We start from the raw sequence: 52,165 nt of genomic DNA, 5'->3' as shown, positions 1-52,165 counted from the left end.
CCGAAGCCGCGCTGCAGTTAGCAAACACTCTGGGTGGGGTGGGTCCCGTCACGAGTCGTGGCTGATCGTTGGCCGCGCCAGGTCAGGGGTGTCAACTCGACACGCTTTTCGTCGAGTTGACACCCCTGACCTGGTGTGGCTCGCTCCGCTACGACTCGTGACGGGACCCACCCCACCAACGCAAGCACCTACGCAACAGCAAGCCGCCCAAAGCAACAGGCGTGCCATCAACCCGCCGACGGCGCTGGTGGGTCTTTGATCAGATTGGCGGGGTCTGGGGCAGAGCTCCCAGAACGCAACCGGAACACAAGCACGGCACGCACCCACCTACGAACACGAAACCGCCAGCCGCCAACCCAACTGGGGGACGGCAACGGCAACCGACGCGCGCCGCCGAAGGCGGCCTCACCCACGTCGCCGAGAAGGAACAGCCGTCAGAAACGTGAACAACGCAGCAGCAGCCTGAGCCAACAACAAGAAGTCCCGCAAAGTAGTCGACATCTCAACCCGAACCTCAGCAGCAGCCCCAGGCAACGGCACCCCCACAAGATGCCCCCAAGCCCGAACAACAGGCACCCGAACCCCATCCACCAACACAGTCCACCCAGGCTCATCCTCAGCCGCCAACACGAGCACCCGCCCCTCCCCACCAGGCGAAACCCGAACAGCAACCTCCGGCAACGAAACATTCACCGGAGCAACCCCCACAGCCGCCAACTCAGCCGGAGGCTCCCCACCAGTACGAGCCCGCCGAGCCAAATCGGGCCCAAGAAGCACCCCGGTGTCAGCAGCCAACCGCAACCGCAAAACGGGCCGCCCATCAGAAGCAGCAGGCGCCACAGAAACCAACTCACCACCAGCAGCCCGCACCCGAGCAGCAGCCGCCTCAGAAGGCAACACCACAAAGGCGACCCCAGACGAAGCAGCCTGAGCCAGCGCCAACGTCACCACCGGCGGCGCCCCGTCCAACAACGACGTATTCCACCGCCGCAACCGAGCAGGCGACGAAACCGTCGGCACCAGATCGTCATCCCCAAAGGCCGGCAGCCGCCCAGCCACCTGCCGCACAGGCGACCCGAGAATCAACACAGACCGCCCGGTCCGCTCCAACTCAGCCGTCAACGAAGAAGACAGCCGAACCCCACCATCGGCCCGCAACGGCCCCGACCGCAGATCCAGCAGCCCAGCCACCCCAAGACTGACCAACGCCACCACACCAACCAGGTAGACAGCCCGCCGCACCCGAACCTGCCCGGCAATCCCCGGCGGCACCCCGCGCTTGCACCCCGCGAGCACCACGTACACGAGCCCCCACGCCAGGATCACCAACGGCGTCCCGGGCCAGGCCTTAACGGCAGCCACCGCAGCCAGAGCCGCGATCGCCAGCACGATCACCAACAACCCGGGCAACATCGCAGAGTTCGGCCGCAACACCGCAGCCGCGAAAGCCGCGGCCACGAACACCGAACACACGATCAGGTTCGGCGGAGGCGACTCAAAAGCAGCCCCCAACCCGTTCAGGACCATCTCGGGGTGCTGCAACAGCACCGCGGGCCAGGGCAACAACAACGCCATCGGCAACAGCACGATGGCGAACAACGCCGCGATGCGCCGAGCCCCGCCGGACACCGCGATGAACCCGCCCAAAGCCCCCACGATCGTCACGACGTGGGTCAACGGCGAGAACGCGCCCAGCACCGCGACCCCGATGGCCGTGCCGGAAGCCATCGGCAGCCAGGCGTGCGTGGACGACGCGCGCAAGACCGCGTACACGCCGGCGAACACCACGGGCGTCACGACGTGGACGACGACGACGTCGAGACGTCCCTCGGACACGGCTGTGGTGGCCACGGGCAGCAGTCCGTAGAAGGCGGCCGCCACCGCGCGCACGGACCGTCGCACGCGCATGCCCCGTGACGCGATGTACGCCGACAACGCCGCGAGGGGGATATCGCCGAGCAACAGCAACGCCACCGCGAACGAAGGCCCGCCCGGAATGAGTCCCAGAACGGCCAATGCCGCGGGAGCCGGCGCGGCGGTGCCACCGAAGACCGGATGCCAGGACGCCAGGTAGGTCGACCAGACCGAGCCGAGCGAACCCACGGGCAGCAACCGGCCACCGGCAAGACCCAACCCGAGGCGTGACCAGTTGGCGATCACCGCGATCACCGACAGGCCGAGCACCAGCAGGACCGGGGGCGCCAGCAGGAGCGAACGCAGCACCCGTGATTGGTCAACCTCGACGAAGACCATCTCCGGCCCGCGCGGGCCAGGGGAAGGCCGGGGCCGCGGCGACGGACGCAGAGCACCGGGCAACGCGGCGTCGACCGGCACCACGACCGGGGGACGGCGCAACCCGGCGACGCGAGGCCGTCCGCGGGAGGCGCCGGCGGGCAGCGCGGAGGGGCCGACCGGGCGAGTGTCCACTTCGGATGGTTCGAGCCACGCCGAACGAGCATCGGACGCGGGCAGACGACCCAGCGCCGCGTCGGCCTCGACTCGCCGGCGGATCAGGAACGCCGCGCCGGCGCGCACGGCGTTGCGGAACCGGGTCAAACGAGAGGTGAAGAGCCCGCGCACCACGGCCGAGCCACGACGTGCGCGGCGGCCTTCGAACAAACGGCCCCGCGTCAGGAGGTAGCGCGCGGCGCCCACTTCGGCGTGCGCGTCGGCGAAACGTCGGAGCAACAGGAAACCCAATGCCCGCAGCAAAGACAGAAACAGCAGGCGCGGGAGTCCGATGAGGAACGAGAAACCCGAGGTGTTGACGAGAAACGTGCGCATGCCGTGCGCCCGGTCGACACCGCGAAAAGACGGGCCGGGGCGAGCCATGGCCGCGTCCAAACGGCGTGCGCCTTTAGTTGCGGCGCGCGCATGTCGCATGCGTGCGACCGGTACGCACAGGACCAAATGACCCGCGCGATTAGCGCGCCAGCCGAAGTCGAGGTCGTCGCGCAGCAGCGGCATCGCCTCGTCGTAACCGCCCAGCGAGTGCCAGACCTCGCGGCGGATCAACGAACCCGCGGAAGACACCGCCAGCACTTCGGTGCTCTGCTGGAACGACGCGGAATGTTCGGCGGACGAGAGCCCAGTCTGTCGATGTCCTGAAGAATCCGTCGACAAACCCGCCTCGACGACCAGACGAGAATCCACCCAATCGAGGCACAGCGGGCCCAGCACGGCAGCCGACGGCGACACCTCGGCCGCGGTCAGCAGGGCGGCCAGGCAGTCGGGTTCCGGCGCACTGTCGTCGTGCAGCAACCACAACCACTTGCCCGGGTCGCCCCACCGCTCGACGGCGTGCTCCACGGCAAGGCGCACCGCGGTGCCGAAGCCCGCGCCACGAGGCAGCGTCAGCACGCCGTCCAGCAGATCTTCCGCCTCAGCAAGTACTTTCGCGGTGCGATCGTGGGATCCGGTGTCGACCGCGATCACATGCCTGGGGCGAACTCTCTGGCGCCGCAACGCGGACAGCGCCGTGCTGAGCCACTGGTCGCCGTCGTGGCAGACCAGGACGCACAGCACCGGCGCGGTCCGGAGCCTCGGGTGAGGGCTTGTCACGCCCTCAAGTTAAGGCACAAAGATCACACTTCTGACCGCCTAGACGGCTCGCTTCTTCAGCTTGCGGCGTTCTCGTTCACTGAGACCGCCCCAGATGCCGAAGCGTTCGTCGTGCTGGAGTGCGTACTCAAGGCACTCCGAACGAACCTCGCAGCCCAGGCAGATGCGCTTGGCCTCCCTCGTCGAACCACCCTTTTCGGGGAAGAACGCCTCGGGATCCGTCTGCGCGCAAAGCGCGCGCTCCTGCCAGTCCTGCTCGTCGGCAGGGTCGAACAGGTACGACAGCTCGCCCTGGACTACCGGCTGCGCGACGTGATCTTCTTCGAATTCCTGCATTTCGTCCGCCTCCTCGCCTTCCGCTCTCCCCGGTTGGCGGACGCCAGACGCCGTTCCCACAACGACGAATGACACCGATGTGATTACACCTGCGTCACAGCGGGCGGTCAAGCGGAGTCCACACGTCGGGGGATATTCGCGCAGATGGCCGCAAAAACCTTGACTGGCAGCACAGACAGTGATTCAGGTGTCGCAACGGGTCCCCGAACGGCCCACGACGCCAGCCGACACGCCACACTGGTGGGGTGAAGCGATCAGCGGTGCGCCCCAGTCCACTGTTCCTCGGTCTGCTCGCGGCAACGGCCGCGGGAGCCGCTCTCACCCTGCTCGAAGGTGACGCGGCCATCATCTCGGGCACCATCCTCTTCGTACTCGCCGGGTGGGCGGTGACGCTGTGCCTGCACGAGTTCGGGCACGCCGCCGTCGCGTACAAGGGCGGCGACTTTTCGGTACGCGACAAGGGTTATCTGACCCTCGACATCCGCCGTTACACCGACCCGGTGCTGAGCATCGTGCTGCCGCTGGTGCTGCTCGCGTTCGGCGGAATCCCACTTCCGGGTGGCGCTGTGTGGATCAACCACCACGCGCTGCGGTCGAAGAAGATCGAGTCGTTGGTCTCACTCGCGGGACCGGTCACGAACCTCGTGATCGGCGTGATCCTCGCGGGAATCGTCGCGCTGTTCTCACCGCCCGCCGCGCTCGCGGGCGCCATTTCGTACCTGGCTTTGTTGCAGGTGATCGCGTTCGTGCTGAACATCCTGCCGATTCCCGGTTTGGACGGCTGGGGTGTTTTGGAACCGTTCATGTCGTACCAGGCGCAGCAGTTCGGCCAGAAGGCGCGGCCGTGGGCGCCGCTGATCCTGTTCGCCGTCCTGATCGCCTTCGCCGAGGCCAACAGGCTGTTCTTCGCGCTGGCCTCGACGGTGTTCGAAGCCGTCGGCGGCGACGCGGGATCGGCGGGCTCCGGTGCCGTCGCGTTCATGTTCTGGCGCTACCTGTAGGCCACTCGAAGCACTGTGGAAGCATGGGTTGGCGTGAAGGTCGTAGCACTGGTCGGCGGGGTCGGCGGAGCACGGTTCCTGCAGGGACTCAAACAACTCGGGGCTGACGTCACCGCGGTGGTCAACACCGGCGATGACGTGTGGATGCACGGGTTGCGCATCACGCCCGACCTCGACACCTGCATGTACACGCTGGGCGGCGGGATCGACACCGAACGCGGCTGGGGCCGCGAGGGCGAGTCGTGGACCGTCAAGGAGGAGCTCGCGGCGTACGGCGCCGAGCCGACGTGGTTCGGGCTCGGCGACCGGGACATCGCGACGCACCTCGTCCGCACCCGCATGCTGCGCGCCGGCTACCCGTTGTCGGCCGTCACCGAGGCGTTGTGCGACCGCTGGAAGCCGGGCGTGCGGCTGCTGCCGATGTCCGACGACCGGGTGGAGACGCACGTCGTCGTCGAGCTCGACGACGAACCGCGCGCCATCCACTTCCAGGAGTGGTGGGTCAAGCACCGGGCGGGCATTCCGGCGCAGTCGTTCGCGTTCGTGGGCGCCGAGGCCGCGACCGCGGGGCCGGGCGTGCTGGACACGATCGCCGAGGCGGACGCGGTGATCCTGGCCCCGTCCAACCCCGTTGTGAGCATCGGCACGATCTTGAACGTGCCCGGTGTGCGCGACGCGCTGCGCAAGACCGAGGCCGGTGTCGTCGGCTTGTCGCCAATCATTGGCGGGAAACCGTTGCGGGGTATGGCCGACGCTTGTTTGGACGCGATCGGTGTGGAGACGTCGGCCGAGGCGGTCGGGCGGCTCTACGGCTCCCGCAAGTGCTCTGAAGACGGCATTCTCGACGCGTGGCTGGTGCACACCGGCGATCGCGCGGACGTTCCCGGGGTCGCGGTTCGCGCGGTTCCGCTGCTCATGTCCGATGTGGACGCCACGGCGCAGATGGCCCGTGACGCGCTGGAACTGGCCGGAGTCGACGTTGACTGACCACGCCGCCGCGGCGCTGGAGCTGCTGCCGGTTCCGGGTCTGCCGGAATTTCGCCCCGGTGACGATCTGGCCGGCGCGATCGCCGCTGCCGCGCCCTGGCTGCGCGACGGCGACGTGCTCGTCGTGACGTCCAAGATCTTGTCCAAAGTGGAGGGACGGCTGGTCAGCGTGCCCGCCGACCCCGAGGAACGGGACAGGATCCGGCGCGAGCACGTCGAGGCCGAGTCGGTGCGGGTGCTCGCCCGCAAGATGCGCACGCTGATCACCGAGAACAAGCTCGGCATCGTGCAGGCCGCGTCCGGGGTCGACGCGTCGAACGTGGCGGGCGACGAGATCGCGCTGCTCCCGGTGGACCCGGACGGCTCGGCCGCGGCGTTGCGGACGGCGTTGAAGGGCCTGCTGGGCGTCGAGGTCGCGGTCGTCGTCACCGACACGATGGGCCGCGCGTGGCGGGTGGGCCAGACCGACGCCGCGATCGGCGCGTCCGGCATCCGCGTGCTGCACGACTACTCCGGATCGGTCGACGAGCACGGCAACGAGCTGGTCGTGACGCAGGTGGCCGTCGCGGACGAGATCGCGGCCGCCGCGGACCTGGTGAAGGGCAAGCTCGGCGCGGTGCCGGTCGCGGTGCTGCGCGGGTACGACGTGGTGGACGACGGGTCGTCCGCTCGCGATCTGACGCGGCCGACCGACGAGGACCTGTTCCGGCTCGGCACCGAGGAGGCGCTGGCCCAGGGACGTGCCGAGGCCGTGCTGATGCGCCGGTCCGTGCGGTTCTACGCGGACGAACCGGTTGATCTCGCGGTGCTCAAGCGTGCTGTCGGCGCCGCGCTGACCGCTCCCGCGCCGCACCACACGAAGCCGTTGCGGTTCGTGCTCGTGCGGGAGAAGCGCGCCGAGTTGTTGAAGGCGATGCGAGAGCAGTGGTCTCGCGATCTGCAGGGCGACGGGTTCACGCCCGAGCAGGTCGAACGGCGGCTGCGGCGGGGCGACCTGCTGGTGGAGGCGCCGGAGATCGTGGTGCCGTTCCTGGTCCGCGACGGATCGCACGCGTATCCGGATCCGCGCAGGTCAGAGGCCGAGAAGACGATGTTCACGGTCGCCGGTGGCGCCGCCGTGCAGGGCCTGCTGGTGGCGCTGGCCGCCGAGGGGCTCGGCTCGTGCTGGGTGTCGTCGACGATCTTCTGCGCCGATGTCGTGCGCGCCGTGCTGGGCGTGCCTGACGACTGGGAGCCGCTCGGAGCCGTGGCGGTCGGGCACCCGACCGAGCCGCTGACGCCGCGCGAGCCGCTGGAAGGGCTGATCGAGCTGTGACACTGCACGACGACGCGGTCTCCACGCTGAGCCGGTTCACCGGCCAGGACGCGTTGAAAGAGGCCTACCTGGGCTTCCTGGCGGCCCGTGAGGACGCCTGCATGCGTTCTTGCGAGCCGGGGCATCTGACGGCCTCCGCTCTGGTTCTGGACGCCACCGGGGAGCACGCGTTGCTGACGCTGCACCCGCGCGTGGGCCGGTGGCTGCAGCTGGGTGGCCACTGCGAGCCCGAGGACTCGACGTTGGCCGGCGCCGCGTTGCGCGAGGCCACCGAGGAGTCCGGCATGCGCGGGCTGCGGATCGAGCCGACACCGATCCACCTCGACGTGCACCCGATCACGTGCTCGCTCGGCAAGCCGACGCGGCACTTCGACGTGCGGTTCCTGGTGCGGGCGCCGATGGGGGCGGAGCCGGTGCGGTCCGCCGAGTCGGTCGACCTGCAGTGGTGGCCGCTGGACTCGTTGCCGGACAACGTGGACGACCTGCACCCGTTGATCGAGTCGGCACTGGCCAGGATTCGTTAGAACTTGCGGTAGTCGCGCGGCGAGAACCTCGGGGCTCGCCGCGGCCGCTGCATGCCCGCGGCCTCCAGGTATCGCACGGCGCGGCCGCGCTGCGGTTTGTAGGGCTCCAGCAGCTCCATCATCGCGTCGTCGTCGCCTGGTGTGCCTGTCAGCGCCCATGTGACGTTCTTGGCCACGTGGTAGTCGCCGACGCTCACCGCGTCCGGGTCGCCCCACGACCGTTGCGCGACCTCGGCCGACGTCCACACGCCGATGCCGGGCACCTTCTCCAGCAGCTCACGGCTGCGCATCTCGAAGGCCTTCTCCAGCCGGTGCGCGACCTGGGCGGCGTTGATCAACGTGCGTCTGCGTGCGCCGTCGAGGCCGCACTGGTGCCACTCCCAGTCGTTCAGGCTGAGCAGTTTCTGCGGCGTCGGTGGGACCTTCAAGGGCTTGGGACCCGGCGCCGGCTCGCCGAAGCGGCGGCCCAGCTCGCGCCACGTCCGGAACGCCTCCTTGCCGGTGACCTTCTGCTCCAGGATCGAGGCGGAGAGCAGGTCCCACACGCGTCCTGCCGCGCCGAGGCGCAGGCCGGGGCGTTGGCGGCGGGCCTCGGCGATGATCGGGTGGTGGGCGACGAACTCGTCGAGCGGGTCGTCCGCGCCGAGCAGGGCGGGGAGGCCGTCGAGCAGCCACCCACCGCCGTCGCCCCACGCTTCGGCTTCGATCGTGTCGGTGCGCCGGATGTGCAGGGTTCCGGGGCCGCACGGGGTGTTGGCCGCGAACCAGATGCCGCCTTCAGTGGAGAAGGACGGGTCACCGGGTCCGCGGCGCAACGGTCCGAGCACCGCGCCCAGATCCAGTGGGAACGGTGGTGTCCAAGATCTCTTAAGCATCCGTGCTGAAGCGCACGCCGGCCTCGGGCAGCACCACACCCGGCCACACGCGCGCCCCGCCGATCAGCTCACAGCGAGCACCGATCACGGCCGAGTCGCCCACGACGGCGTCCCGCAGCACCGCACCGGCCTGCACGAGAGCACCGGCGCCGACGATCGAGCGTTCGACGACCGCACCCTCACCGACGACAGCGCCGTCGAACAGGATCGCGCCGTCGAGCACCGCGCCGTCCGCGACCGTGCAGCCCGCACCGACCGCAGAGCCACCACGAACCGTGGCGCCCTCGTGGATCGCCGAGCCGTCCAGCACCAGGTAGTCGCCGGGCTCCGCGACGGCAGCCGACGGCGCCACACCGCGCACGAGGTCCGCGGACCCCTGCACGAACGCCTCCGGCTTGCCCAGGTCGAGCCAGTACGTGGCGTCGACGTGACCCTGCAGGCGGCGGCCGTCCGACAGCAGGCCGGGGAACGTCTCCCGTTCAACTGAGACCGGGCGACCGGCCGGGATGGCGTCGATCACCTCGCGGCGGAACACGTAGCACCCCGCGTTGATCTGGTCGGTGGGAGGGTTCTCGGTCTTCTCCAGGAACGCCTGCACGCGGCCCTCGTCGTCGGTCGGCACGCAGCCGAACGCGCGCGGGTCCGCGACCTTCACGAGGTGCAGCGTGACGTCCGCCTCGTGCTTGCGGTGCGTCTCCACGATCCCCGTCAGGTCGACGCCCGACAGGATGTCGCCGTTGAAGACCATCACGTCGGGTTCGCGCAGCTTGTCGGCCACGTTGCGGATGGCGCCGGCGGTGTCGAGCGGCACCTCCTCGACCACGTACTCGAGCTCGAGGCCGAGCCTCGATCCGTCACCGAAGTACTCCTCGAACACCTCGGCCTTGTAGGACGTCCCGAGCACCACGTGGGTGATGCCTGCCTCCTTGATCCGCGACAGGAGATGCGTCAAAAATGGCACCCCCGCGGTCGGCAGCATGGGCTTGGGAGCGGACAGGGTCAGCGGGCGAAGACGAGTGCCCTTGCCCCCGACCAGCACCACAGCTTCGACGCCGTGCACCTTTTTCCTCCTCCGCGTTACAGCGAGCCGTTCGACGGAATACTCTGACACGAAGCAGATCGTCATACGGGATCTGGTCCCGGCAAGGAGCTAAATCCGACATGGACCCCCGCGACCGGGCCGACGCCATGCTCGCCCGCGCCCGTGCACGTGGGCGGCACATCGTGACACCGGACAACATGACGTCCCCGATGGACGCGTCCGACACGCAGCAGGTCCCCCGCACGCTGGTCAACGCCATGGATCCGCGCCGGGACCCGGACTCGACCATGATCATTCCGCCGGCTCAGATGGGCCAGCAGCAGCGCCCGCCGATGCCCCCGCAGCCCATGCCGACGCAGCCGATGCCGGTCGCCGACGACGCGGAGATCACCCAGGTCGTGCAGCAGGGTGTGATTCCGACCTCGACGAACCACCAGCAGACGCGTTCCTCGTTGACGCAGCGCCTCAACGGGAACATGTGACTTCCTAGCGCCCTGCCCAGTCCTTCCAGACCGCGCTTCGCCCGACCTTCTTGCGCGTGCCGATCACGAGCCGTTGGAACGCGGTCGCGGGCAGTCTGATCAGCACCTCCGCCAGGACCCTGAGCCGCAGACCGAGCGTGAAGTTGGCCGCGTTCGGCACGTTCTCGCGGAACGGCAGCAACGCCGTGATCGCCAGAAACCGCGCGAGCTCCCTGATTGCGATCAGGCCTGGGGCGCAACGCAGCAGCATCAGCAAACGATTGCGCTCGTTCCAGAGGTGGAACGGCTTCGAGCCCGGCCGCGTGCTGGCGCCGTGCTTGTGACGCACCCGCGCGGGGCCGACCGAGATCACCCGGTGCCCGGCCAGCCGCAGCCGGAAAGCCGTGTCGGTGTCCTCGTAGTAGCAGAAGAAGCTCGCCGGCACGCCACCTGCTCTGCGCAGCTCTTCGGTCCTGAGCAACGCGGCGCCACCGCAGAACCCGAACACCTCGCGGCCCGCCAGCACGACGTCCTTGCCGTGGCCGTCCGAGGTCAGCGCCACCCCGACGGACTGGGTCGAGCCGTCCGTCAGCAGGATCGACGACGTGGCGGCGGCCGCGCCGGGATCGGCTTCGAGAGCGCTCTCCAGCTCGGTCAGCCACGACGGGTCCGGCACGGCGTCGTCGTTGAGCCACGCCACGTACTTGGTGTCGACCATGCCCTGGACCGCGTCGAGGCCGCCCGCGTAACCGCGGTTGCGCGGAAGCCTGACGACCTCGTGTCCGCTGATCAACGCGGCTGTGCCGTCGTCGGACGCGTTGTCGACGATGATCGTCCTATGTGGACTCTTCTGGGCTTCGAGGGCGTCCAGGCACGCCGTGATGTGGTCACGGCCGCGCCACGTCACGACCACCACGGTGCTGAGTGCCGACACGGCGTGAGACGGTACGCGACGTGCCCGAGCTAGTAGTCCTGACCGAGCAACTCAACGCGCCCGTCCCCGGTGGCACCGGCCGGTACACGGCCGAGTTGCTCACCGCTCTTCGGGAGACCGCGCCTGCTGGCTGGACGGTGACCGGTGCGGCGACGGCTCGCGCGGACCGCGTGATCCGACTGCCGCGGCGGGCGCTCGTGGCGTTGTGGGAACGGGGGCTGCCGCCTCGGCTCGGTCCGCACGTGCACGCTCCCACGCCGCTCGCTCCGCTACCGGGCGCCGTTGTCACCGTGCACGACGTCGTGCCGTGGACCCATCCGGAAACGCTGACGCCGCGCGGGGTCGCCTGGCATCGCAAGGTGATCGCCGCCGCGGCCCTGCGCGCGAAGGCTCTGGTCGTGCCGACCGACGCTGTCGCCGATCAACTGCGGCAGCACTTGAAGGTCGAAGTTCCGGTCCACGTCGTGCCCAACGGAGTCACGCGACTCGTCGGGCCTCCTGCCTCGGATCTGCCGTCCGGTTACGTGCTGGCGATCGGCACCATCGAGCCGCGCAAGGGCTTCGACCTGCTGGTGCGGGCGTGTGAACGGCTAAGGGTCCCGCTGGTCGTGATCGGTCCGGCCGGCTGGGGTGGTGTTGATCTCCGGGCACCGCACGTCACGTTGCTGGGCAAGGTTTCCGACGCGCGGCTGGCGTCGGTGCTGTGCGGGGCGTCCGTGCTGGCGGCGCCCAGTCTGGCCGAGGGGTTCGGGCTGCCGGTGCTGGAGGCGATGGCCGCCGGCGTGCCCGTCGTGCACTCCGACGACCCGGCTCTGGTGGAGGTCGCGGGCGGCGCCGGCACCGTCGTGCGGCGGGGCGATCTGGCGTCGTTGACGGAAGGTCTGCGGGCCGTGCTGGCTGATCCTCGTCACACCGTCGAGGCCGGTCTCACCCGAGCGAGTGAGTTCACCTGGGAAAAGACTGCACGCGGTGTCTGGGACACGCACCTGTAACAGCCGGATTGGCGCATTCCCGCTAAACGCATTCGCAACTGACATTACGCTGACTGATCGTGCCGACTGCCGAACCCAGTGTGCTGATCGACGCCACCGCGGTCCCCGCAGACCGCGGTGGCGTCGGCCGTTACGTGGATTCGCTCGTCGCCGCACTGGACGCGGACGGCGCACGCCTGGCCGTCGTGTGCCAGCCGCGCGACGAAGACCTGTTCACGAAGATCGCGCCGAACGCCCGCGTCGTGCGGGCCGCGGACGCCGTCGCCACCAGGACAGCCCGTCTGGCCTGGGAACAGACGACGCTGCCGCGCCTGGTGCGCTCTCTCGGCGTCGACGTCGTGCACTCACCGCACTACACACTTCCGTTGGCCAGCAAGGCCGCATCGGTCGTGACGCTGCACGACGCCACGTTCTTCACCGACCCCGTGCTGCACTCGTCGGTCAAGGCGCGCTTCTTCCGCGCGTGGACGCGCGCTTCGCTTCGTCGCGCGGACCTGTGTGTGGTGCCGTCGCAGGCCACCGCCGACGAACTGGTGCGCGTCGCCGCCGCCGACCGCCGCGTGCTGCACATCGCGCAGCACGGCGTGGACACCGAGCGCTTCCACCCGCCGTCGCCGGACGAGATCTTGGCTGTTCGCCGCGCCCTGTCGTTGGGGGACACGCCCTACGTGGCGTTCCTCGGCGCTCTGGAACCGCGCAAGAACGTGCCCGCGCTGATCCGCGGCTTCGCCCAGGCGATGGTCGGGCGGGTCGACCCGCCCGCCCTGGTGCTCGCAGGCCAGCCCGGCTGGGACAGCCAGGTCGAGCGCGCGCTGGACTCGGTGCCGCACCGGATCCGCGTGATCCGCGCGGGCTACCTGCCGTTCGAACAGCTCGCGGGCTTTTTGGGTGGCGCGCAGCTCGTCGCCTACCCGTCCTTGGGCGAAGGCTTCGGCCTGCCGGTGCTCGAGGCCATGGCGTGCGGCGCCTGCGTCCTGACCACCCGAAGACTGTCGCTGCCCGAGGTGGGTGGTGAGGCGGTCGCGTACTGCGGTGTCGGAGCGGGGGACATCGCCGCCGCGATCGCCGATCTGTTGGACGACCCGGCCCGCCGTTCGTCTTTGGCGGCCTCTGGGCAGCAACGTGCGAAGGACTTCTCCTGGGCCATGAGTGCTGAGCGGCACCGGCTGGCCTACGAACGCGCGGCTCTGGTGCGCCGCCGCCGCTGAAACGCGACGCACTACTGTGTCGCGCGTGAGCTACGGCGATGGACTTGGTGTCGTGACGGTCACGTACTCGCCGGGCGAGACGCTGGCACCGTTCGTGGACACCCTCGCGAAGGCGACGACCCGCCCGGTGCAGGTCATCCTCGCCGACAACGGTTCCACCGACGGCGTACCCGAGCAGGTGGCCGAAGAGCGCGAGAACGTGAGGTTCGTGCCCACCGGCGGCAACCTCGGCTACGGCGGCGGGGCCAACCGCGGGGTGGAGGCGCTCGGCGAGGACGTCGGCTGGGTGCTGATCTCCAACCCCGACATCGAGTTCGCGCCCGGCAGCGTCGACGCGCTGATCGAGGCGGCGGGCCGGTGGCCGCGGGGTGGCATGTTCGGGCCGCTCATCCGCGAGCCGAACGGTGAGGTCTACCCGTCGGCGCGGTTGTTGCCGTCCATCGGGCGCGGGCTCGGGCACGCGGTGTTCGGAGCGTTCTGGAAGTCGAACCCGTGGACGAAGGCGTACCGGCAGGAGAAGGCGCCGACCGAGCGGACCGCCGGGTGGCTGTCCGGCAGTTGCTTCCTGATGCGGCGTGAGGCGTTCGACTCGGTCAAGGGCTTCGACGAGCGCTACTTCATGTACTTCGAGGACGTGGACCTCGGCGAGCGGGTCGGGAAGGCCGGCTGGCAGAACGTCTACGTGCCGGACGCCGAGGTCACGCACATCGGCGGGCACTCGACGGCGAAGTCGAGCAACCGGATGCTCAAGGAGCACCACCGGAGTGCGTACGTGTACCTGGCGGATCGGCACCAAGGGGTGCTGTGGGCGCCGTTCCGGCTGCTGCTCAAGGCCGGGTTGACGCTGCGGGTGAAGCTCCTCACCAGAGGATGAGCAGACACAAGCGGCGCCCGGTCGAGAAGCCGGACGACGCACCGATCCCGAAGCGCAAGGCCGCGGTGCTCATCGCGGGCGGGCTGGCGACGATCGCGGTCGGCGTGGCGCTCAGCATCACGATCACCACGGGTTTCCTGTTCATCGGGTTCCTGGGCGGTCTCGCCTACGCGATCGGCGTGACCGGGCTGGCCGAGCACAAGTGGGCCGCTCTGCCCGCGTTCGCCCTCGGGGTCTTGGCGCCGTTCCTGCTGACGTTCGGCGGTCACAGCGTGCTCATGCAGCAGATCGGGCACGTCGAGCACTGCACGGTCACGCACGTGGAAGAGCACCCGTTCAACAAGTACCCGTCGGTCGACTACACGCTCCAATGCCCGAGCGGAACGATCGAGCTCGACCGCAACTGGAACGAGCGGTTGCTGGTCATGGAAGCGGACGCGCTGATCGGCGAACCGCTGCAGCCGGTGTTCGCGGACCAGACCAGATGGAACCTGCTGCTGGTCACAAGCGTCCCCCTGGCGATGATTGCCATGATTCCCGTCGCCAGGGCGCTCAGGAAAGTCCCATGAGGCGGCCCGTACCGCTGATCGCCATCGGGCTGGCCGCGATGATCGCCGCCGTCGTGCTCGGTGCGATCGTGCCCAGGGGGTACCTGCTCGCGGTCATGATCTCGTGCTGCCTGCTGTCGATCGCGTTCGCGTGGGGAATCGGCAAGCTCGGACCCGCGTGGCTGGTGCTGCCCGCGTTCATGGTCGTGATTCCGGGCACAGCGGTCCTCGTGGGCGACGGTCACCGCGCGTTGATGGACCTGCTCGCCACACCCGAGCAGTGCGTGATCACGAAGGTCGAGGACATCCCCGGCCCGGACAACCCCGCGTTCGCCCACTACGTCACCTGCCCCGACGGCGCCGAGCTGCGGATTGTCGTGCCGGGCGAGCAGGACAAGAAGCTGCGACCAGGCCCGACGACCGTGCTGCGGCACCCGGTCATGAAGCCCTTGCTCGCGGAACGCAACGACTGGTCCGCGGAATGGGTCTTCGGGGTACCAATCGCGATCTTCTTGCTCCTGATCTGTGCAACCACACTGCGGGCGCGCAGAGTGATGAGGCAGGCTTAGGAGGTGGATCGCGCATCACTGCCCGTCGTGTCCGTCGTCGTCGTCAACTACCGAGGCGTGGAGGACACGATCACCTGTGTGCGCGGGCTCGCGGAGGTGGACTACCCGGCTGAGCTGCTGCAGGTCGTCGTCGTCGACAACGAGGCGCACGACACCGCACGCCTGACCAGGGAACTGCCGAACGCGAAGATCGTCACGTCGCCGCAGAACCTCGGGTTCGCGGGCGGTTGCAACCTCGGTGTCGAGCACGCCACGGGCACGGTGCTCGCGTTCCTGAACAACGACGCGCGCGCGGACAGCGCGTGGGTCAAGACCGCGATCAAGGTCTTCCACGCGGAACCGTCGGTCGGCGCGGTCGCGAGCAAGGTCCTCGACTGGGACGGCCAGAAGATCGACTTCGTGGACGGCGGGCTGACCTGGTTCGGCATGGGCTACAAGCGCCACGCCGGGCTGGACGACGACGGCAGCCACGACGACCCGCGCGACGTGCTGTTCGGCACGGGCTCGGCGATGTTCGTCCGCGCGGAGGTCTACCGCGAGCTCGGAGGGTTCGACGAGCGGTTCTTCATGTTCTACGAGGACGTCGACCTCGGCTGGCGGCTGAACCTGCGCGGCTGGCGGGTGCGCTACGAACCCAAGTCGCTGACGTTCCACCGCCACCACGCGTCGATGAGCTCGATCGACCACAGCCGCGAGCTGTTCCTGCTGGAACGCAACGCCCTCGCCGCGCTCTACAAGAACTTCTCCGACGAGACCCTGGCCAAGGTGCTGCCGGCGGCCTTGGCTCTGTGTGTGCGCCGGGCGACCGCGCGCGGCGAGATCGACCCGACGCAGCTGGAGATCACCCGCAGGCCGTCGGACCCGGCGCTCGACCGCGAACCGGTCGGGGTGTCCAGGGAGGCGCTGGCCGGGTTCCTCGCGATCGACCAGTTCGTCGAGCTGATGCCGTCGCTGGCCGAGTCGCGCAAGATCGAGCAGGCCGCGCGGCGGAGGTCGGACGCCGACCTGGTGCCGTTGATGCGCAAGGCGCTGGAGCCCGCCTATCCCCTGCCGCGCTACCTCGCGGCGCACGACATCCTCATCGACGTGCTCGCGCTGGACGAGGTGTTCGGCAAGCCGCGCAAGATCCTGGTGATCACCGGCGACGCGATCTCTGAGCGGATGGCCGGCCCGGCGATCCGCGCGTGGCACATGGCGGACGTGCTGTCGGGCGAGCACCAGGTCCGCCTGGTCACGACGAACCCGATGTGCGTGCCGCCGGACGCGCCGTTCGCCATCTCGCAGGCACGGCCGAAGGAACTGCCGTCGCACGTCGCGTGGGCGGACGTGGTGGTGCTGCAGGGCCACGCGCTGGAGATGATCGCCGAGCTGAAGAAGCCGTCGTCCAGCAAGATCGTGGTCTGCGACATCTACGACCCGATGCACCTGGAGCTGCTGGAACAGGGCAAGGACGACGAGGACGACAAGCGGGCGGAGGACCTGGAGACCGTCACGCGGGTGCTGAACAACCAGCTCGAACGCGGCGACTTCTTCCTGTGCGCGTCGGAGCGGCAGCGGCACTTCTGGCTCGGCCACCTCGCCGCGCTGGGCAGGCTCACACCGACGTTGTACGACAACGACCCGACGACCGAGTCGCTGCTCGGGATCGTCCCCTTCGGACTGTCGGGCAAGCCGCCGCAGCGCACCGGACCGGCGATCAAGGGCGTGGTGCCGGGGATCTCCGACGCGGACAAGGTCGTGATCTGGGCCGGTGGCGTGTACTCGTGGTTCGACCCGCTGTCGCTGATCCGCGCGATGGACCAGCTGGGGCAGCGGCGATCCGACGCGAAGCTGTTCTTCCTGGGGATGAAGCACCCGAACCCCGAGGTGCCGGACATGGACATCGCGGGCCAGACGCGGGCGTTGTCCGCTTCGTTGGGGCTGACCGGCGAACACGTGTTCTTCAACGACGGGTGGGTGCCGTACAACGATCGGCAGAACTTCCTGCTCGACGCGGCGTGCGGGGTCACGACGCACTACGAGCACGTGGAGACCACGTTCGCGTTCCGCACGCGGGTGCTCGACTACCTGTGGGCGGGTCTGCCGATCGTCACCACGTCCGGCGACTCGTTCGCGGATCTGGTGCTGCGGGAAGGTTTGGGCGTCGTCGTGCCGCCGGAGGACCCGGAGGCACTCGCCGACGCACTGGAGAAGGTGCTCTACGACGAGGAGTTCGCGGCCGCGTGCCGCGAACGCATCGCCGTCGTCCGTGAGCGGTTCACCTGGGAGACGGCGCTCGCGCCGCTGGCGGAGTTCTGCCGCGACCCCAGGCCCGCTGCGGACCGTCTGCCTGGCTCCGCACCACTGGTGCGCACACCGGGGTTGAGCAAGGCGGACAAGGTGAAGCGGGACCTGCGGCTGGTGCGCGAGTACCTGGACGCCGGTGGCCCGTCCGAGTTGGCCAAGCGGGCGACGGGGCGTCTGCGCAAGATCGCACGTGGTGGCAGCTGAATGGCGAGATCCCCGAAACCCCTCTCTGTGCTGCTCGACGGCACACCCCTGCTCGGACTCCGCACCGGAATCGGCCGCTACACGGCGGCACTGGCCGAAGAACTGGCTTCCATGCCGGAAGCCGTCGACGTGCGCGCTGTCGCGTTCACCTTGCGCGGTTGGCGGGCGTTGCGGACTGTGTTGCCGCACGACGTCACGGCGCGCGGGCTTCCCGTTGCGGCACGGGCGTTGCGCGCGATGTGGCTGCGGTCCCCGTTCCCGCCGGTCGAGATGCTGGCCGGGTTCTCCGACGTCATGCACGGCACGAACTTCGTGCTGCCGCCGACGGTTCGGGCCGGCCGGGTCGTGACGATCCACGACCTGGCGTTCCTCGACTCCCCCGGCGACCTGCCGCCGTCGGACCGCAGGCTGCCCGAGCTCGTCCGGCTGTCGGCCCAGCGCGCGGACGTGATCTGCACGCCGACCGCGGCGGTGGCCTCCGTGGTGGCCGACCGGTTCGCGGTGCCGTTGGAGAAGATCGTCGTGACGCCGCTCGGGGTCGATCCCGCGTGGTTCGCGTCGCGGCCGCCGTCTCCCACGCTGCGCGGCCGGCTCGGGCTGCCGTCCGAGTACCTGCTGTTCGTGGGCGCGGACGGGCCGCGCAAGGGCCTGGAGTACCTGATCAAGGCGCACGCGGCGGATCCGTCGCTGCCGCCGCTGGTGATCGTCGGCCCCGGTCAGTCCGGTGTGGACGGACGGGTGCTGCGGACCGGGTACCTGTCGGACGTGCACCTGCGTTCGGTCGTCGCCGGAGCCACCGCTCTCGTGATGCCGTCACGCGACGAAGGTTTCGGACTGCCGGTGCTGGAAGCGTTGGCGTGCAACGTTCCTGTGGTGTGCTCGGACGTGCCCGCGTTGCGCGAGACCGCCGGTGGCCACGCGCTGCACGTGCCGGTCGGGGACGTCGAGGCACTCGCCGAAGCGCTCTCCCAGGCCGTCGCGGCACCGGCGACCCCCGCAGCCCAGGCCGAACGACGGGCGTACGCGTCGGAGTTCACGTGGCGCAGGTGTGCGGAGAAGACGGTTGAGGCGTACCGGCAGAGCAGAGCCTGACGTTTCGACGTTGTAGGGCGTCAGGAGTCCTGGCGCCCCAACGACTTCACCGAGAGTGCGGCCTCGGCGAACGTTTGTCGAGCTGGCTCAGCGACACCTGTCGTGAGCCCGTGACAACGGCAACGCACTTCAGGAAGCGCTGCCGATCGGAATCCGCTGTCGCGGGACGCTGAGGGTTGCGCCCGGAATCGAACATGCCGAACAGGTTCTCGTACTTGAAACGGCCGTGCCAGACCGGTCACTCCAATGGCCCAGCACCAGCACGGGGAGCTACCACGCCCGCCTTGAATGCCTCCGAAAGGGCGCTTCGCCAGTGCGGCAACGGACGTAGTCCCGCTGCTGCCCATGCCGCACCCGACAGCACCGAGTAGGCGGGTCGTGGAGCGGGTCGCGGGAAGTCAGCGGTGGTGCAGGGCTTGACGCGAGCCGGATCGGCGCCGAGCTCCTCGAAAATCGCCTGTGCGAAACGGAACCAGGTCGTCTCGCCACCGCCCGTCGCGTGCAGAAGACGCTGCGAAGGCAACACCGAGGCCAGCTCGAGAAGTCCTGCCGCGAGGTCGTGCGACCACGTCGGCGCGCCGCGCTGATCGTCCACAACGGACACCGAAGGTCGCGAGGACTCCAGTGCCGCCATGGTCTTCACGAAGTTCGAGCCGTGCACGCCGTAGACCCACGACGTGCGCACGACGTAGCCACCCGCTTCGAGCACACGGCGTTCGCCTTCGAGCTTCGTTCGCCCATAAGCGGATTTCGGCCCAACGGGGTCCGACGGCTCGTACGGCCGCGTGCCGTCGCCGGCGAACACGTAGTCCGTCGACACCTGGATCAGCGGAATTCCAAGCGACGCACAGGCTTCCGCCAACAAACCGGGGCCGACCGCGTTGACCGCGAACGCGCGGTCCTCGTCGGTCTCGGCGGCGTCGACAGCGGTGTACGCGGCCGAGTTGATCACCGCGGAGGCACCGGCGAGGTCGTCGGCGGTCACCTTCGTGACGTCCAGCTCGGCCGACGACAGCGCGCGGACGTCGGAGGACAGCGCTGCGAGGTCCTGGCCGAGCTGGCCACGACCACCGGGAACGAGGATCAACGCGCTCAGCCCTTCGCCAGCGCGGCGCGTTCCTTGAGCGGCTCCCACCAGGCGCGGTTCTCGCGGTACCACTCGACCGTGTCGGCGAGACCGACGGCGAAGTCGACCTGCGGCGCGTAGCCCAGCTCCGAGGCGATCTTGGAGATGTCCACCGAGTAGCGGCGGTCGTGACCCTTGCGGTCAGTCACGGGCTCGACAGACGACCAGTCGCGGCCCGTCGCGGCCAGCAGCTGCTCGGTCAGCTCGCGGTTCGTGAGCTCGGTGCCGCCGCCGATGTTGTAGATCTCACCCGGACGGCCGGCCTCGGCGACGAGCTGGATGCCGCGGCAGTGATCGGCGACGTGCAGCCAGTCGCGCACGTTGAGCCCATCGCCGTAGAGAGGCACCTTCTTCCCGTCGATCAAATTGGTGACGAAGAGCGGAATCACCTTTTCGGGGAACTGGTACGGCCCGTAATTGTTCGAACACCGAGTGATGCTCACGGGCAGTCCGTGCGTGCGGTGGAATGCGCGCGCGAGCAGGTCGGAAGAAGCCTTGGAAGCCGAGTACGGCGAGTTCGGTTCGAGGATGTGGTCCTCGGCCCACGAGCCGCTCTCGATGGAGCCGTAGACCTCGTCCGTCGACACGTGCACGAACCGGCCGACGCCCGCGTTCAGGGCGCCCTGAAGCAGCGTCTGCGTGCCCAGGACGTTCGTCAGCACGAAGTCCGCGGAACCCTCGATCGAGCGGTCCACGTGCGACTCCGCGGCGAAGTGGACGACCACGTCGACGCCCTGCATCTGCTCGGACACCACGGCGGGGTCGCAGATGTCGCCGCGCACGAACTCGAACTTGCCGGCGACCGGTGCGAGGTTGGTCTCACTGCCCGCGTAGGTGAGCTTGTCGAGCACCACCACTTCGGCACCCGCGAAGGCGGGGTACGAGCCGCTCACCAACTCCCGCACGTAGTGCGAGCCGATGAACCCGGCCCCACCTGTCACCAGTACGCGCATGCTCAATTCCTCCTGTGGTGTGCCACCGCTCGCAGTCTGTCATGTACCTGATCGCTGCAACCCACAGCGACGTCACGTCGTGTGTCTTATAAACGACTAAACTCGGCGTAGTGGGGGAGGAAACGATCGTGGAAGGCAGGAGTCTGCCGGTCAGGGTGGAGGGGACCCGGCCGTCGACGGCTTTCCGCGCGTTCCTGGTGACCGGGCGAATCTTCGTCACGCTGGTCTCGGCAGCTGTGTTGACCGTCACGTCGATCGGCTGGGCGAAGATCAAGAACGCGAACGACGGCATCGTCAAGACCGAGGTCATCTCCGAGGAACTCGTGAAGCAGGGCCCGAAGCCGCTCGACGGCGCCGTCGACATCCTGCTGGTCGGCGTGGACAGCCGCACCGACGCGCAGGGCAACCCGCTGTCGAAGGAAGCGCTGGCGCTGCTCAACGGCGGATTCGCGGACGGTGAGCAGAACACCGACACGATGATCCTCGTGCACATCCCGGTGGACGGCACGCGCGCGGTCGCGATCTCGTTCCCGCGCGACTCCTACGTCGAGATCGCGGACGGGTTCGGCAAGCACAAGCTCAACTCCGCGTTCGCCCGCCAGCGCAACACGGTCGACCAGCAGCTGCGCGCCAAGGGCGAGACCGACGAGCAGAAGATCCGCACCGAGTCGATGGCAGCGGGCCGCAAGACGTTGATCAAGACGATCGAGAACATGACCGGCGGCACCGTGCGCGTCGACCGGTACGCCGAGGTCAACCTCGCGAGCTTCTACGAGGTGACGAAGGCCATCGGCGGCGTCGAGGTCTGCGTGAAGGAGGACACGGAGGACTCCGACTCCGGCGCGGACTTCAAGGCGGGCCCGCAGACGATCGAAGGCGCTCGGGCGTTGTCGTTCGTGCGGCAACGGCACGGGCTGCCCGGTGGCGACCTCGACCGCATCGTGCGGCAGCAGGTGTTCATCGGCGCGCTCGCGAAGAAGGTGCTGTCGACCGGCACGCTGACCGACTCGGACAAGCTGAACGGGCTGGTCGAGGCGGTGCAGAAGTCGGTGATCCTCAGCGCGGGCTGGGACATCACCACGTTCGCGGAGCAGATGCAGGGCCTGGTGGGCGGCAACATCGAGTTCCGCACCATCCCGGTCGGCGACCCGATGGACACGTACGGCGACGGCAACGTGCTGCCGGTGAACCCGGCGCAGGTGAAGAAGTTCCTCACGAACCTCGCCGCGGACAAGTCGCCGTCCAGCTCCGCGCCGACGACGACCACGACGCTGCCGGCGCCGCCGAACTCGTCGATCACCGTGCAGGTCTACAACGCGGCCGGGGTGCAGGGACTGGCGAGCACCGTGCTGAACGCGTTGGCGGGCAAGGGGTTCAAGCGCGGCACCTTCGCCTCGGCACCGCAGATCAGCGACACCACCGTCGTGAAGTACGCGGCGGGCGAGGAGGGCTCCGCGCGGAAGGTGGCCGCGGAGCTCGGCCCGAACACCGGCGTCGAGGAGGACGCGTCCGTCCGAAAAGGACAGGTGCAGGTCTTCGTCGGCACCGACTACTCCGCACCGGGCGGGGACGACGGTGAGGACGTCGATCCGCAGGGTGTGCCCGGTACGTCGTCGAACGCCCCTTCGAGCAGCGTGCCGCCGATCACGGCGGGCGGACTGGTCTGCGTGAACTGAAACCCCGGCGTAACGAGCTTCCGATAGTTACGCTGAGCACGAAAAACCAGTACACGGAGGACCGACGTTGAGCGCTGCCACCCGAGCGAAGAAGACCGCCCTGGTCGTTGCCAGGACGCTCGTCGCGCTCGTCGCCGTGACAACGCTGGCGTTCTCCGGCTACTTCTGGACCGCGCTGCGGCTGGTGCAGCAGAACACCAACACCACGCAGATCCTCGAGGTGCTGGAGAACATCCCGAACTCGCCGCCCGCGGAGGACGGCGCGCTGGACATCCTCCTGGTGGGCAGCGACAGCCGGACGGACGCGCAGGGGCGGCCACTTCCCGCGGACGTGCTGCGCAAGTTGCGCACCGAGGGCACGGACACGGTGAACACGGACACGATCATCGTGATGCGCATCCCGCGCAACGGCGGCAAAGCGAGCGCGATCTCGATCCCGCGCGACACGTACGTGCCGATTCCCGGTTTCCGCGAGGACAAGATCAACTCTGCGTACGGCGCGGTGAAGTACCTCACGGCCGAACGGCTGCAGGCCGAGGGCGTGTCGGATCAGCAGGAGCGCGAACGCAAGTCCGACGAGGCAGGGCGCAAGGCGCTGGTGCAGGTCGTGCAGGACCTCACGGGGATGCGGATCGACCACTACGCCGAGATCAACCTCTACGGCTTCTACCTGCTGACCGAGGTGATCGGCGGTGTCCGCGTCTGCCTGAAGGCCGGCACGTCGGACCCGAACTCCGGCGCGAACTTCCGCGCGGGCGAACAGGTGATCTCGGGCGGCGACGCGCTGTCGTTCGTGCGGCAGCGGAACATGCCCGGCGGTGACCTGGGTCGCATCCAGCGGCAGCAGGTGTTCATGTCGCAGGCGATGAAGCAGCTGCTGTCCGCCGGCACGTTCACCGACCCCGGCCGGATGAACGGCCTGCTGGACGCGATCTCGAAGTCCGTGGTGATCGACGAGAAGCTCGACCTGGCAACGCTCGCGACGCAGGCGCAGGGTCTCGCGTCGGGCAACGTGGAGTTCGCCACGATCCCGGTCACGAACATCGACGCGCGCAACGAGCGCGGCCAGAGCGTGGTCACGGTGGACAGGGACGCGGTGAAGGCCTGGGTGGCGCAGCAGATCGGTGAGACGCCGAAGCCCGCGCCCTCGTCCACCTCCACGTCGCCCGCGAAGTTCGGTGCGGGAAAGCTGCTTTCGCTGGACGGCTTCCCCGCCGTCGCGGCCGCGGCCCAGCAGGACGTTCCCTGCATCGACTAGGAGTGCCGCCTGTCGGACGGCACGTTCCATCGGACTGGGTCCTGGTCGCGCGCGCTATTGCTCTTCGACGTCCTGATGGGGCCAACCTGCGCCTTCCGACACCTCGATGAACACGTGGGCACCGCCCGGCCCTTGACCCGCGCCCCTGTTGAGAACCTCGTACACCTGCCGCACATCGTCTCAGCGCTGGAGGGTTTTTCCGAGGGCTGAGACGATCGCCATCACGACACCCGCCCGGTGCCCGCGAAGTTCGGTGCGGGCAAGCTGCTTTCGCTGGACGGCTTCCCCGCCGTCGCGGCCGCGGCTCAGCAGGACGTTCCCTGCATCGACTAGGGTCGTGGCATCCCCAGCGAACTAGGAGTTGCCGCGTGAGCGTGACCGAGATCCTCTTCACGCCGTTGCTGAAGGCCGACTCCGGCCGTCCGCTGATCACGCATTACGACGACGCGACGGGCTCACGGGTCGAGCTGTCCCGTGCCACGATCGCGAACTGGGCAGCGAAGACCGCGAACTGGTTGCGCGACGAGCACGACGTCGAGCCGGGTGACCCGGTGGCGGTGCTGCTGCCCGCGCACTGGCAGACCGCCGGCCTGCTGCTGGGTGCGTGGTGGTGCGGCGCTCGCGTCGTCGGTGCGGGCGTCGATGCCCGCGTGGCCGTCGTTCCGCCCGGTGGCAAGGCCGATGCCGACGTCGTGGCCGTGGCTTCGTTGCACCCCATGGGGTTGGGTGCCGGTGCGCCGGTCGACTACCTGGACGACGTGCGCGTGCACGGTGACGACTTCACACCGTGGTCGCCGGTGCCGGGTTCGACGCCGGCGCTGGGCGAGTCCACTGTGGACCAGCTGGTGGCCGAGGCACGCGAGCTGGGTGCGAAGCTGGGTGCCGAGCCGCGCGTGTTGTCCACTCTGGAGTGGGACGTTCCTTCCGGTGTGCTGGAAGGCTTCCTGGCCGTGCTCGCGGCCGGTGGATCGCTCGTGCAGGTGAGCAATCCCGACGCGGGCCGGTTGGCCGCGCGCCGGGAGAGCGAGAACGTCACGCTGCAGCTGGGTTGAGCACCTTGTTGTTCTTGAACAGCACGCGGTCCAGCGCGTAGGCACCGCCGTTGAAGCCGAGCGCGAGCGCGCCGGCTCCGAGCACCACGACGAGCTCCCCGCCACCTTCGCCGAGCAGGCCGTTCGGCAGGTGCACGAGAACGAACGCGCCGAGCATGTCGACCGCGAGCAGCACACCGGCGATCGGCAGCGCCACACCGGCGATCAGCGCGAGGCCACCGGCGAGCTCGACGGTCGCGGCGAACGCGGCCGAGACCGAGGGCAGCGGAACACCCATCTTCTCGAACGACGCGCCCGTGCCGGCGAGACCGAACTCGGTCCACTTCTGCCAGCCGTGCGCGACGAACACGATGCCGAGGCCGATCCGGCCGATGAGTGCGGCGACGTCCTTCACCATGGTTCCTGCTCCCCGATCCTGTCGTTCCGCTGTCGGTCGTTCAACTTCGAACCAAAACTAGTACAGGTTTGAACGACCTCATGAAAACGACAGGATCCCCACAGCGAATCCTTAGGGAACGAGGTCAGGCCGTGGTCAGCTGCTCCACGGTCCAACGCTGGTTGGCCTGGTCGGCGCCGTCCCACTGAACGACGACCGAGCCGTTCGCGGTGCGGTGCTCGTACACGTCGAGGGTCTTGGCGGTGAGCGCGCTCACGATCGCCACGGTCTCGTTGGGCTGAGCCGCGAACACGAACTGCTGCGCGCCCGCGTAATGGCACGCGTACTGGATCAGGTGCACGCCGTTGTGGATCTCAGCGTTGCGGACGTCGAGACACTTGCCGGACTTCTTGTTCTTCAGCGCGTACTTCTTGTCGCCGAGATCGACCAGTTCCCACACCATCTTGTCGCCGCCGACGCAGTCCCAGATCTCGGTGAGGGCGAAGTCGGCGAGCGCACCCTGGTTCGGGACGTTCGTGAGACCGGCGACCTGGAGGCAGCGGCCGGACTGCTGCCCCTTGAGGCGGATGGTGCCGAGCGTCATCTGCTTCGTCCACTCGACGTGGCTCGGGTCGATGAGGCGCCATTGCTGGTTGATGGCGTTGGTGTTCGTGTACTGCACGACCAGGTTGCCGTTGGCGGTGCCGTCCGCGGTCGCGTAGCTGCCGTTGCCGATGTTGCGCAGCTGGAACATGCCGTTGGGGTTCTCCAGGAACTCCCAGCGCTGGTTCGGGTGGTCGTTGCACGGGTTCTGGACGAGCCAGGTGCCCGCGATGTCCAGGCACTGCTTGGAGTTGAGGTTGATCAGCTGGTAGCCGTCCGTCTTCTTCGCCAGCTCCCACACCTGCTTCACACCGCGCACGCAGTCCCACAACTCGGTGCTCGCGCCGGGGTTCAGGGCTCCCTCGCCCTGGCCGCCGACGACCTGCAGGCACCGTCCTGACTGGACGCCCTGCAGCTCGATCACCCGGTGGTCGGCCGGCTTGATCAGGTCCTGCTTCGCGGCCACGTGCTGGCCCGTGTTGAGGAACTCGTCGTAGGCGAGCTTCGTCCCGGCGGCGAGTGCGGCGCGGGCGGCGGCGGCGAGTTTCGGCTGGTACCTGTCCGCGACCGCCTTCTCCAGGATGACGCGGATCTGGCGCTCCGCCTCGATCTTGTCGAGGCGGTCCTGCTCGTCGATGTCGGCCTGGTGCGCCGCGTGCACGCCGGTGAAGATGAACTCCTTCCACACAGCGGGTTCGCGGCTCTCGTAGGCGATCTGCGCCTTGGCCTTCACCTGCGCGCCCCTGGTGCGCTTGATGATCTCGTAGATGAACTCGCGGTCCGGGAGGTTCTTCAGCTCCTCGGTGGCCGTCGACTGGGTGGCCGCGGTCCAGGCCTGTTCCTTGGCCTTGCGGTTCGCCTCGCGCTCGAGTCGTTCGCGCTCAAGGCGTTCCGCCTCTTCGATCTTGCGCTGCTTGTCGATGCGCGACGCGGCGTAGATGCCGGTGACGAGGAACTCCTGGCGTTGCTCGTCGGTCGAGCCGGTGCGCAGGACGTTGGCAGCGCCCTTCTTGACGTCGCTGCCCTCCTCCGCGTGCTCCCAGAGCTTGAAGACGAAGTTCTCCAGCGAGACGTCGAGCAACGCCTGCGGGACGTCGGTCCAGCCGATTTCCGCTGCTGCCGCGAGACGTTGACGATCGCGCTCGGCCTTCTTCGCCGCCTCGATCTGGTCGAGGACGCTCGCGTCGAAGATCCCCGCGGTGATGAACCGGTAGCAGGCCTGCTCGTCGGTGTCGGTGAACGCCGCGAGCGCGGCGGCCTTGACGTTGCTGCCGTCCTTCGCCTTCTGCCACAACGTGATGACGAAGTTCTTGTCCGTCATCACCGCCATCTCGGGCGTCAGGATGATGTTGATCTCGCGGGCCGCACGCTCGCGCTGTTCCGTGGTCGACTCCTGAGCTTCCTGTTCGGCGGACTGGCTCGCGACAGGTGCTGCCACCGCCGGCGCGGTCGTCGCACCGGTCACCAAAGAGGCCGCTACCGCGAGCGCTGCTGCTGCGCGCATGCCACGGCCGACCAGAGTGGATCTGGACAAGTGAATCCCCCACGATTCATCAAGTTGTCGGCACCAGCCCCAGTTACCCCCCAAGGTGCCGGGCGCACTGTAAGCACGCGCCTCAGGCCACCGCAACGAGTTTGCGCCGAACGGACGCACATTGACACGCGTGTTAGGAAATGCCTTGGGGGGGACGAGTTTTACTGGGGTACTGGGGGAAGTAAATGGCGCTCAGGCTCGCGGTTCTGGCTGCCGCGCTCACGGTGGGAGCGGTCCTCACGACCACGGCTCCCGCTGCCCTCGCCGACACGAAGACAGCCGCTGACCAGGTCGAACTGGCCTCGTTCCGCCGCGACTTCGTCATGAGACTGGCATTGCGGGACGCGATGCCGGAAGTCAGGGCGGAGGCCTGGAACGCGTTGCGCAGCAGCGCGGGCGAGGCCGCTCTGGTCGACTTCCTGGCCATCGGATATCCGAATGCCAAAGCGAGAGCAGCCCAGCGAATCGATCGAAATTACAAATACATCAAGCGCGTCAACGACTTCTCGTTGCCGGGCAGCGCGGTACGCGCCACCTCCGCGGTGGCGCTCACGAGCACCTCCGCCGCGCAGGCCGAGTACGTCCAAAGTGGACATGCTCGGGCCCAGGAACTGGATCGCCTGAACAACAACAAGTACGAGGAGAAACTCGCCCGGATGGCGCAGGAGGACCGCGACTACGTGGCCGTTCTCGCCGCTGATGATCCCGGCGTCCAGGTCCGCGCGGCGGCGAACCGCGCGTTGTCCGTGGGCGACGAGACCTCGATCGGGTTGTTCTTCAAGTACTACTGGGGAATCGGTGCCGACCTCGACACCGAGGCGTTCCGCCGCACGACCTCCGACCAGAACGACATCTGGCACAGCAAGATCCGCACGCTGACCGAGGCGGCGCTGGCCGCGGAGAAGGCCGAACGCGAGTCGAGCGGCGAGCTCGCCCGCAAGGCCCGTGCCGACGCGATCGCGGCGTGGCGCGAGATCGAGAGCCAGGCCAGTCAGTCCTCGGTGGACTGGAACGCCGAGAAGGCCAAGGCGGACAGGCAGGCGTCGAGCTGGGCGTCGGTCGCGGCACACGCACGCGCGGCGCAGACGGAACAGGACTGGGCAGCTGTGCTCGCTCGGGCCGACCAGGGCAACCACTCCTGGGCGGACGAGGCCGAGTGGGCTTCGCAGCAGGCCAACTCGTGGCGATCCATTGCCGCACAAGCACGTTCGAACGCCCAAGCGGCGATCGACCGTGACCAGGGGGACGACTAAAACATGAAGCGCAGACATCCCGGCGCCGCCACGTTGCGGCGCCGGTCGATCACGGCCGTCATCATCACGCTGCTGTTGTCGTTGACGGGCGGGAACCTGCCCGCGATCGCAGCGCCACACCAGCCCGCACCGGTGTTCCAGTCCACGGCGAGCGAGCCGGTGGACGAGGAGTACGAGTTCTACCGGCAGCTCGTACAGGACATCGCCGAACACGCGGAGGACGTCGAGGTCCGCGACGCCGCCATCGCAGCACTTGCCGTTGGCACCAAAGAGAAACTGATCTGGTTCCTCGACCACGGCGAGACCGAGGCCCGCGCCAAGGCGGCCGAGCGCAAGCGCGCCGAGGCCGCGGAGAACCGCCGCAAGGTCGAGGAATGGGCCCGCACCGGCGGCCCGAACGTCAAGGCGGGCGCCCAAGCCGCGTTGACCGCCGGCGACCAGGCGATCAGGGACTTCGTGGCCTACGGCTACGAGATCGCGCTGAAGCAGGACAAGCAACAGGCCGAGGACGACAAGGCGGAGCAGGAACGCATCATCGCCCGCGTCCGCGACATGGTCGAGCACGGCGGCCCGCAGGTGAAGATCGAGGGCGAGGCGTTGCTCGCCCGCGGCGACTACGCCCTGATCCGCGAGTTCTACCTCACTGGCTACGCCGAGGCGAACAAGCGCGACCACGACTTCCAGGCAACGATCGAGCAGGCGTTGATCGACCGCAACAAGGCGATCACCGACCTCACCGCGCTGGCCCGTCGCAGCGAGGAGGCCGCGAGCGCGCGGGCGGAGATCGTGCGCGCCAACATCAAGTCCGTCAAGGCGTTGGACGACGGCACGATGGCCATGACCATGGCCGCCAGGGCCGCCCACCGCGCCGACCAGATCCTGCAGGAGGACAAGCCGGGAAGGGCACAGGGCCACAAGGGCCGCGACGCCGACATCGACGCCCTGCGCGCCGAGGCGACCCGCTACGCCGACACCGGCAACCGCGCGTCGGTCAGCGCTGCTGAAGCCACGGCACAGGCTCAGAACGCGGCCGTGCGGCTGATCAACACCGGCATGACCAACGGCCTCGACTGGGCGAAGGTCACCATCGGCATCGGCGGCGCGGTGGAAGCAGCCGCCAAGGCCGCCGAAACCGCCCAGCACGCCATCGAGGCGACGCTCGCCGACTCCCGCGCGCTGGACGCGAACGCCGGTGCGCAGGAACACGCCGAGAACGCCAGGAAGTACCGCGCGGAAGCCGAACGCCAAGCAGCGCAAGCAGCAAGCCTGGCCGAGGCAGCGCGCAAACAGCAGGACATCGCGGTCGCCTCACGTGATCGTGCCGCCCAGCAGAGGACCATCGCCCAGAACGCGGCGGCGAGCGCACGCCAGCACGCCGTCAACGCCCGCAACCACCGCCTCAACGCCCAGGCCGCGGCCTCGAACGCAGTCGCCAAGGCACACGCGGCGGTCAAAGCGCAGAACGACGCGTTCGAGGCGAAGAAGAAGGAAGACGACGCGATCAAGGCCGTCCGGGACACCGGCACGGAGCTCGACGTGGTCATCAAGATCAAGATCTTCAAGTCCAGCTATGCCGAACGGGTCGAGGCCCAGCTGAAGAAGGCGCGCGAAGAGGCCATCCGGGAGGGCCGCAACGCCGACGAGGCCACGAAGGACATCGCCGAGGCCGCGGGCAGAGCACGTTCCGAAGCCAACGCGGCGGAGGCCTGGGCCGGGCGTGCCGGCGCCGCGGCGTCCGCAGCGAACGCGGAGGCACAACGCGCCGCGGTGGATGCACGCACAGCCCGTGCGGCTGCCTCTAGAGCAGACAAGGAGGCCGTGACCGCACGCCGGGCTTCCGACGAGGCGAACCGGCTCGCGCTGGAAGCGTCCAACGTCGCGATCGCCACGCAGGCGTCGGCCGACCAGACCCGGTACGAGGCCAACGCCGCGGTAGCCGAGGCGAACTCGGCGGTGTGGCAGTCGACGATCGCCGACAGGGCTTCCTCGGCGGCGGCCGCGTCCGCGTCGTTGATCATCGATCCGGCCCGTGCCGCCGAGGTGGTCACGCGGCCGTACGCGGGAATCAACGGCGACGCCCGCAGAGCGCTGGAAACCGCAGCCAAGGCGTTGACCATCGGCGAGGAGCAGTCCCGTTCCGCGCGGGAGAAGGCGGAGGAGGCGGCGCGGGCGGCGACCCAGGCCCAGGAAGCCGCCACCCGAGCCATCGGTGACACCAAGCTCGCCTACGAGGCGGCCGCCCGTGCCGCGGAGTCGGCGAAGCTGGCCGCGCAGTACGCGGTGAGCGCCGACACCGCGGCGAACCAGGCGTCGCAGAACGCCGCCGGTGCGCACAAGGCTGCCTCGACGGCGGCACAGCACGCGTCATCGGCGCGGTCGGACGCCGTTCGCGCGGGCAACTCCGCGGCGATCGCGTCCGGTGCCGCGCAGGCAGCGGGTCAGGCCGCGGCCGCAGCCGAGTCCGTCCTCAAGTGGGCGACGCAGGCGACGGCGGCGATCCACACGTTCGCGAGCGAGGTCGGCCAGGCCCTCGACCAGATCCAGGACGCGAGGGCCAGGGCGGAGGAGGCGCAGCGCAGGGCGCTCGAGCAGGCCAAGCGCAAGCAGGACGAGCTCAACGCCGAGTTCACGCGCGGACTCACGGGCTTCATCAGCTGCATGGCGGGACGGTTCACCGGGGACTGCGCCGCGTTGGAGCGCAAGATCGCCGAGAAGGTCGGCCAGGGCATCGACGGGGCGAAGGACCTCGCCAGGGACATCATCCTGTGCCAGGGCGGCGACGAGGCGTCCTGCCGCCGTGGCGCGGAGGGCATGAAGAAGATCCGCGACTTCACGCTCGAGGCGGGGAAGGGCTTCATCGAAGGCGCGGTGAACACCTGGAACGGCATCGTCAAGCTCGCCGAGTGCGGCGTGCAGGGCGTCACCGGTTCGAACTCGACGGCCTGCGGCGAGATCTGGGCGGGGATCAAGGACGTCTGGGACAACCCGTACAAGCTGGTCCACCTCGACGTCTGGCACGAGAACCCCGGCAAGGCGTTCGGGCTCACCGCTTTCGACGTCTTCGGAATCGCCGTCACCGCACCGATCGGCGGTAGCGGCGGCCTGCTGGGCAAGGCGTTGGGCGCCGTGGGATCGGCAGTCACCAAGGCGACGACCAGGATCGCGGGTGGCGTCGGCCGGTTCGGCAGCTTCGTCGTGAAGCTCGCGGAGGACATCGCGCTGCCGGTCAAGCTGCCCGGCAACATGGCCGAGGTCCTCAACCTCTCCGTGCGGATCGAGGGCGGCATCGCCAAGCTCGACGGCGCGGTCGTGGGAATCGACGGCACGCTCTACCGGTTCGACTCGCTGACCATGCGGGCCGAGGGCGACCTCGCCCGGATGGAGGGCGCGATCGCCCGCATCGAGCGGAAGTCACCCGACGTCGAGCTCGAGATCACGCTCGAGAACGGTGTGGCCAAGCTCAAGAACGCGGCGTTCAAGTTCGAGCAGCTGGAACGGGTTCCTCCACCCGAGCGACTGACCAAGCCCGAGGGCAAGATCGTCAACGGGGAATGGGTGTTGGAGGAGTACGGCCAGACGCTCAAGCTGACCAAAGCGCAGAACGAGGCGGCCGATCGCTTCCTCGCCAAGGCGAAAGCGGCGGAGCACGAGATCACGGCTGTCGTGGACGACCTCGTCGACGACCTCCGGCCGCAGTTCCCGAGCGCCCGGCTGATGGGCTTGGAGCACAGCCTCAAGAGCCCTGACTCGCTGAAACGCAAGGTCTACAGCAAGCTGAACGCCACCCCGGACGTCGACCGGCTGCTCGCGGGCATCGGCGACGCGGTCCGGTACACGATGGTCGTCGACGACGCCGCCTACTACGCCGGTGTCATGAAGGGGATCGAGAAGCTGGAGGACGCGGGGTTCGAGAAGATCGAGGTCAACAACTACTGGTACGAGTACCGGAACGAGGACAGGTACCGCGGCGTGAACAGCACGTGGCGCGACCCGGACTCGGGGCAGCTCTTCGAGTTCCAGTTCCACACGGAGCACAGCCTGCGGGCGAAGGAGTTCGAGCACCCGTGGTACGAACTGCACCGGGTGCCCGGCGTGGATCCGCTGGAAGCCGCGTTCGCCAAGGCGCAGGCCGCGCTGATCTTCGGCGACGTGCCGTTCCCCGAGTGGGCGCAGCTGATCCCGCAGTTCCCGTACCGGCCGTAGGGAGGTTCGATGCACAGGTACTTCGCGCTCGTCGGTGTCGACGACACCGTGGATGAGCCGTACGTCGTCGTGCGCACCGGCGGCGAGCACGACGAGGTCTTCTCCACCAGGCTTCGGTGGGAGTGGACCGATCTGCTGTACCGCATCGAATCCGGGCGCGAGTACCTCCATGCCGTTCCGATCAGTGAGAAGGAAGGCAAGCGCTTCGAGCGGATCCAGGCCCGACGGGTCGAGGACGCGCGAAAACGCGGCATCTTCTGATCGACGCTCAGGCCGGGTCGCGGGCGAGGTCCGCAACCCGGCCTGGCGCCTACTTCTTGAACTGCACGCCTTCGCCCTTGGCGTTCGTGAGGGTCAGCGTGCTGCGGTCGATCTTGTAGGTGGCCTGGCCGCTCAGCGCGGCCACCACCGCCTTCTCCGCAGCGGTCTCATCCGCGCCACACGCCTTGTCGGTGTGCACCAAGGAATCGAACGTGATGGTCTGACCGTCCACTTTGTACGAAGCCGATCCGTCGTTGCACCCGGTGAAGACCGAGACCTTGCCGTCCGCGAACTTCAGCGTGGCCGGCACGCGGCCGGGGACCGACGACACGGCATCGGCCTGGACGAGGCTTTCCAGCTTCCACGTGCCGCCTTCGAGCTTCGCCGGCGCTTCCGCGCTGAGCACGATCTCGGCACCAGAACCGGTGATCACGAGGTTCGAGCCGTCCATCTTCCAGGACGGGCCCGCGCTGAGCAGCTTGGACAGCCAGGCGTCCTGCTTGTGCAGATCGGGACTCGGACAGCCCATCGCCGTGCTGCTGAGGTCGGTGACCTGGAGCTTGCCACCGTCCAGCGTGACCGGGCCCTGCATCTGGTTGCAGCCGGCATTGGCGAGCAGGCGGCCGTCGTCGGTGAATCTCAACTCCACCCTCGTGCCCTCGACCATGGCACGCGGTGTGCCCTGTTCGGTGACGGACGTGGACGTGAACACTTTTCCCTGCACGTCACCACTCCCCTGGCCGGCACTGCCTCCGGACCTGTTGCCGCATCCGGTGGCCAGCAGGGCTACGGCGATGACGGCGGCGAGAACTCGGTAGCTCATGTGTTCAGGACGGAACACGGGGTCTCCTGGGTTGCCCGAAGGCCGGACACGGGATCTCCGTGCCCGGCCAACGGAAATTCGACATCACGGGGACAGCGACTCCGCGAAGTCGTAGAGGCTCTTGATGTCGTTGTCGAAGTACGGGCCGTCCATCTGGCTCGCGTCGCTGTGCCGGTGGCTGACGACGCTGTTGATGTAGCCGAGACCGTTCTGGTCGTTGTACTCCTGCAACCACGGTCCACCGCTCGACCCGCCGGTCATGTTGCACCAGGCGCGAACCTGCTGGCCGTGACCGTTCCAGGTCGTGCCCTGGCAGAAGTACTGCAGCTCACCGGTGAACGGCGGACCCGCGGGGTAACCGAGGATCGTGACAGCCACCGAGTAGCCCCAGTTCCAGCGCAGACCGTTGCCACCCACGGCGTTCACGATCGACGTGCCACCGTTGGTCTGCATGATGACGATGCCCATGTCCTCGTCGCTGCTGCTGGAGTTGATCCAGGCAGTCCGCGAGGTGAGCTGGTACGCGTACCACGTGCCGAACGGCCTAGCGCCGTTGCGGTAGCGCGGGACGAACACCCAGTTGGTCATCCACCGGCCACCGGCACCGCCGTGCACGCAGTGCCCCGCCGTCTGGACCAGCTTCTTCTTGCCACTGTTGACAGTCGCGCCCGAGCACACGTAGTTCAGGCCGTTGGCCGGGTTGGTGAAGTACACCTTGCCGACCGTCTGCGACTCGTTGAGCATCGTCCCGATGCCTTGCGCCTGCTCGGTCTGGACCTTCACCGACGGCGCGGCACCGTCGATGCTGCCCGCACGACCCGAGGGCTGGGGTGCGGACGTCGCCTTGACCGTGGCAGGGCCAGTCGCCGGGATCGCTGCGGCCATGCGCTCCGGAGTCCAGTACGAGTCGGCTGCGGCGGCCGTCTGGATCTTGTTGTCGGAGGTTCTGGCCAGGCTGGCTGAGCTGCCGTTCGGTGCCGCCTGCGCGGTCGGCACGAACACGGAAGCAGCCAGCACGAATCCAAACGCTAACGAAACAGTTCTTTTCGCTCTCATTCGAAATACCCCACTAAACGAGGTTAACTTGCGGCTTGGCGAACGTAGCGATGCCTCTGACCTGGTGTCCAGCAGATGAATTGAAGTTGCTCTGTTCAGCAGAACTCACATTCCATGTGCTCCAGAAATCGGTCCGTCCGGGTCATTTCTGCGTTAAATGTGCAGGATCGGAAAGCGCTATCCAGTTGGTTGATCTTGAAGTTGGGGGTTGACAGGGCGTCGGCGCATGGCTGTACTTAACCCAACGGTTAGATAACCAAGTGGTTAGGTACGAGATGGACCAGCTGAGCGCCACCTTCGCCGCACTCGCGGACCCGACCCGCCGGGCGATCCTCGCGCGGCTCACCGAGGGCCCCGCGACGGTGAAGGAGCTCTCCGAGCCGTTCGACATCAGCGGCCCGGCGATCTCCAAGCACCTGCGCGTGCTGGAGAAGGCAGGCCTGATCACGCGTGGCAGGGAGGCCCAGTGGCGCCCCTGCCAGCTCGACGCGACGCCGTTGAAGGAGGTCGCTGTGTGGGCTGAGAACTACCGCCGCTTCTGGGATGCGAGCTACGCCCGCCTGGATGCACTCTTGACCGAGATGAAGGAGAAGGACCAATGACCACAGTCAAGTTCGGCACCACCGTGACGCTGCCGTCCGACACCGAGATCGCGATGTCCCGCACGTTCGACGCGCCCGCTTCGTTGGTGTGGAAGGCTTTCACCGATCCGGCACTGCTTCGCCGCTGGCTGCTCGGCCCCGACGGCTGGGAGATGCCGATCTGCGAGGTCGACCTGCGCGTCGGCGGCAAGTGGCGCTACGGGTGGGCGCAGCCGGACGGTTCGCAGGCGTTCGAGATGTACGGCGAGTACACCGAGGTCACGCCGCACTCGCGCCTCGTGAACACCGAGCACTTCGAGGACAACCCGCCCGCCGTGACCGTGGTGGAGTTCGTCGAAGCCGACGGGCAGACCACGATGACCACGACGATGCGGCTGGTGTCGCAGGAGGCCAGGGACGCGGTGCTGGCGACCGGGATGTCGGACGGGGCCGGGCGTTCCTACGAGAGGTTGAGCGAGGTCCTGGCCACGCTGTGAGACTCGTCGAGGCCGCCCCCGGGACGGCCTCGACGGGCTTCACCTGCCGTACTTGAGATACGCCTTGTCGTAGGCGGTGTCGTACGGCTTGACGCACTCGTCGTGCGACTTCTGCGCCTTCTCACCGAGCTCGTAGATGCTGTCCGGGCTGCTCACGCGGAAACCGTTGCCGCGCATGCAGTCCACGTACGTCTTGAGTGCCTTCTGGACGTTCGGGTCGGCCTGGACCTTGGCGACGATCTGATCGCCTTTGTCCGACAGCTCCCGCATGTCCCTGCCCCACGCGCTCTTGTAGGTCTCGTTGTAGCAGCCAGGTGTGGTTTCGGTGCCGTACAAGGCATCGCCCCAGGCGTTCTGGCGTTCTTCGCTCAGGTTCGCCAGCACGGCGTCGTTCGGGTCCTCGGGGCGTTCGGCGATGGCCGTGTCGAGATCCTTGCCGGACCGTCGCGCCTCCTGGACCGCGAGGTCGACCGGCACCGCGGCGATGTACTCGAAACCGTTGCGGTGCATGCAGTCCGCGATGAGCTCCTCGTGCTTGAGCACCTGCCGGCGCACAGGGTCGTCCTGTGCGCCGCAGGCGGTCAGCGCGAGCAGCAGGAGTGCCGCTGCAAGGCGCTTCATCACGTGCCGCCACTGCCCCAGACGCTCAGGTAGCCCTTGGTGGGCTGGTAGGACCGAGCGAACTGGTTGTGCAGGAACGTGCGATCGGTCTGGTTGATCTTGATGCAACCCGCCGAGCGGTAGTTCGAGTCGCTCCAGCCGCTGGTGCCCTGCGAGTGGATGAAGAGCTCGGTCCGCATGTTGCCGCAGCGGGTCTTCTTGTTGCCGAGCTCCCAGACCCAACCCGTGACGACCTGGTTGCCACCGGTCTTGTTCCAGTGCTTGAAGTAGCTGTTGCTGTCGGAGTCGGTGTTGCTGTACACCCCGTCCGGCAGCCAGCCGTGGTCGTTCGTGCACTCGTTCTTGGTGCCGTCGCCGCTGCCGGCCCGCATCTTGATGCGGTACTCCGTGCTGCCGATGGTCACGTACGCGACCAGCTGACTGTTGAGCGGCGACCCGATGTTCTTGATGTAGTTGAACTGCGGTGGCTCGGTGTACTGACCGACCACCTCCTGCGTGTAGGCCTGCGCCGGGGCCGCCGCGCCGAAGATCAGCGCGACGGTTCCGAGCACCGCCAGTGCTCTCGCCCGCAAGGTGCCTCCCTCTGTGTTGACGGGAGCAGCCTGTCCTTCCTCGCGAAAAGGCCCTTGCCCGTAGCAAACCCGTACTACCGTGCCGCGCGTGGACGCCTTCCACTCGCTGTTGCGCTTGAGACGGCACGAGGCGTCGGTGAGCCAGCGCGAGCTCGCCGACCGCGCGGGCATGAGCGTCGCCGCCGTCCGCGACCTGGAACAGGGCCGGTCCCGCCGGCCGCACCCGCGATCCGTGCGGGCGCTGATCGACGCGCTGGGGCTGACCGGCGCAGCGGCCGACGAGCTGCGCGCGGCCGCTGCCGTTTCGGGGCCGCGGCTGGTCGTCGCCGACGGCGCGGTGCGGTTGTCCGTGCTCGGACCGTTGACGATCCATCGTGGACAGATGGAAACCGGTGTGGGGCGCGGCAAACGGCGGTTGCTGCTCGGCCGGTTGGCTTTGTCGGTTGGCATGCCTGTTGCAGTGGAAGAACTTTCCGCTCTGGTCGGATCTTCGTTGCAGGTTCACGTGTCCCGGTTGCGGTCGATGGTGCCGCTGGACCTGGTGCCTGGTGGCTACCGGTTGTGCCTGCCCTCTTCGCAGTTGGATCTTCTTGCGTTCCGCGAGCTGGCACAGGACTCGTCGTTGCTGGGTGAGGCGTTGTCGTTGTGGCGCGGGCCGGTTCTCGCTGACGTGGACGAGCTGCGCGAGCATCCTCTGGCCACCGCATTGGATGTCGAACGAATCGAAGCGTTGCTGTCCTACGCCGTGGATCGGCCGGTGGAGGCATTGGCTTGGCTGCGGGCTTTGGCTGCCGAGAACCCGCTGCACGAGCCGTTGCACGCGCGGCTGATCAGCGCGCTCTTCGGCGCGGATCTGCAGGCGGAGGCTTTGGCGGTGTTCGACTCGGTGCGAAGGCGTCTCGCCGACGAGCTCGGCATCTCGCCCGGTCCTGAGCTGCTGGAGGCACATCGCCGACTGTTGCGCGCCGAGCCGCCGCGCTCGGTGCCGGCCCAACTGCCGTTGCGGTTGACGTCGTTCGTGGCGCGCGAGGCTTCGTTGTCGTCGTTCTCCGGGCCGCTCGTGGTGGTGTCCGGCGTTGCGGGCGTGGGCAAGACGACGTTGGCGGTGGAGTGGGCGCACCGGATGCGTGCTCGTTTCGCTGACGGGCAGCTGTACGTGAACCTGCGCGGCTTCGATCCGCTCGGGCCGATGTCGGCTTTGGAGGCGCTGCACGGCTTTCTGGACGCTCTGGGCGTGCCCGCTTCGTCGATTCCTTCCGGTCTCGCGGCTCGTTCCGCGCGTTTCCGCAGTCTGGTGGCGGACAAGCGGATGCTGATCGTGCTGGACAACGCTTTGGACGCCGAGCACGTGCGGCCGTTGCTGCCCGGCTCTTCTGGTTGTCAGGTCGTGGTCACGAGCCGTGTCGCGTTGACCGGTCTCGTTGCGGTCGAGGGTGCTGTTTCCGTGGCGCTGGACGTGTTGTCCTCGGTCGAGGCAGATCTGTTGCTCGATGGTCGCGGGGTTCCTGTCGACTCTCGGCCAGGCATCGTTTCCGCTTGCGCTGGGTTGCCGTTGGCGCTCGCGATCGCCGCGGCCCGTTCCGATGCCGTTTGCACTGGCCTGGATTCCTTGTCCGCTGGTGATCCTCGCGCTGACGTCCGCTCGGTCTTCTCGTGGTCGCTCGGCGCGTTGTCTCCTTCGGCGCGTCGGCTGTTCGCCTTGCTGGGCCTGCATCCCGGGCCGTCCTTCGCCGCTCCGGCCGCGGCTGCTCTGGCGGGCTCGGACGTGTTGGCGTTGCTGGACGAACTCGTCGAGGCGTCGCTGCTGTTCTTGTCCTCGCCTGGCCGGTACGCGATGCACGACCTGGTCCGCGAGTACGCCGCCGAGCTGGCTCCGCCTGATTCCCTGCGACTGGCCGACCACTACCTGCACACCGCTCGCGATGCCGCAATGTTGTTGCAGCCCAACAGAGGTCCCTTTTCTCTTCCGGCGCCTTCCGCTCCTCCCGTCGCCCTGTCTTCGTTGCGCCAGGCCTGGTCGTGGTTCGACGCCGAACGCCAAGTGCTGGTCGCTCTTGCGCTGTCGTCCACTTCGGACATTCACATCTGGCAGCTGGCCCGCGCTTTGGCGTCGTTCTTCAACTACCGCGGCCTGTGGGACGAGGCTCTGCCGTTGCACTCGGCAGCCCTGGCCGCCGGCGTGCGATTGGAGTCGTTGTCAATGCAGGCGATGGCGCACCGCCACCTCGCCGGCGTCTACGGCTACATGGACAGCCCACTCGCCGACCACCACTACGAGCGCGCGATCACCATGTTCGCTTCCCTGGGCGACGAGATCTCCGAGGGCCACGCCCAGATGAACTTCGCCTGGCTGCTGTCCCGCCGCGGCAAAGACACCGACGCCCTGATCAGGTACGAGCGCGCGCTGTCGCTGTACCGCCTCTGCGGCAACGAATACGCCGAAGCCCGCGCCCTGAACGCCCTGGGCGAGAAGCTGGCCGCCATGGACCGAGCCCTCGAGGCCGTCCCCCACTGCGAAGCCGCGCTGGAGGTGATGGAACGCCTCGACGACACCCAGGGCATCGCCATCGTCCTGGACAGCCTCGGCTTCGCTTTTTACCGCCTGGGTTCCTTCGCCGAGGCCGTGGCACTCTACGAGCGCGCGATTCCGTTGCGTGAGGAAGGCGGCGACCGTCACTCGATCGCGGCCCTGCACGACCGCCTAGGCGACGCCCACTTCTCACACGGCTCGCTGGCGTCGGCACGCTCGTCGTGGCGCCGCGCCCTGGACATGCTGGAGAGCCTCCGGCACCAGGACGCCCTTGAAGTGCGCGCAAAACTGGACGGAGCGTAGTCACCACTTGTGATCACGGTTCCCCCACCAGGGGCCGTAGTGCGCGGATAGGTTCGGCCCTATGGGACGACTTCTCGCTGCTCTGGCCCTGACTCTGGGCTTCGTCGTGATCTCCGCCCCGTCCGCCTCCGCCTCGGATGCCACACACTGGCTGGTCGCCCCGTGCCCAGCCGGCTCCAAGGCCCTCTGGCTACCGCGCGCCGACAAGTTCGGCACCGACCTCAGCTGCACGACAGAGCAAGCCCGTGCCGCAGCGGTGAAAGCGGCCGTGGACAGCGGCAGCCCGACCCGCATGATGAACGTCGCCCTCGCGTTCGCCCAGCAGCTCTCCGACAAGTCGCTCACGCCGCAGTCGCCGTGCGTGCTCGGGGCCAAGGGAGCGATCGGCGAAGCGTTCGGCACCTGCGTGGCCGCTTAGAACCACTCCCTCGCGCGGGGTAGCGTTGGTCGCTGTACAGAACTGCGACCCGCCGAGGAGATGGCTCATGACCGACAACGCCCAGCCAGGGCGCGTTGGCTATCGGGACATCGCGAACGACCTCCGGCAGCAGATCGACTCCGGCTCGCTTCCGCCCGGCAGCCGGATCCCTGGTGAGAACGACCTCATGGGCCAGTACGGCGTCGAGCAGCCAACGGCTCGCCGGGCGTTGGACGTGCTGAAGAACGAGGGCCTGATCGTCGCCAAACGCGGTTCGGGAACGTTCGTGCGCGAGTTCAAGCCGATCAGGCGCGTGTCCCCAGACCGGCTGCAGGCCAACACTTCCTGGGGAGCAGGGCGCCCGATCTGGAGCACCGACGTCGGCACACGGCCACGAACCGAGGGCGTCACGGTCGACGTCGAGCTTCCGCCTGCCGCGGTCGCCGAGGTGCTCAAGCTCGACGAAAGCGCCCGTGTCGTGACACGGCGACGCCGGTACGTGGTGGACGAGAAACCTGTCCAACTCGCGACGTCGTACTACCCGGAAGCGCTTGTGGCCGGCTCTCCGATCACCGAGATCAACACCGGAGAGGGCGGCGCCTACGCCCGACTCAGGGAACTGGGCCATGAACCCACGAAGTTCCGTGAAGAGCTGCGTACTCGCATGCCGCGAGAGGCCGAGCGCCAGGCCCTCGACCTCGCTCAAGGCACTCCGGTGATCTTGATCGTACGCACGGCGTTCACCGCCGATGACCAGCCAGTCGAGGTCAACGAGATGGTTCTCGACTCAGCGGCCTACGTGCTCGAGTACAAGTTCACGTCCGAGGACTGACTTGCCTTTCTGTACAGAAATACGCTTCACTATGGCTTCCAAGTTCTGTACAGAACAGGTGGCTGACATGTCGAGCGTGCTCATCGCGCCGTACATCACCGCGTGGAGTGCCGAGCAAGATCTGCCGTGCGCGCTGGTGGAGCGGCCGGATCAGAGCATCGGATTCGCCAACGAACTGCTGAGCGACCGAGATCGGCACGGTGTGCTGTGGCAGCAGACCGCTCTCCGTCACCGCGTTGGACGGCCCGAGTTCGCTCAGGTTCATCCGTTGCGGCAACGACGTGCGATGGAACTGTTGCTGTGTCAGGTCTGCGGCGGACCTGCCGACCGGAACGACGATGGAGTTCTTTGGCTGCAACGGGATCACAGCAACGACTGGCCCACGTGGCCGGAGGGAATGGCATCGACGGAGCCACCGGTATGTCTGCAGTGCGTTCCGATGGCGGTGCGAATGTGTCCGGCGTTGCGGCGCGGAGCTGTGGCGGTTCGCGTCAGGGAGCATCCGATCGCGGGTGTGCGCGGCGCGTTCTACCGGCAGAGCGTGCTGGCACCGTCGGCGGTCACCGCGGGGAACTTCGCCTATGACGACCCGATGGTTCGCCGTGTTCTTGCGTCAGCCTTGATCCGCGAGCTGCGCGGCTGCACTGTCGTTCCGCTCGAAGAGGATGCCCCGGGGCTCGGCCTGTAATGCCGCGCCTGCGGGCCCCGATCAAGTGCGTGCACCGCCGCCGAGATCGGGAGCCCGCAGTGACGTCGCCGAACTGGAAGGCCCAGTACGCCGAGATCCGTCCGACGTATGAGTTCTACGAGAAGAAGCTCCGCGATCTGGTGATCGAGATCCTGGAACACGCCGGGATCGACGTGTTCCAGGTCGAGGGCAGGGTGAAGACTCCAGACAGCTTCGACGAGAAGATCAAACGCAAGGCGGGCAAGTACGCCGACCCGCTCTCAGACATGACCGATCTCGTTGGGCTGCGCATCATCGCGTACTACCTCGAGGACGTCGACCGGATCGTCGAGCTGTTGAGCGACGAGTTCGAGGTGCGCAAAGAGCACTCGATGAACAAGCAGGACGAGCTGGCACCCGACCAGTTCGGCTACTCGTCCAATCACCTCGTGATCAGGATCGGCAGCCGGAGCCAACGGCCGGAGTGGGCCAAGTACGCCGACATCTCGGTGGAGCTCCAGGTCCGGACGATGTCACAGCACGCCTGGGCCGCGGTCCATCACAAGCTCAGCTACAAACGGGTCGAAGAAGTCCCGACGTCGTTGCAGCGCAGGCTGTTCCGGCTGAGCGCACTGTTCGAGATGGCGGACGAACAGTTCTCTGCGATCAGAAGAACGGCTTCAGAGCTGTCCGACGAGTACTCGGACAATGTGAAGCAGGGCAACCTCGATATCGAGATCGATGCCGACTCGATCGACGCCTACATCCAGAACAGTGCAAAGGTGCGCGGAATCGTCGCCATTGGCAACGACGAGTTCAACCTCAGCCTCATTCCACCGGACGGTTTCAGGACCGAGACGACCCGCAGCCGACTGCTGCGGATCGCCGCCCACCTCCAGGTCAGAACGATCGAGGGACTTGACCGGCTACTGCCGAGCCCAGATGAGACCCGCGAAATCTTGAGTCTGCTGCGGGCTGTAGGCGACGAGGTCTACCCCGATCGGAAGACTGGAGGGATCGCGGTTGAACACGAGATCCTCAGCAGTCTGTTGATCGTGCTGTACGACGTCCCCAAGGTGCTGCACGAGAGTTTGCAAGCCAACCCTGCGGTCTGGAGACAGTACTACGAAACGAGAGAACGACTGAGGAGCCGGCAGTGACCGACTCCCCAGCTCGAACTCAGCCGTTCAGGACGGCGCGCGACATGACCACGCGCTGAATCTGGTTCGTGCCCTCGTAGATTTGGGTGATCTTGGCGTCGCGCATCATGCGCTCGACCGGGAAGTCGCGCGTGTAGCCCGCGCCGCCGAACAGCTGCACCGCGTCGGTGGTGACCTCCATGGCCACGTCCGAGGCGAAGCACTTGGCGGCGGCGGTGATGAAGCCGATGTTCGGCTCGCCGCGTTCTGCCTTGGCGGCGGCGACGTAGACCATGTGGCGGGCGGCCTCGATCTTCATGGCCATGTCGGCGAGCATGAACTGGACGCCCTGGAAGTCCGAAATGGACTTGCCGAACTGCTTGCGGTCCTTGACGTACGCCACCGCGGCTTCCAACGCCCCCTGCGCGATGCCGACGGCCTGAGCGCCGATCGTGGGACGCGTGTGGTCCAGGGTCCGGAGAGCCGTCTTCAGGCCCGTGCCCGGCTCGCCGATGATCCGGTTCGCGGGGATGGTGCAGTTCTCGAAGTAGATCTCGCGGGTCGGCGAGCCCTTGATGCCGAGCTTGCGCTCCTTGGGACCAACGGAGAAGCCCGGGTCGTCCTTGTGCACGACGAACGCGGAGATGCCGGCCGACTTCTTGGCGGCGTTGGGGTCCGTCACGGCCATGACCGTGTACCAGGTGGACTCGCCGGCGTTGGTGATCCAGCACTTGGTGCCGTTGAGCACCCAGTCCGAACCGTCGAGAACCGCGCGCGTGCGCATCGAGGCGGTGTCGGAGCCGGCCTCGCGCTCGGACAGGGCGTAGGAGGCCATGGCCTCGCCCGAGGCGATGGACGGCATGACGAGTTGCTTCAGCTCTTCGGAGGCCGACAGGAGGATCGGCATGGTGCCGAGCTTGTTGACCGCCGGGATCAGCGAGGAGGACGCGCAGACGCGGGCCACTTCCTCGATGACGATGCAGGTGGCCACGGAGTCCGCGCCCTGGCCGTCGTACTCGTCCGGCACGTGGACGGCCGCGAAGCCTGCCTTTACCAGCGCGTTGTGGGCCTCTACCGGGAAGCGTTCGTTCTCGTCGACCTCGGCCGCGAACGGCTTGATCTCCTTCTCGGCGAGCGAGCGGACGGCCTCTCGCAGCGCCTCGTGCTCCTCGGCGAGCTGGTAGGTGCCGAAGCTCGGGTTCACCTTTGTTACCTCCGGGTAGCTGGTACTCAGCACGATGTTAGCGCCCGTTCACTACAGGCGCTGGTGTGCCGTTGAGCACTCAGAGGGACTTCTGCAGCGCCGCGTCCTTGTCTAGTACGAGCTGCTCGAGTTCCGCCTGGAAGCGGGCCATGCGCTCCTGCAACGCGGCGTCGCCCGACGCCAGCATCCGCACTGCCAGCAGGCCGGCGTTGCGTGCGCCGCCGACCGAGACGGTGGCCACCGGGACACCGGCGGGCATCTGCACGATCGAGAGCAGCGAGTCCATGCCGTCGAGGTACTTCAGCGGCACCGGCACGCCGATCACGGGCAGCACGGTGGCGGAGGCGACCATGCCCGGCAGGTGGGCGGCACCGCCCGCGCCCGCGATGATCACGCGCAAGCCACGAGACGCAGCCGACGTGGCGTAGTCGAGCATGCGCTGCGGGGTGCGGTGGGCGGAGACGACGCTCACCTCGAACGAGACGTCGAACTCGGCGAGCGCCTCGGTGGCCGCCTTCATCACCGGCCAGTCCGAGTCGCTGCCCATGATCACGCCAACCTGCGTCACTCCGCACTCCCGTGAATGTCGTATCCGTCTGACCAAATGCCGGTGGACAACCAGTCCGCGGCCAAGCGAGCGCGCGAACGCACCGAAGTCATGTCGTCGCCGAGGAACGTCACGTGCCCGACCTTGCGGCCCGGCCGTTCTTCCTTGCCGTAGAGGTGCACGTGCGCGTCGGGGAAGCGCGCGAAGAGGTGGTGCACGCGCTCGTCGGGGCCCATGGCCGGAGGCTCGACCGCGCCCAGGACGTTCGCCATCACCACAGCGGGCGCCATCAGGTCGGTGCGGCCCAACGGGTAGTCGAGCACCGCGCGGAGGTGCTGTTCGAACTGCGACGTGCGCGCGCCCTCGATCGACCAGTGGCCGGAGTTGTGCGGGCGCATCGCCAGTTCGTTGACGAAAACGCCGGACGCGGTCTCGAACAGCTCGACGGCCAGCACGCCGACCACGCCCAACGCGTCGGCGACCTTCAGCGCGAGTTCCTGGGCGGCGGCACCGTCCAGGCCAGGAGCAGGCGCCAGCACCTCGACGCAGATGCCGTCGGACTGCACGGTCTCGACGACGGGCCACGCGGCGCCCTGCCCGAACGGTGAACGCGCGACCACGGCCGCCAGCTCGCGGCGCATCGGCACGCACTGCTCGACCATCAGCGGCGTCCCGGCCTCCAGCAGCTCGGGGACGACCAGCTCAGCGCTGTTCGGCTGGTTCAGCATCCACACGCCACGGCCGTCGTAACCGCCGCGGATCGCCTTCAGCACGCACGGCCAGCCGTGGGCCGCGCCGAACTTCAGCACGTCGCGGACCTCGTGCACCTCGGCGAACGGCGGCACCGGCAGGCCCAGCTCGGCCAGCCGGACGCGCATCTTCAGCTTGTCCTGCGCGTACTGCAGCGCGTCCGGACCCGGATGCACCTTCACGCCCTCGGCGACCAGCGCGCGCAGGTGCTCGGAAGGCACGTGCTCGTGGTCGAACGTGACGACCTCGCAGCCCTTCGCGAACGCGCGCAACGCGTCCAGGTCCGTGTGCGTGCCGAGCACCACGTCCCGCGCGACCAACGCGGCGGGGTCGTTCTCGGAGACGGCGAGCACGCGAAGCGACTGGCCGAGCGGGATCGCGGCCTGGTGCGTCATGCGGGCGAGCTGCCCGCCGCCGATCATGCCGACGACGGGGAGACGGGTACGGGAGTCCACGGTTCAGGCATCCTACCTGCGGCTTCTTCCGCGCTCACCAGCAGAGCCAGCCGCCGGGCGGTGACGCTGCCCTCAGGTGCGGTGTGGATCACCAAGCGCTGGTCGTGCTCAGGCGCGCCGAGCACCTCGCAGTCGAGCTCCAGCAGGCCCGCGACGGGGTGCAGCAGACGCTTGTGGTCCGACCGGCGCACCGCCACGTCGTGCCCCGCCCACAGCCGGGCGAACAGCGGGCTCGCCATCAGCTCGTCGACCAACGGCTGCGCGGCAGGACGCCGGGCGAGGGTGGCCCTCAGATCAGCGACGTGCGAGCGGGCGACGTCCTCGCGGTCAGCCGCCGGAATCCGGTCGGGGTCGGTCAGGAAGAACGCCCGCAGCAGGTTCAGGCCGGGACGCAGGCTCGGGTAGACCAGAGCGGCGCGCGGGGTCCACGCGAGCACGTCGCCGAGGTCGGTGATCACCAACGCGATGTCGTCGCGCAGCCGGTCGAGCAGCAGTTGCACGCCAGGGCGAACCGACACCGACGCGGGCTCCTCCGGCACCGCTTCGCCGGCCAAGCGGAACAGGTGCGCGCGCTCGTCGGCGTTGAGCTCCAACGCGCGTGCGATGCCGTGCAGCACTGACGGGGACGGGTGCGGTCCACGGGCCTGTTCGAGACGTGTGTAGTAGTCGATCGACACGCCCGCTACGACGGCGATCTCTTCGCGGCGACGGCCTGGGGTGCGGCGACGGCCGCTGCCGATGGGGGACATCCGCTCGCGGCGGCTGCGCAGGAAGTCGGCGAGGTCGCGCATGCCTCCACGGTAGCCAGGATTCCAGCGGCACAGGTTTGCGCGTCACCACCGCTCCAGCCAGGTCCTGATCGTCCCTGGCTGCGCGCACCTCCCCAGAACACGCTGGCACACATGAAGATCGCGATGACAGGGTCGACCGGACGGGTCGGCAGCAGGCTTCTCCCGAGGCTGCGGGAGCAGGGTCACGACGTGCGCGCGTTCGCCGACCGGCTCGCAAACGCGCAAGCCGTAGAAGAGTTCGTGACCGATGTGGACGCCGTGGTGCACGTAGCCGCCGCCCTGCGCACGAGCACCAACCACGAAGAAGTGAACGTGCACAACACGCGCGCACTCGCGGAAGCCAGCGCAAAGGTGCCGCTGTTCGTCCACATCAGCACGACGCTCGTCTATCCCGGCGGACTGGGCAGGCCCGCAACCGAGGACGACCCGGCCGACCCCGGTCGAGAGTTCGGCGAGTACGCGCGCACCAAAGCGCTCGGCGAACAAGCGGTGCTCGACACCAGGGAAGCCACGATCCTCCGCCTGTCCTTCGTCTACGGCGACGGCGACCCGCATCTCGAAGAGGCCGTGCAGTGGACCTCGAAGTGGCCCGGCCACCAACGGCTGCACCTGGTGCACCACGCCGACGTGGCGCAGGCGATCGGGAAGGTCCTCGACGCAGGGGCGACCGGGATCTTCAACGTGGCGGACGACAGTCCCGCGACCGCCGTCGAACTGCACCTGCTGAACGGCGCCACCCCCAGCAGCGCCGTTCAGCAGGACTTCGACCCGTGGCACGCGATCGCGTCGACGAACCGCGCGCAACGAGACCTGGGTTTCCGCCCGCGCTACCCCTCCGCCTGGGCGGCGGCGACGGCCGGCGTGCTCTGAACCTCAGGCACATCAGAGGTGATGCGGCGGTGGGAACGGGACGGCTTCCACCCGCCGCCGCGTCGCAGCAGCCGGAACGTCAGCGCGAACAGCACACCTGCGAGCAGCAGGTACACGCCGAACTCGATGAACCGGAACGCCGTGATCCGCTCGATCGGCTGGTAGTCGACGTAGGTGCCGACCGCGGTGCCCGACGTGCGCATGCAGCTGTTCGGGTTCCCGTACCTCGCGCACGCGTCCGGTATCGCCACGGGGTCCAGGTCCCTGTCGACGAAGCCGCCGCCGAGCTCGAGCGCGCCCAGCGGAACCTCCGGGGTGCCGTCCCAGCGCGAGACCACGCGGGACACCGGCAGGTAGTGGTCGCGCACGATCGCCGACATCAGGACGCGGGACAGCGTGAAGAAGACCAGTGTCGCGGCGATCGCGGTGACGACGTGCCTGGTGAGCAGGCCGATGAACACGCCGAGCGCGAGACCGAAGATCGCGTAGCCCGCCTGCACGGCCGGATCCGCCTCGAACCCCGACCACGTCTGCCGCGAGCCGACGTGCCCGTCGCCGAGACCGACGACCGCCCCCAGCACAGCGGCGAGCACGCCGAGCACGATCGCCTTGCCGCGCAACCACTTCGCGGGTGTGACGTCCTGGCCCCACGCCACGAAGTAGGTGCGTTCCTCCAGCTCGCGGGCGATCAGCGGGGCGCCCCAGAACATGCCGATCACGCCGCCGAACGCCAGCTGCACCATCAGGCCGTAGAAGCCGTTCATGGGCATCGCGGCGTTCCCCAGGTTGTCCCCCTCCGCGCTGACCAGTGCCCAGGCGGCCAGGAAGGCGATGATCGCGGTGCCGGAGACGACCCAGCGGTGCTGACGCCAGGTCAGCCAGAGAAGCGCGCTCATGCCGCACGCTCCAGGTGGGCCACGACGAGCTCCTCCAGCGTCACGTACCGGGCGGTCCACGGCTCGTCGATCTGCGTGCCGCCGGAACGCACGAGGTACTGCGACTGCGACTTGCTGTGCTTCGCGAGCACGACGGGTCCTTCCACCGGCGAGCCCTCCGCGAGCGGCCCGGTGTAGAGGACGTGGTCCTCCAGCAGCGAGTCGGTCTCGCCGTCGACGATCAGGCGGCCGTCGGACATCAGCAGCAACCGGTCGGCCACGCCACCGATCTCCCCGACGACGTGCGTGGAGAAGATCAGCGTCATGCCGTTGTCGGTGACCTCGGTCAGCAGCTCCCGCATCACCTTGCGGCGCGCGAGGGGATCCAGCTCGGCCAACGGTTCGTCGAGCATCAGCACGTCCGGGCGCGAACCCAGGGCCAGCGCGAGGGTCACGTGCGTGCGCTGGCCTCCGGAGAGGTCGCCGATCTGCAACCGGCGCGGCACCTTGAACCTGGTGAGCCAGCCGTCGGCGCGCTCGTGGTCCCAGACGTCGTTCATGCGGCGGCCGAACTGCAGGACGTCGGCCACCTTGAAGTTCTTGTACATCGGCTTGTGCTGCGGCACGTACGCCACGCGGCCCGCGATCGACGCGTGCCCCGTCTCCGGCGGCAGGTGCCCGGCCAGCACGTTCAGCAGCGTCGACTTGCCGGAGCCGTTCGCCCCCACGAGTGCCGTGACACTGCCCGGCGGCAGCTCGAAGGAGACGTCCCAGACGGCCCACTTCGACACATTGGCCGCAACCACGCTCATTGCGCTCCCCCACTCAGCACCTCGCGCAGCAGCGCGTAGATGTCCTCGTCCTCCAACCCGGCGGAGCGTGCCTTCGCGACCCAGTCGGCGAGATCGACGCGCAACGGGTCGAGGTCCTCGGGGGCGGCGGACCCCAAGGACGCTTTGACGAAGGTGCCGGAACCCTGACGGGCTTCGACGAGGCCGGCGAGCTCCAGCTCGCGGTAGGCCTTGAGCACGGTGTTCGCGTTCACGCCGCTGGTGGCGACGACATCGCGAACCGTCGGCAGGCGATCACCCGGTTGCAGCCAACCGAGCCTCATGGCCTCCCTGACCTGCTGCCCCAGCTGCAGGTACGCGGGAAGACCGCTGCCACGGTCGACGTGGAACTCGACCACACACGCTCCCCAGATTGTTCTACTGAACTAAGACAATAGAACACTTCTGCGGGCGTTGGGAAGCAACCCGGTGGGGACGGGAAGCACTCGGGCGCGGGACAGGGGTGAAGTCAGCGCCCGAGTGAAGTGAGGAGCGCGCACGCCTCGGCATGCGTTTCCGGCAACCGCTCCGTCCAGACCTTCGCGGGCCCGACCGGGCGCACGTTGGGGTCGTCGGCGAGCCGGTCCGCGGCGAGAACCCGCAGGTTGGAGACGCGCCGGGCGAGCAGTTCGTCACGGCGTACGAGGACCGCGGCCACGCACGGGCCAAGGGTCGCCAACGTCTCGCCGCCGTCGAAAACCGTGCGTAGAGCGTCCGACACGAGGGTCATCGCGACGACGCGCGACCAGCCAGAGGCGCGGTGCACGTCGAGCCGCAGCAGGACCAACGCGTAGTCCAACGGCGCGACCGGTGTCTCCCGGTACACCTCGCCGAGGCGTGTTCGCAGGTACGCGGCTGTCGCCAGCCCGGTCAGAGGATCCTCGGCCGCGCAGTCGCCGGCCTGCTTCGTCACCACGTCCGCCCATCCCAGCGCTGTCATGCGCAGCATCCGTGAAGGGAGCGCGTCGACGTTCGGCGACACGATGTGCGACGCGTCCGTGAGGACGGCGTGCAGCGCGGCCAGGTCGAGCAGCGTCTCGCTGAGGCCCGCCCCCGCCTCGGCGCGCGCCCGGCCCAGCCGGATCAGCGCGTCGCCGGGGTCGGCGTCCTCGAGCATCGCCGCACACACCTCGTCGACCTCGGCGAGCGGCCAGTCTGCGGGGAACGCCCAGCCGGCAGCCATGGTGGCGGTCCGCCACCTGGACTTCAGCAGGCGTTCCGCTTGTGCGACACCCACCCGGTCTCCCTTCAGCTCTCCCGATTCCAGGTGGGAGACGCGGCCGGTGCGAGATCGTGACGCAACCCGCGCGGGGGATTGAGATGACTGCGCCTGGCGTCGTGCGTCACACTGAGCGCCGCGAGGAGGGACACGAGACTTGGCCATCGTTCCAGCAGACGTCCAGGGGCCCAGCGACGCGGAACTCATCGAGTCCGTGCGCGGAGGGACCATCGACGCCTACGGCCAGTTGTACGAACGGCACGTCTCGGCGGCCTACAACCTCGCCCGCCAGTTGGCCCGCTCGCAAGCCGAGGCCGACGACCTGGTGTCCGAGGCGTTCGCGAAGGTGCTGGACACGCTGCGTGCCGGCCGTGGTCCCGACTCGGCCTTCCGCGCCTACCTGCTCACCGCGCTGCGCCACACCGCGTACGACAAGACGCGGCGTGACAAGAAGGTCGACCTCACCGAGGACATGACCGACGTCGCGCCCGCGGTGCAGTTCAGCGACACCGCGGTGGCCGGACTGGAACGAAGCCTGGCCGCCCGCGCGTTCGCCGCGTTGCCGGAACGCTGGCAGATGGTCCTGTGGCACACCGAGATCGAGGGCCAGTCGCCCGCCGAGGTCGCCCCGTTGCTCGGGCTGACGGCCAACGGCGTGTCCGCGCTCGCCTATCGCGCCCGTGAGGGCCTCAAGCAGCAGTACCTCCAGATGCACCTGGCCGAGACGGACGCCGAACGCTGCAAGGCGACCGTCGACCGGCTCGGCGCGTGGACCCGTGCGGGTCTGTCGAAGCGCGAGGCGACGCAGGTCGAGGCGCACCTCGACGAGTGCGGCCGCTGCCGTGCGCTGGCGGCCGAGCTCGCGGACGTCAACGGCGCGCTGCGGATCTTCGTCGCGCCGCTGGTGCTGGGTGTCGGTGCCACGACCTACCTGGTGGCCGCCGGTACGACCACGGCCGTCGTCGGTGCCGGTGCCGCCGCTGGTGGCGCTGGTGCGGTCGGAGCCTCGATCCCCCGTCAGCTGATCACCGTCGGCGGGTCCGCGGCCGCGGTGGCCGCCGCTGTGGTGATCGCGCTGACCGCCGGCACGTCCGACCAGCAGACGCCCCAGGTGCAGGCAGCCGAGCCGCCGCCACCCGCCGTGACCCAGGTGCAGCCGCCTCGGCAGACCCCGCCGCCGGTGCAGCCGTCGCCCACGACAGAACCGCCGCAGACCCCGTCGCCCACGCCTTCGCCCAGCCCGACTCCGGAACCGACACCCACTCCGGAACCGACTCCGCCGCCCGCGTCGCTCACGCCGACCACGCCGAGCGGGTTCACGCTGACGCCGGGCGAGGAGCCCAAGGAGTTCCCGATCAGCGTCCGGAACACCGGCGGCACCGCGGCACCGCCCGCGAGCATGGTGCTGAACCTGCCGCCGGGTGTGCTGTCGACCGGTGGGCCGTCGTCGTTCAGCGCGCGGCTGCTGCAGCTCGACGGAG

At 68.3% G+C, this 52,165-nt stretch carries 48 protein-coding genes (1 of these 48 only partly in view); 27 read left to right on the top strand and 21 right to left on the bottom strand.

What is annotated here, in order from left to right:
- Positions 1-405: 405 nt before the first annotated feature.
- A complete protein-coding gene (locus tag AB0M24_RS26955; protein ID WP_363773417.1) occupies positions 406-3,561 on the bottom strand; it encodes a glycosyltransferase family 2 protein in 3,156 nt (1,051 codons plus the stop codon).
- 39 nt (positions 3,562-3,600) lie between these two features.
- Positions 3,601-3,897 (bottom strand): WhiB family transcriptional regulator, encoded by a 297-nt coding sequence (locus tag AB0M24_RS26950; RefSeq protein WP_045315329.1) that lies wholly within the window; start codon positions 3,895-3,897, stop codon positions 3,601-3,603.
- A gap of 245 nt (positions 3,898-4,142) precedes the next feature.
- Here AB0M24_RS26950 and AB0M24_RS26945 point away from each other — a divergent pair, with 245 nt between their 5' ends.
- Genes AB0M24_RS26945 through AB0M24_RS26930 form a run of 4 tightly spaced genes read left to right on the top strand, consistent with a single transcriptional unit; the run spans position 4,143 to position 7,724 of the window.
- The gene (locus tag AB0M24_RS26945; RefSeq protein WP_363773413.1) at positions 4,143-4,898 is read left to right on the top strand and encodes a site-2 protease family protein; all 756 of its coding nucleotides are present in this window, start codon (positions 4,143-4,145) and stop codon (positions 4,896-4,898) included.
- A 33-nt stretch (positions 4,899-4,931) separates the two neighbouring features.
- Positions 4,932-5,885 carry a 2-phospho-L-lactate transferase gene (cofD, locus tag AB0M24_RS26940; protein WP_363773410.1) on the top strand — a complete coding sequence of 318 codons (954 nt, stop codon included), beginning with the start codon at positions 4,932-4,934 and terminating at the stop codon, positions 5,883-5,885.
- Positions 5,821-7,200: a coenzyme F420-0:L-glutamate ligase gene (locus AB0M24_RS26935; protein ID WP_363773407.1), complete on the top strand. Its 1,380-nt coding sequence runs from the start codon at positions 5,821-5,823 to the stop codon at positions 7,198-7,200. The genes cofD and AB0M24_RS26935 overlap by 65 nt, the downstream gene beginning before the upstream one ends.
- The gene (locus AB0M24_RS26930; protein ID WP_363773404.1) at positions 7,197-7,724 is read left to right on the top strand and encodes an NUDIX hydrolase; all 528 of its coding nucleotides are present in this window, start codon (positions 7,197-7,199) and stop codon (positions 7,722-7,724) included. Before AB0M24_RS26935 ends, AB0M24_RS26930 begins: the two co-directional genes overlap by 4 nt.
- Here AB0M24_RS26930 and AB0M24_RS26925 read toward each other — a convergent pair.
- Together AB0M24_RS26925 and AB0M24_RS26920 are read right to left on the bottom strand one after the other, a co-directional pair.
- The gene (locus AB0M24_RS26925; RefSeq protein ID WP_363773401.1) at positions 7,721-8,599 is read right to left on the bottom strand and encodes a DNA-3-methyladenine glycosylase 2 family protein; all 879 of its coding nucleotides are present in this window, start codon (positions 8,597-8,599) and stop codon (positions 7,721-7,723) included. The two genes, AB0M24_RS26930 and AB0M24_RS26925, sit on opposite strands and share 4 nt — an antisense overlap.
- Positions 8,592-9,659, bottom strand: a complete 1,068-nt coding sequence (locus AB0M24_RS26920) for an NDP-sugar synthase (RefSeq protein WP_363773398.1) — start codon at positions 9,657-9,659, stop codon at positions 8,592-8,594. Before AB0M24_RS26920 ends, AB0M24_RS26925 begins: the two co-directional genes overlap by 8 nt.
- Positions 9,660-9,760: 101 nt before the next feature.
- Here AB0M24_RS26920 and AB0M24_RS26915 point away from each other — a divergent pair, with 101 nt between their 5' ends.
- Complete coding sequence (locus AB0M24_RS26915) at positions 9,761-10,123, top strand: hypothetical protein (RefSeq protein ID WP_363773395.1); 363 nt, start codon at positions 9,761-9,763, stop codon at positions 10,121-10,123.
- 4 nt (positions 10,124-10,127) lie between these two features.
- Here the strand turns inward: AB0M24_RS26915 and AB0M24_RS26910 are convergent, their stop codons facing one another.
- Complete coding sequence (locus AB0M24_RS26910) at positions 10,128-11,036, bottom strand: glycosyltransferase family 2 protein (protein WP_363773392.1); 909 nt, start codon at positions 11,034-11,036, stop codon at positions 10,128-10,130.
- Positions 11,037-11,056: 20 nt separating this feature from the next.
- Here AB0M24_RS26910 and AB0M24_RS26905 point away from each other — a divergent pair, with 20 nt between their 5' ends.
- The 7 genes from AB0M24_RS26905 (at position 11,057) to AB0M24_RS26875 (ending at position 18,809) form a co-directional block, all read left to right on the top strand.
- On the top strand, positions 11,057-12,028 hold the full coding sequence (locus AB0M24_RS26905) for a glycosyltransferase family 1 protein (RefSeq protein ID WP_363773389.1): 972 nt from the start codon (positions 11,057-11,059) through the stop codon (positions 12,026-12,028).
- A gap of 80 nt (positions 12,029-12,108) precedes the next feature.
- Positions 12,109-13,236, top strand: coding sequence for a glycosyltransferase family 1 protein (locus tag AB0M24_RS26900; protein ID WP_363773453.1), 1,128 nt, complete (start codon positions 12,109-12,111; stop codon positions 13,234-13,236).
- A 25-nt stretch (positions 13,237-13,261) separates the two neighbouring features.
- Positions 13,262-14,110: a glycosyltransferase family 2 protein gene (locus AB0M24_RS26895; protein WP_363773386.1), complete on the top strand. Its 849-nt coding sequence runs from the start codon at positions 13,262-13,264 to the stop codon at positions 14,108-14,110.
- Positions 14,107-14,679, top strand: a complete 573-nt coding sequence (locus AB0M24_RS26890) for a hypothetical protein (protein ID WP_363773383.1) — start codon at positions 14,107-14,109, stop codon at positions 14,677-14,679. Before AB0M24_RS26895 ends, AB0M24_RS26890 begins: the two co-directional genes overlap by 4 nt.
- Positions 14,676-15,227, top strand: coding sequence for a hypothetical protein (locus AB0M24_RS26885; RefSeq protein ID WP_363773380.1), 552 nt, complete (start codon positions 14,676-14,678; stop codon positions 15,225-15,227). Before AB0M24_RS26890 ends, AB0M24_RS26885 begins: the two co-directional genes overlap by 4 nt.
- A gap of 3 nt (positions 15,228-15,230) precedes the next feature.
- Positions 15,231-17,717: a glycosyltransferase gene (locus AB0M24_RS26880; RefSeq protein ID WP_363773377.1), complete on the top strand. Its 2,487-nt coding sequence runs from the start codon at positions 15,231-15,233 to the stop codon at positions 17,715-17,717.
- Positions 17,718-18,809, top strand: coding sequence for a glycosyltransferase family 1 protein (locus AB0M24_RS26875; protein WP_363773374.1), 1,092 nt, complete (start codon positions 17,718-17,720; stop codon positions 18,807-18,809). It abuts the gene before it with no gap.
- A 238-nt stretch (positions 18,810-19,047) separates the two neighbouring features.
- Here the strand turns inward: AB0M24_RS26875 and rfbD are convergent, their stop codons facing one another.
- Together rfbD and rfbB are read right to left on the bottom strand one after the other, a co-directional pair.
- The gene (gene rfbD / locus AB0M24_RS26870) at positions 19,048-19,905 is read right to left on the bottom strand and encodes a dTDP-4-dehydrorhamnose reductase (RefSeq protein WP_363773450.1); all 858 of its coding nucleotides are present in this window, start codon (positions 19,903-19,905) and stop codon (positions 19,048-19,050) included.
- Positions 19,902-20,888: a dTDP-glucose 4,6-dehydratase gene (gene rfbB, locus AB0M24_RS26865; protein ID WP_363773371.1), complete on the bottom strand. Its 987-nt coding sequence runs from the start codon at positions 20,886-20,888 to the stop codon at positions 19,902-19,904. The genes rfbD and rfbB overlap by 4 nt, the downstream gene beginning before the upstream one ends.
- A 110-nt stretch (positions 20,889-20,998) precedes the next feature.
- Between rfbB and AB0M24_RS26860 the strand changes: the two genes are divergently transcribed.
- The 3 genes from AB0M24_RS26860 to AB0M24_RS26850 all read left to right on the top strand — a co-directional run bounded on the left by AB0M24_RS26860 (position 20,999) and on the right by AB0M24_RS26850 (position 24,874).
- Positions 20,999-22,564: an LCP family protein gene (locus AB0M24_RS26860; RefSeq protein ID WP_363773368.1), complete on the top strand. Its 1,566-nt coding sequence runs from the start codon at positions 20,999-21,001 to the stop codon at positions 22,562-22,564.
- Positions 22,565-22,631: 67 nt separating this feature from the next.
- Positions 22,632-23,822 carry an LCP family protein gene (locus tag AB0M24_RS26855; RefSeq protein WP_363773365.1) on the top strand — a complete coding sequence of 397 codons (1,191 nt, stop codon included), beginning with the start codon at positions 22,632-22,634 and terminating at the stop codon, positions 23,820-23,822.
- Positions 23,823-24,190: 368 nt separating this feature from the next.
- Complete coding sequence (locus tag AB0M24_RS26850; protein ID WP_363773362.1) at positions 24,191-24,874, top strand: TIGR03089 family protein; 684 nt, start codon at positions 24,191-24,193, stop codon at positions 24,872-24,874.
- Here AB0M24_RS26850 and AB0M24_RS26845 read toward each other — a convergent pair.
- Positions 24,855-25,271, bottom strand: a complete 417-nt coding sequence (locus AB0M24_RS26845) for a DoxX family protein (protein ID WP_363773359.1) — start codon at positions 25,269-25,271, stop codon at positions 24,855-24,857. The genes AB0M24_RS26850 and AB0M24_RS26845 overlap by 20 nt on opposite strands.
- Positions 25,272-25,395: 124 nt before the next feature.
- Complete coding sequence (locus AB0M24_RS26840; RefSeq protein WP_363773356.1) at positions 25,396-27,387, bottom strand: RICIN domain-containing protein; 1,992 nt, start codon at positions 27,385-27,387, stop codon at positions 25,396-25,398.
- 185 nt (positions 27,388-27,572) lie between these two features.
- Between AB0M24_RS26840 and AB0M24_RS26835 the strand changes: the two genes are divergently transcribed.
- From AB0M24_RS26835 to AB0M24_RS26825, 3 genes are read left to right on the top strand one after another with little or no spacing between them, the layout of a single operon-like run.
- Positions 27,573-28,640: a hypothetical protein gene (locus tag AB0M24_RS26835; RefSeq protein WP_363773353.1), complete on the top strand. Its 1,068-nt coding sequence runs from the start codon at positions 27,573-27,575 to the stop codon at positions 28,638-28,640.
- A 3-nt stretch (positions 28,641-28,643) separates the two neighbouring features.
- Positions 28,644-32,843: a hypothetical protein gene (locus AB0M24_RS26830; protein WP_363773350.1), complete on the top strand. Its 4,200-nt coding sequence runs from the start codon at positions 28,644-28,646 to the stop codon at positions 32,841-32,843.
- A 9-nt stretch (positions 32,844-32,852) separates the two neighbouring features.
- Complete coding sequence (locus tag AB0M24_RS26825) at positions 32,853-33,104, top strand: hypothetical protein (RefSeq protein WP_363773347.1); 252 nt, start codon at positions 32,853-32,855, stop codon at positions 33,102-33,104.
- Between the two features lie 49 nt (positions 33,105-33,153).
- Here AB0M24_RS26825 and AB0M24_RS26820 read toward each other — a convergent pair whose 3' ends face one another.
- Both AB0M24_RS26820 and AB0M24_RS26815 read right to left on the bottom strand, forming a co-directional pair.
- Positions 33,154-33,927 (bottom strand): META domain-containing protein, encoded by a 774-nt coding sequence (locus AB0M24_RS26820; RefSeq protein ID WP_363773344.1) that lies wholly within the window; start codon positions 33,925-33,927, stop codon positions 33,154-33,156.
- Positions 33,928-34,011: 84 nt separating this feature from the next.
- Positions 34,012-34,944, bottom strand: coding sequence for a peptidase (locus tag AB0M24_RS26815; protein WP_363773341.1), 933 nt, complete (start codon positions 34,942-34,944; stop codon positions 34,012-34,014).
- A gap of 314 nt (positions 34,945-35,258) precedes the next feature.
- On the opposite strand from AB0M24_RS26815, the gene AB0M24_RS26810 reads away from it, so the two are divergent.
- Both AB0M24_RS26810 and AB0M24_RS26805 read left to right on the top strand, forming a co-directional pair.
- The gene (locus tag AB0M24_RS26810) at positions 35,259-35,585 is read left to right on the top strand and encodes a metalloregulator ArsR/SmtB family transcription factor (protein ID WP_363773447.1); all 327 of its coding nucleotides are present in this window, start codon (positions 35,259-35,261) and stop codon (positions 35,583-35,585) included.
- Positions 35,582-36,061 carry an SRPBCC family protein gene (locus tag AB0M24_RS26805; protein ID WP_363773338.1) on the top strand — a complete coding sequence of 160 codons (480 nt, stop codon included), beginning with the start codon at positions 35,582-35,584 and terminating at the stop codon, positions 36,059-36,061. Before AB0M24_RS26810 ends, AB0M24_RS26805 begins: the two co-directional genes overlap by 4 nt.
- A gap of 39 nt (positions 36,062-36,100) precedes the next feature.
- Here the strand turns inward: AB0M24_RS26805 and AB0M24_RS26800 are convergent, their stop codons facing one another.
- Both AB0M24_RS26800 and AB0M24_RS26795 read right to left on the bottom strand, forming a co-directional pair.
- The gene (locus tag AB0M24_RS26800; protein WP_363773336.1) at positions 36,101-36,682 is read right to left on the bottom strand and encodes a hypothetical protein; all 582 of its coding nucleotides are present in this window, start codon (positions 36,680-36,682) and stop codon (positions 36,101-36,103) included.
- Complete coding sequence (locus AB0M24_RS26795; RefSeq protein ID WP_363773333.1) at positions 36,682-37,254, bottom strand: hypothetical protein; 573 nt, start codon at positions 37,252-37,254, stop codon at positions 36,682-36,684. Before AB0M24_RS26795 ends, AB0M24_RS26800 begins: the two co-directional genes overlap by 1 nt.
- Positions 37,255-37,342: 88 nt before the next feature.
- Here AB0M24_RS26795 and AB0M24_RS26790 point away from each other — a divergent pair, with 88 nt between their 5' ends.
- From AB0M24_RS26790 to AB0M24_RS26770, 5 genes are all read left to right on the top strand, one after another.
- On the top strand, positions 37,343-40,087 hold the full coding sequence (locus tag AB0M24_RS26790; protein WP_363773330.1) for a tetratricopeptide repeat protein: 2,745 nt from the start codon (positions 37,343-37,345) through the stop codon (positions 40,085-40,087).
- Positions 40,088-40,148: 61 nt separating this feature from the next.
- Positions 40,149-40,505 carry a hypothetical protein gene (locus AB0M24_RS26785; RefSeq protein WP_363773327.1) on the top strand — a complete coding sequence of 119 codons (357 nt, stop codon included), beginning with the start codon at positions 40,149-40,151 and terminating at the stop codon, positions 40,503-40,505.
- Positions 40,506-40,572: 67 nt separating this feature from the next.
- Positions 40,573-41,337 (top strand): GntR family transcriptional regulator, encoded by a 765-nt coding sequence (locus AB0M24_RS26780; RefSeq protein WP_363773324.1) that lies wholly within the window; start codon positions 40,573-40,575, stop codon positions 41,335-41,337.
- A 67-nt stretch (positions 41,338-41,404) separates the two neighbouring features.
- The gene (locus tag AB0M24_RS26775) at positions 41,405-42,025 is read left to right on the top strand and encodes a hypothetical protein (protein WP_363773321.1); all 621 of its coding nucleotides are present in this window, start codon (positions 41,405-41,407) and stop codon (positions 42,023-42,025) included.
- A 140-nt stretch (positions 42,026-42,165) separates the two neighbouring features.
- Entirely contained in the window at positions 42,166-43,164 is a 999-nt protein-coding gene (locus AB0M24_RS26770) for a hypothetical protein (protein WP_363773318.1), read from the top strand.
- A 19-nt stretch (positions 43,165-43,183) separates the two neighbouring features.
- On the opposite strand, the gene AB0M24_RS26765 is transcribed toward AB0M24_RS26770, so the two are convergent.
- The 4 genes from AB0M24_RS26765 to AB0M24_RS26750 form a co-directional block, all read right to left on the bottom strand.
- Entirely contained in the window at positions 43,184-44,347 is a 1,164-nt protein-coding gene (locus AB0M24_RS26765; RefSeq protein ID WP_363773315.1) for an acyl-CoA dehydrogenase, read from the bottom strand.
- 79 nt (positions 44,348-44,426) lie between these two features.
- Complete coding sequence (gene purE, locus AB0M24_RS26760; RefSeq protein ID WP_363773312.1) at positions 44,427-44,915, bottom strand: 5-(carboxyamino)imidazole ribonucleotide mutase; 489 nt, start codon at positions 44,913-44,915, stop codon at positions 44,427-44,429.
- A complete protein-coding gene (locus tag AB0M24_RS26755) occupies positions 44,912-46,099 on the bottom strand; it encodes a 5-(carboxyamino)imidazole ribonucleotide synthase (RefSeq protein ID WP_363773310.1) in 1,188 nt (395 codons plus the stop codon). The genes purE and AB0M24_RS26755 overlap by 4 nt, the downstream gene beginning before the upstream one ends.
- A complete protein-coding gene (locus tag AB0M24_RS26750; protein WP_363773307.1) occupies positions 46,063-46,890 on the bottom strand; it encodes a helix-turn-helix transcriptional regulator in 828 nt (275 codons plus the stop codon). Before AB0M24_RS26750 ends, AB0M24_RS26755 begins: the two co-directional genes overlap by 37 nt.
- A gap of 111 nt (positions 46,891-47,001) precedes the next feature.
- Here AB0M24_RS26750 and AB0M24_RS26745 point away from each other — a divergent pair, with 111 nt between their 5' ends.
- On the top strand, positions 47,002-47,760 hold the full coding sequence (locus AB0M24_RS26745) for an NAD(P)-dependent oxidoreductase (RefSeq protein ID WP_363773304.1): 759 nt from the start codon (positions 47,002-47,004) through the stop codon (positions 47,758-47,760).
- On the opposite strand, the gene AB0M24_RS26740 is transcribed toward AB0M24_RS26745, so the two are convergent.
- The 4 genes from AB0M24_RS26740 to AB0M24_RS26725 form a co-directional block, all read right to left on the bottom strand.
- Entirely contained in the window at positions 47,718-48,656 is a 939-nt protein-coding gene (locus tag AB0M24_RS26740) for a hypothetical protein (protein ID WP_363773301.1), read from the bottom strand. The two genes, AB0M24_RS26745 and AB0M24_RS26740, sit on opposite strands and share 43 nt — an antisense overlap.
- The gene (locus AB0M24_RS26735) at positions 48,653-49,447 is read right to left on the bottom strand and encodes an ABC transporter ATP-binding protein (protein WP_363773298.1); all 795 of its coding nucleotides are present in this window, start codon (positions 49,445-49,447) and stop codon (positions 48,653-48,655) included. The genes AB0M24_RS26740 and AB0M24_RS26735 overlap by 4 nt, the downstream gene beginning before the upstream one ends.
- The gene (locus tag AB0M24_RS26730; RefSeq protein WP_363773295.1) at positions 49,444-49,824 is read right to left on the bottom strand and encodes a GntR family transcriptional regulator; all 381 of its coding nucleotides are present in this window, start codon (positions 49,822-49,824) and stop codon (positions 49,444-49,446) included. Before AB0M24_RS26730 ends, AB0M24_RS26735 begins: the two co-directional genes overlap by 4 nt.
- Positions 49,825-49,934: 110 nt before the next feature.
- The gene (locus AB0M24_RS26725; RefSeq protein WP_363773292.1) at positions 49,935-50,702 is read right to left on the bottom strand and encodes a GGDEF domain-containing protein; all 768 of its coding nucleotides are present in this window, start codon (positions 50,700-50,702) and stop codon (positions 49,935-49,937) included.
- A gap of 139 nt (positions 50,703-50,841) precedes the next feature.
- On the opposite strand from AB0M24_RS26725, the gene AB0M24_RS26720 reads away from it, so the two are divergent.
- Positions 50,842-52,165, top strand: the 5' portion of a protein-coding gene (locus AB0M24_RS26720; protein WP_363773289.1) for a sigma-70 family RNA polymerase sigma factor. 878 nt of this gene lie beyond the right edge of the window; only the first 1,324 of its 2,202 coding nucleotides appear in the window; it begins with the start codon at positions 50,842-50,844; its stop codon lies off the right edge, out of view.

It is taken from the genome of Lentzea sp. NPDC051838 (assembly GCF_040681245.1).
Lineage (GTDB): Bacteria > Actinomycetota > Actinomycetes > Mycobacteriales > Pseudonocardiaceae > Lentzea.
Note: the sequence above shows the minus strand (reverse complement) of the source record. Positions and strands in the feature narration are given on the sequence as shown.

Bases quoted from the DNA above. Each gene is read 5' to 3' on its own strand.
- AB0M24_RS26950 (WP_045315329.1), bottom strand. From the start codon at position 3,897: ATGCAGGAATTCGAAGAAGATCACGTCGCGCAGCCGGTAGTCCAGGGC.
- AB0M24_RS26935 (WP_363773407.1), top strand. From the start codon at position 5,821: ATGTGGACGCCACGGCGCAGATGGCCCGTGACGCGCTGGAACTGGCCG.
- AB0M24_RS26925 (WP_363773401.1), bottom strand. From the start codon at position 8,599: ATGCTTAAGAGATCTTGGACACCACCGTTCCCACTGGATCTGGGCGCG.
- AB0M24_RS26915 (WP_363773395.1), top strand. From the start codon at position 9,761: ATGGACCCCCGCGACCGGGCCGACGCCATGCTCGCCCGCGCCCGTGCA.
- AB0M24_RS26890 (WP_363773383.1), top strand. From the start codon at position 14,107: ATGAGCAGACACAAGCGGCGCCCGGTCGAGAAGCCGGACGACGCACCG.
- AB0M24_RS26885 (WP_363773380.1), top strand. From the start codon at position 14,676: ATGAGGCGGCCCGTACCGCTGATCGCCATCGGGCTGGCCGCGATGATC.
- AB0M24_RS26875 (WP_363773374.1), top strand. From the start codon at position 17,718: ATGGCGAGATCCCCGAAACCCCTCTCTGTGCTGCTCGACGGCACACCC.
- rfbB (WP_363773371.1), bottom strand. From the start codon at position 20,888: ATGCGCGTACTGGTGACAGGTGGGGCCGGGTTCATCGGCTCGCACTAC.
- AB0M24_RS26845 (WP_363773359.1), bottom strand. From the start codon at position 25,271: ATGGTGAAGGACGTCGCCGCACTCATCGGCCGGATCGGCCTCGGCATC.
- AB0M24_RS26835 (WP_363773353.1), top strand. From the start codon at position 27,573: ATGGCGCTCAGGCTCGCGGTTCTGGCTGCCGCGCTCACGGTGGGAGCG.
- AB0M24_RS26830 (WP_363773350.1), top strand. From the start codon at position 28,644: ATGAAGCGCAGACATCCCGGCGCCGCCACGTTGCGGCGCCGGTCGATC.
- AB0M24_RS26825 (WP_363773347.1), top strand. From the start codon at position 32,853: ATGCACAGGTACTTCGCGCTCGTCGGTGTCGACGACACCGTGGATGAG.
- AB0M24_RS26820 (WP_363773344.1), bottom strand. From the start codon at position 33,927: ATGAGCTACCGAGTTCTCGCCGCCGTCATCGCCGTAGCCCTGCTGGCC.
- AB0M24_RS26810 (WP_363773447.1), top strand. From the start codon at position 35,259: ATGGACCAGCTGAGCGCCACCTTCGCCGCACTCGCGGACCCGACCCGC.
- AB0M24_RS26805 (WP_363773338.1), top strand. From the start codon at position 35,582: ATGACCACAGTCAAGTTCGGCACCACCGTGACGCTGCCGTCCGACACC.
- AB0M24_RS26800 (WP_363773336.1), bottom strand. From the start codon at position 36,682: ATGAAGCGCCTTGCAGCGGCACTCCTGCTGCTCGCGCTGACCGCCTGC.
- AB0M24_RS26785 (WP_363773327.1), top strand. From the start codon at position 40,149: ATGGGACGACTTCTCGCTGCTCTGGCCCTGACTCTGGGCTTCGTCGTG.
- AB0M24_RS26780 (WP_363773324.1), top strand. From the start codon at position 40,573: ATGACCGACAACGCCCAGCCAGGGCGCGTTGGCTATCGGGACATCGCG.
- AB0M24_RS26775 (WP_363773321.1), top strand. From the start codon at position 41,405: ATGTCGAGCGTGCTCATCGCGCCGTACATCACCGCGTGGAGTGCCGAG.
- AB0M24_RS26750 (WP_363773307.1), bottom strand. From the start codon at position 46,890: ATGCGCGACCTCGCCGACTTCCTGCGCAGCCGCCGCGAGCGGATGTCC.
- AB0M24_RS26745 (WP_363773304.1), top strand. From the start codon at position 47,002: ATGAAGATCGCGATGACAGGGTCGACCGGACGGGTCGGCAGCAGGCTT.
- AB0M24_RS26740 (WP_363773301.1), bottom strand. From the start codon at position 48,656: ATGAGCGCGCTTCTCTGGCTGACCTGGCGTCAGCACCGCTGGGTCGTC.
- AB0M24_RS26735 (WP_363773298.1), bottom strand. From the start codon at position 49,447: ATGAGCGTGGTTGCGGCCAATGTGTCGAAGTGGGCCGTCTGGGACGTC.